Source organism: Synechococcus sp. ATX 2A4, from assembly GCF_024346375.1.
In the GTDB taxonomy this organism is placed as follows: Bacteria; Cyanobacteriota; Cyanobacteriia; order PCC-6307; family Cyanobiaceae; genus MW101C3.
The window spans coordinates 1-55118 of sequence record NZ_JAGQCV010000007.1 but is presented as its reverse complement, the minus strand read 5'-3'; the positions used below and the strand labels follow the sequence as shown (position 1 = coordinate 55118).

Here is a 55118-nt window from a genome sequence, read left to right as displayed (position 1 = left end):
ATGTTCACGTCATTATGATTTCCATAATGAATCCTACATTGCTTGAATTCCTCAGCCAACCCATGGCGACACAAAAGATTTGTGATGTCTTCAACGGAAGGACATTTATGCAGACAATCTCCCAAACGCGCATGAATGGTCAGCCCAGCATAGCCATCCAAAGAATTAGAACGTTGCTCTGAACGCTGATCAATCACTCTTCTGAGCAAGTCAAAGTCAACAGGTGGAGCTCCATCAACGTGCTGCCTGTTGAAGTTCGCCAGCGAATCCGGCTCCAAGGCGCTGATGTACTGACAAGCGATCGTATCGACACCAAAAGAAAGCCCTCTTCGAAGCCGAAATCGGATCACATCCGCCAAGTTGTAAATAGGCTGATTGTCCATTGCCATGCGAACCGCGGCTCACCTGATCGAACCAAGTGGCTTAAAATTACCCCATGAGGTCATTGGTCGAGCCAACGGGCCGACCGACCTACATAGCCATAGGTCGATTGTCCGATCGCCGAAACGGTAGCAAAGTCTTTTCCGAATAAAACCTTAACCCAGAGGGGCCCGAGCCAGCCATTGGGCGCCGCCGCTGCTAGAACGACAACGATTCTCACTCCTACGGGGCGTCTGCGCTGCCCGCCGGACCGGCCCCCACCCCTCGCCATGGCCTTCACCAGCGCCGTTCCAGCCGCCGATCGCCTGCCCGTGACCGTGCTCACCGGTTATCTCGGCGCCGGCAAAACCACCCTGCTGAACCGGATCCTCACCCACGAACACGGCCTCAAGGTGGCGGTGATCGTGAACGAATTCGGGGAGGTGGGCATCGACAACCAGCTGGTGATCGAAGCCGACGAAGAGATCTTCGAAATGAACAACGGCTGCATCTGCTGCACCGTGCGTGGCGATCTGATCCGCATCATCGGCAACCTGATGAAACGGCGCGATCGCTTCGATCATCTGGTGATCGAAACCACCGGCCTGGCCGATCCCGCCCCCGTGATCCAAACCTTCTTCGTGGATGAAGATCTGCGCGATGAACTGCGTCTTGATGCGGTGATCACTCTGGTGGATCTGGTGCACGTGCAGCAGCACTGGGAGGCGGAGGAAGTGCAGGAGCAACTGGCCTTCGCCGATGTGCTGCTGCTCAACAAGGCGGATCTGGTGGAGGAGGCCGAGCGCCAGGCGATCGAGCAGCGGGTGCGGGCGATCAATCCGATGGCGCGGCTGATCACCACCTGCAACGCCGATGCCCCGATCGATCAGCTGCTCGGCGTGGGGGCCTTCGAACTGGAGCGGGCCCTGAGCCTCGATCCCGGTTTCCTGGTGGAGGAGCACGCCCACGAGCACGACGACGCCGTGGGCTCGGTGGCGTTTGTGGAGGAGCGGCCCATGGATCTCGACAAGCTGGGCACCTGGCTGGCGGATCTGGTGGCGGAGCGGGGGCCCGATCTGTTTCGGATGAAGGGGATCATCCAGCTGGCAGGCAAAGACGAGCGCTATGTGTTCCAGGCGGTACACATGCTGCTGGATGGCGATTTCGATCGCCCCTGGAAAGAGGGCGAGCGGCGCTGCACCGAATTCGTGATCATCGGCCGCGAGCTCGATGCCGAGGGCCTGCGGGCGGGCTTCAACGCCTGTGTGGCCTGAGCGGTCAGGCGCTATGACAGCGGCGCAGCCCCTGGTACAGGAACGGCTCAGCGGGGAGCTGCAGCAGGCGATCACGGCGCTGAGCTGGTCGGCCGATGGCGAGTTTCTGGCGATCGCCAGTGCCGGCGGCGAGCTGCTGCTGCTCGATTTCCGCGCCGGCTGCGAAGAGCTGCTGCAGGGCCTTGGCAACGCCAGCCTTGATGCGATCGGCTTCAGCGCCGACGGGCAGTTTCTGATGGCGGTGGGCCAGGCCGGCGAGCTGCTGCTCTGGGAGCTGGGCGGCAGCGGGGTGCGGCCGCTGGCGTTCGCGCCGCAGCCGCTCGGCGCCGGCTGGCTGGATGCGGCGGTCTGGCAGCCCCGGGGGCTGCTGCTGGCGGTGGCCGCCGGCCGCCGGGTGCGGCTCTGGGATGGGGCGCTGCGTCAGTGGCGCCCCGACAGCCTCGAGCTGCCCGGCACCGCCCAGGCCCTGGCCTGGAGCGCCGACGGCAAACGGCTGGCGGCGAGCTGCCACGGCGAGCTGGCGTTGTGGCAACCCACCGCCGCTGCGGCGCCGCCGCCCCGGCGCGCCCCCACCGGCTCGGTGGGGCTGGCCCTGGCCTTCTCGCCGGTGGGCGAGCTGCTGGCCTGCGGCCAGATGGACCGCTCCCTGCTGCTCTGGCCTGAGGCCGGCGAGGGGCGACCCTGGCAGTTCAGCGGCTTCCCCGCCAAGGTGCGGGCGCTGGCCTGGAGCGATCAACCCGCGAAGCTGGCGCCCGCCCTTGCGGTGGCCGCCGCCGACCACGTGGTGCTGTGGGAACAGCGCAATCGCAGCGAGCAGGGCTGGCAGCCCGAACCGCTGCTCTGGCATCAGCAGCGCGTCACGGCGCTGGGCTTCGCGCCCGGCAGCCGCCTGCTGGCCACGGCCTCCGCCGATGGCAGCGTGGGCCTCTGGGATGGCCGCGGCCGCCTGCTGCAGGCGCTGGAAGGGGAGGGCCAGGGCTTCCAGGCGCTGGCCTGGCGGCCCGATGGCCGGCATCTGGCCGCCGGTGGCGATCAAGGCCGCTGGTGGCTGTGGCCGGTGACCCTGCCCGGCCGCCCGCGGCCGCGGCGCTCGGGCGGAGCAGGGTTTGGTTGAACAACGGTTTGAGTGGGCAACGAACGGTTCGATTAAACGATGTTTCAGCTGGGCAAAGGTTTGGCTGAACAAAGGTTTCGGTGAACAACGGTTCGATTGAACGACGTTTCGACCTAAGATTGTTAGACAAACCGGGAGCAATGGATGCCACTCAACCAGGTTCCGACAGGCGCTCGTGTCTTGATCAACTGCTTGCCCATGCATGCCGGCTTGCAACGCCGGCTTCACGCGATGGGCGTGCGGCCCGGAGCAGAACTTGAGGTGTTGCGCCGCGGCAAGCCCGGCGGCATTTTGCATCTGGCCAGTGGCATGCTCGAGTTCATGATCCGCCATGAACAAGCTGCCGAAATGGACGTGGATCTGGTCACGTTGCACTGATACGTTGCACTGACACATCACACTGAAAAGTATGGCCAACGAGGTGCTACGAAAGCCCCTCACCGTGAGGGGCTTTTTTCATGGACACCAGCCCGATCGATGACGCTGGGACCGGGCCGGGGCAGATCTGGCTCAACCGGAACAGACCTGGCTCAGCCCAGCGCCAGGAGCAGGCGACCTCCCTGGTAGACGATCAACGCCATCACCCAGGCCAGCAGCAGCGACCACCCCAGCGACAGCAAGGCAAAATTCCTGCTCTTGGCTTCCTGGATCTGGGCTGCCACGGTGCCCAGGCAGGGGGTGTAGAGCAGCACAAAGGTCATGAAGCTGAGCGACTGCAACGGCGTGATCGCCGCATGGACCGCACCGCCCAGCCCCGATTCGGTGGTGTTGTAGATCACCGCCATCGCCCCCAGCAAGATCTCCTTGGCGATGAAGCCAAAGAACAACGACACCGTGAGCTCCGGGTTCATGCCGATCGGCCCCAACAGCGGCTGGAACAGCTGGCCGATCCCCGCCGCCAACGTGCCGCCGGATCCCTCTGCCGCCCCCGGAGGAAGGTTGGTGAGCAACCAGATGGCGGCCGCACCCACAACAATGAACACCCGGGTGGTGAACAGAAAGTTCAGCATTGAGGTCCAGCCGCGGCGCAGGATCGTGGCCAGGCTGGGGGCCCGGTAGGGGGGAAGCTCCAGCACGAAAGCTTCATCACTAGGATAGGCCCGCTTGAACACCAGGCCAGTGATCACCGCCGCCGCAAAGCTCATCACATAAAAACCAAACAGCACCAGCCCTGGCGCCCACCAGGGATCAGCAAAGAACACGCCGGCCATGAAGATGAACACGGTGAGCCGGGCCTGGCACAGCGCAAATGGAATGCACAACATCGCCAGCAGACGCATGCCCCGATCCCGGATCACCCGCGTTCCCATGATCGAGGGCACATTGCAACCGAAGCCCATCACCTGAAGAACGAAGGCGCGTCCATCGAGCCCCAGCCAACGCATGAAGCCGTCCATCAGGAAGGCGGCCCGCGGCAGGTAACCCGAATCTTCGATGATGGCGATCATCACGTAAAACACGAAGATCAGCGGCAGAAAAGTGGCCACCGTGCTCACGCCCAGCCAGAGGCCATCCAGCAGGAAACGCTTCAACCAATCCGGTGAACCGAGCACCTGCAATCCCGGTGCCAGCCAGCTGCCCTGAATCCATGCGAGCCCCGCTCCCAGCAGCTCCTGCAGTGGAGTGGTGATCGCATACAGCAGCTGAAACACCACCATCACGATCGCCAGGAACAGCACCACCCCCAGCACCGGATTGAGCAGCACGCGATCCACCAGGCGGGTGCGGCGGTTGAGCAGCCGGGCCGGCAACGTCACGTAGCGGGCCACCAGTTCCTGTTGCCGCCCTTCCGGCACGTGGGGCTCAAGCTGGAGTGCCGCAGGGGCACCGGCGCTGGGCGGCTGGTGGCCTTCGCCCCATTGATGCAGCTGGTCAATCAGCGCATGGATACCCTGGTTGCTCTTGGCGCTGACGGGCAGCAGCGGCAGACCAAGGGCCCGACCCAGCCCCTCATGGTCAATCGCGATGCCGAAGCGCCGGGCTTCATCGCTCATGTTCAGGGCGGCCACCACGGGCAGGCCCAGCTGCTGCATCTGCAGCAACAAGCGCAGCTGGCTGCTGATCTGGCTGGCATTGAGCACCACCAGCACCAGATCGGGCGGGGTGTTGCGCATGAAGCGCTGCACCAGGGCCTCGTCTTCGCTGCTGCCGCTGAGGTCGTGGATGCCGGGCAGGTCTACCAGCTCGTAGGCAGTGCCGTTGCGGTCGGGGGGCATGGCGCCGCGCAGCAGATCCACCGTGAGGCCTGGCCAGTTGGCGATCTGCGCATGGCCACCGGTGAGCCGGTTGTAAAGCGTCGACTTGCCGGTGTTCGGCATCCCCAGCAAGGCCAGCTGAACGCCTGGCCCCCGGCCACCGCGCCTGCGGGCCGTGGGTTGTTCAGAACGGGGCATGGCACAACAGCAGGGGAAGGGGAAGAAAGCCGCAACAGATCAGGCGAGCTGGGTACCACTCAGCCCTTGCTTGATATGGGCGAGAGCCGTGCCTTCGAGGAACTGCTGATCGAGCAGCAACAGGGCCGCGCTGTTGTCACCGGCCAGCCGCAGGCGCTTGCGCACGAAGCGGGCTTCGGCCTCCTCCTTGAGCTGTTCAGCCACAAACCAATCGAGCATGGCGGTGGCACTGCGCTCGCCCACGGATTCCGCCATGGAATAGAGGCGGTTGATGGAGGCGGTGACACCTTTCTCCATATCAAAGACCTGATCGAACAGGCTCTGCAACGACGGCCAACTGCGCTCCGGGGCCTCGATCGTGGGCAGTTCCACCTGCTCGTCGCTGTCCACCAAATAGGCGATCATGCGGGCGGCATGGGCCCGTTCCTCCTGGCTTTTATCGAGCATGTAGGTGGAGAAACCGGCGAGATCCTTCTCCCGCAGCCAGATGGACATGGCCAGATAGGTGTGGCCGGCCTGAAACTCAGCCGCCAGATGTTGATTGATGGCACCAGTGAGCTCTTTCACGCAACTTGCACATATCCGCATCACCTTTGTACTGGCATACCGGTGTATGCGCTCGTTCAATCCACACGAACACCCGTATCATTTGCTACAAGTCCGAGCACAGTGTCGGCGATTCCGGCTCAGCATCCAAACAGATGTGGCGAGGAGATGATCACATCACCACCTGCATGATTTGTTCAAATCAGCCGCGATGACACTTGATCTTCTCTCCCATGAACACGCTTGGGCACCATTCAATGCGCATGACACATACACAGCCTGGATGGCAGATCCGTTTCGTGCCACCTCGGCGTCCACAGGCCAAGGGCCACAGTTCGGCCACGTCAAGCCACGTCTTGCACCCTCCAGCCGATGGATCTCAAGGGTCCGTAGGGGTTGGGGTGGCGATGCTACGCACGGCCTTGCTGTCGGCCACCGGCACCCCGGCATCGATCAATTGCCGCCGTAACCGGTCGGCCAGCGAAAAATCCCCCTCCTGACGGGCCCGTTGGCGGCGCCTCTGCAGTTCGGCGATCGCCTCCTCCGACAGCCATGCCTCCGACGCTGCGACCTGCCGGGGTGGTGAACACAGCCCGGCAAGCGCCTTGTGGGGCTCTTTCTGCAGCAGGCCGAGGAGCTGGCCTGAGCCCAGCAGGCTGGCTCTGAGGGGCCCCCGTTCGGCAGCTGACGTGGCCCACTGCAACTCCCGGCTCAGCCCATGCAGGCGGGCGAGAGCGACGGAGATGTTGAGATCGTCCGCCAGGGCCCCAAGCACGATCGGATCCGGGCGGCTCTCGGCAGCGCAGGGGCGGTGTTCGTCGCCAGTAACCGCGCTGCTCAGGGCCCGGTAGAAGGCGATGAGCGTACGCCTGGCCTGATCAAGCCGCTCCTGGTTCCAGTCCAGTGGTTGGCGGTAATGACTGGCCAGCAGGGCCAGACGGATGGCTTCGCCGGGAGCCATTTGGAGCAGATCACGCACCAGCAGCACATTGCCGAGGGATTTCGACATCTTCTGTCCAGCCACGGTGATGAAGCTGTTGTGCATCCAGGTGCGGCAGTAAGGCAGACCGGTGGCGGCACAGCCCTGGGCGATCTCGTTCTCGTGATGGGGAAAGATCAGATCCTGGCCACCGCCGTGGATGTCGATCGGGAAACCCAGGTGACGCTGGATCATGGCCGTGCATTCCACATGCCAGCCGGGCCTTCCGCGGCCCCACGGACTCTCCCAGCCAGGCAGGTCGGGACTGGAGGGTTTCCAGAGCACGAAATCTGTGGGATCGCGCTTGAACGGCGCCACCTCCACGCGGGCGCCGGCCTGCATTCCTGCCTTCGTGCGGCCGGAGAGCTGGCCGTAGCTGGCAAAGCTGGCCACCTCAAACAGCACATGGCCCGCCGCCACATAGGCATGGCCACGATCCAGCAGTTGGGTGATCAGGAACTGGATGTCGCTGATGTGCTCGGTGACGCGGGGCTCCCGGTCGGGTGGCAGCACATCCAGAGCGCGCATGTCGGCCTGATACGCGGCAATCGTGCGCTCCGTGATCGTGCGAATGGGAACCCCTGCGGTGGCTGCCGCCGCATTGATCTTGTCATCCACATCGGTGAAGTTGCGCACATAGATCACCTGCCGATAGGCGTGGCGAAGCAAGCGCACCAACACATCAAAGACCACAGCCGGCCTGGCATTCCCAATGTGGGGCAAGTCATAGACGGTGGGGCCGCACACATACAGCGTCACCCGATCAGGTTGTTCCAGCTGCAGGGGGCGCTTGCGCCGGCTCAGGCTGTCGTGAAGTTGGATCGTGAGGGGTTCCATCAGCTCCCTGACGCTTCCGGCAGCAAGGAGGAGTGATGGTGTGAGATTTTCCACTCACCATCCTCGAGCACATAGATGAAGCTGTAGCGGGCCTGGGCATTGCTGCCGTCAAGGAAGCGGAAGTTGTATAAACCAGCGTCCTGCACCATGTTGCAGCCGATCAGTATTTCCCGCTGGCTGATCTCACCGCTGGGACGCTTCTGCAGAAAGTGGCTGAAATAATCCACGATGCTGTCATGGTCTGTTCGGGGCTCATCCGAGAGCGTGGGGAGCAGCACCGCATCGCGGCTGTACAAGTGCGCTACCCACTCCGGATCCTGGCTCTGCAACGCCTTGTTCCAGCGTTCAAACAGTGCCTGAACCTCGGCTTGGCTGATCAAGGCGCAACCACTGGGCCCATCCCCTGGCAGGGAGGGCCGGCGGGATTCGAGCAGTTCCAGTTCCAGCCAGATCAGCCCGTTGCTGGGGAGGTGGGGGTGGCCCACCAGTGCCAGGGGCCGCTGGCGAGGCCCCACACGCCAGCGGCTGGTGGTGCCTGGCTGCAGTCCTGCCAACTCCACTTCCAGCCAGGCCGGAAGTGTGCCCTGACCAACTGCCAGGGAAAGGAGTTGCCGTTCGGTTCTGCGCCTGCCGCTGAGGTCCATGGCCTGCAGCGCCACGGTCAGCACGGGCCCGGGCTTCGCAGGTGCGAGCCCCGCAGAGGCGATGGGGTTCTGCCCGTGGCGTGAAGCTGTTATGCGCTGCATGGCCAAGGCGAACGGCACCAGGGGTCTACCATACGAGAATGATTATCGTTTGCTGATGCGGATGCTGACGCGGAGTGCCTGGCGCTGCTCTCGTCCCCCTGGCTCCGGCGTCTGCCGATGACGTCGGACGCGCGGGAATTCTTTGGTCAGGACCCCTGGGAACAGGGACCCTCACCCGAGGAGCAGGAGCGCTTCGAGCGTCTTCACGATGGACTGCTGCGACGGCAGGACAGCCTGCGGGGGCAGCAACAGCAGCTCTGGGCCTGCCTCCAGGCCATGCAGAGCCTGACGTCGGCTGTTGTCCAGCAGCTCGCCAGCGAACCGTCCTCCCTGGCGCGGCAGACCATCGGTCGGCGGCAGGTGTGCAGCGATCTGAGGGCTCTGCAGGCCTGGCTGCTTTCGGCGGAGCTTCTGCTGCAGCGCACAGGTGAGGTGGAGTGGCCGCAGGCTGTCGAGCGATTGGCTCAGGAGCTGGTCGGTGAGCTGGCTCCTGATCCGCACGGCGAGCGACGGCTGCGCCTCAACCAGCTGTTGGAGTGCAGCACCCGTGATGGTTGAGCTCTCGAAGCCCGCACCGCCCACGGCCCAAGGACCGGTGAAGAAGCAACTGCGCGGCAGGGTTCAGGGTTGCGTCACGGGATTGGCCTGGGCACCCCAGGCTGCCCAACTCGCCATTGCCAGCGCAGCGGGGGAGTTCATCTTGGTGGATTTCACGGCCGGCGTGGACTGGCCCTTGCAGGAGGCCAACGCTGCCGGTAGCAAGGGCTTTGACGCCCTGGGCTTCTCCAGCTGTGGCCGCTGGCTGGCCGCCGCCGGTGAGGGGGGTGTGCTCTCGCTCTGGCGCCTGGACGGTGACGTGCCGCAGCAGTTGATCGCGCCGGCAGTCGGGGGCTGGATCGATCAGCTGGCCTGGCAACCGGATGGCCGCCTGTTGGCCGTGGCAAGGGGAGATGAGATCTGGATCTGGCATAGCGAAGACCAGGTCTGGTTGCCGCCGCTGTCCAGCCCGGGCGGCGCGGTGATGGCCCTGAGCTGGAGCCCAGCGGGCGATCAACTGGCGGCGGGCACGGGCCAGGGGGTGTGGATCTGGCGCCTGCCGCTGACACCCGCTCCTACCCATCGGGCCATGGAGCCGCTGCACCTGGAAACCGGCTCGGCGGTTCTGCAGCTGGTTTGGGGATCGGACCCCCCTTGGCTCGTAGCTGGTTTGCTGGATCGCCGCCTGGTGCTCTGGCGGGGTCTGCAGCAACCCATGCTTGGCGTGGGTGACCTGCCGGGCAAGATCCATGCGCTGGCGCTATCTCGGTTGGCCAGCGGGCAGCAAGGGCTGCTGGTCGCAGCGGCGGAGGCCGCTGTGGTGTGGTCGGGCCAGGGGGGTGACCTCGAGGCCTGGAACGCCGTGCTGTTGCCCTTTCATCTGGATCGGATCTCAGCACTGGCCTGTGGCCCTGCCCAGGCCCCGATCGTCACGGCCTCGCGTGATGGCACCGCGGCGCTGTGGTCGGAAGCCGGATCCCTGCTCCAGGTGCTCGAACTGAATGGCCAGGCGCTCAGCAGCGTGGCCTGGCGCGCCGACCGCAAGGCCCTGGCGGCTGGCGGTGAGGAGGGCGGCTGGGTGATGTGGCCCCTCGATCCAGACGAGGGGGCCAGGGCATGAGCGCCATGGAGCAATGGCCACACGCTTGCGTCGATCACCTGCGCTTCAACGCCGATGGTCTGATCCCCGCCATCACGCAGGACTGGCTCGACGGCGCGGTGCTGATGCTGGCCTGGATGAACCGTCAGGCACTGCTGACCACCTTTGAGACCGGGCAGGTGCACTACTGGAGCCGCTCGCGCCAGGCGCTCTGGCACAAGGGAGCCACCAGTGGACACATCCAGCTGCTGCGCGGGTTTCGCTACGACTGCGATGGCGATGCCCTTCTGCTGACTGTTGAGCAGGTGGGAGCCGGGGCCTGCCACACCGGAGCCCGCAGCTGCTTCTTTGAAGCCTCAGCCAAGCCCAGCACCGGAGGGCCGCAAGCCCTGCTTCCGCCCGTGGATGCCCTCAGTGCCCGAGCCCGAGCCCCACAACCGGATTGCCCTGGCAGCAACGCCGTCGATCCGGCAGCATCGCTCGAAGCGGCTTGCCAGGCCCTGCTCAAGGACTGGCGGCAGGGGATGGCAGGTGCAGACCTCACCCACTCCCTCGCCCTGGTCGATGCGCTGCAGGCAGGGCTGGCGGCACACGGTGTCTCCTGGCGGCAGTTGCTGAAACGCGCTGCCCAGGGGCCGGCGGCCTGAGCCCTCCGCGCCCGGCCCACTCGCATGGGCGAGGCGCAACGAAACAGTGCCTGAAGCGACAGATTTGCGCTTGCGGGGCTTTTAGAATGATAATGACTATCATTCTTAACAGCATGGGCAGCACCGGCAGCGTCAGCGCCTGGGAGGAGTCGCTTCTCGTCGCGATGATTCAATATCCCGTCCCCGTGATCAAAGGCCCCTCAGACATCCAGACCCAGGTGGATCAGATCTGCAGGGCTGTGGCCTCCACCAAGGCGGGCTATCCAGACCTGGATCTGGTGGTTCTCCCGGAGTACTCAACGCAAGGACTGAATACGTCGATCTGGACCTATGACGAGATGCTCTTGCGCATTGATTCACCGGAGATCGACCGCTTTCGCGAAGCCTGCAGAGCGAGTGACGTGTGGGGCGTGTTCTCCCTGATGGAACAGAATGATGACCCCAGGCTGCCGCCGTTCAACTCAGCCATCATCATCAACTCTCAAGGCGACATTGCCTTGCACTACCGAAAGTTACAGCCTTGGGTACCCATCGAGCCATGGTCACCGGGAAATTACGGTATGCCCGTCTGCGATGGACCAAAGGGATCAAAGCTGGCTGTTTGCATCTGCCACGACGGAATGTTTCCAGAATTGGCTCGAGAGGCCGCCTACAAAGGAGCCAATGTTTACATCCGCATTTCAGGCTACTCCACGCAAGTCAACGATCAATGGATATGGACCAACAAAACGAATGCATGGCAGAATCTCATGTACACGATTTCAGTGAACCTGGCTGGCTATGATGGTGTGTTTTATTACTTTGGCGAAGGCACTGTTTGCAACTATGATGGCAACGTGATTCAACAGGGGCACCGGAATCCATGGGAAATCGTAACGGCAGAGCTGTTTCCGCGCTTGGTCGACAAGGCCAGAGAGAATTGGGCACTTGAAAACAACATCTTCAACCTGGGCTGCCGCGCCTATGTCGGCAAACCCGGTGGGGAGAAAGAAAACTATCTCACCTGGGTCAAGGATCTTGCCGATGGCTGCTACAAGCTTCCCTGGGATGAAAAGATAAGAATCAGAGATGGCTGGAAGTATTACCCTGAAGGTGTCAAACTGGGGCCCATCAGTCAGGCGAACCTGCCTGGGTGATTTCCATGGCAGATGTCCTTAGCTGATCTGCCCGGCTGATCTGGTCCGGGCGGTGATTGCAACGGAGAAGCGGCCGGGACGAAGGCAGTTCCGGTCAGTCACCTGAGTTGTTGTCGCCCAGCAACCGTTGAGCCAGCACGGCGCCGAATTCCTGGTGAAGCCCCAGCCGCCCTGGGAAAGTCGTCACCTGATCGGCAGCCTCGGCCAGCCTCTGCATCTCCTCGCTGGAGCGCGGGGGCGCTTCCCCCGCCAGCACCACGTGGAGAGGGCACTGCAGCTGGCGGGCCTGGTGCAGCCACCAGTCCCGTTGATCGGTGGCGTCCAGTCCACCGCTCACGAAGGCCGCACTGGCGAAGCGGGCGCCGCGGCGGCGGGCCAGCTGCTGTTGCTCCAGCAGGCGCTCCGGCGTCAACAGCGACCGCTCGACCCAGACGTGGCGCCGCAGCATCAGCCCCAGCACCGCCCGGCTGGTGTTGAGCCGGTAGAGCGCCGGGCCGATCAGCGGCGCGCCCACCAGCTGCCGCAACCAGCCGAAGCGCTGCGGCGGCCAGCCGGTCATGGTGGGCAGGGGGCCCCGCCAGGTGGGCGCCACGGCCACCAGCCGCTGCCACTGCCCTGACCATTCGGTGGCAAGGGCCAGGGCGATGGAGGCACTGTGCCCAGCGGCCACCACGGTGAGGCGTGTGCGGTTCTGGGCGTACAGGTAGCTGAGGATGGAGCGCAGAGCCGAGCGCATCAGGTCCGCGTCGTAGTCAAGGCACGGGCGGTCACTGTCACCGAAGCCCGGCCAGTCGAAGCTCACCAACTGGCAGCGCTCCGCCACCGCCGCCGCCAGCGGTTGCCACTCGCTGCGGCTCGACACGGTGCTCAGGGCTGGCAAGAGCAGCCAGGTGGGCGCCCCCGTCGGCCCCCGGCGCTCCAGCACCACCTGAAGCCGGCGACCACCTAAATCGAGAGACAGCGTTTCCGCCACACCTCCGAAGCCCGTGTTCATGCGAACCCCCTGCCAGTGGCGTGGATCGGACCGCCGGCCCGTCGGAACGCGATATGGTCGCTGCCCGGGTCGTAGAGGGTGTAGTGCAGCCCGCTGCCCACGCCGATCACCTTGCGGCTGGGCACGCTCTGGTGCTGCTGCCGTTCTCCTTCGAGATCACGCAGGCGTGATTCGATGCCACCGCCGCACAACTCCACGCAGAACTGCTCGCCGCTGCGGGCCGTGAACAGGCGATTCGCCTCCATGCGGGTGAGACGATCCAGCAGCTGCAATGGGGCTGTGTCGGCGGTGAGGCTGTCGCCCACATCGGCCGAACTGCCATGCAGCAGGGCGCAATCGAGCTCCACGAAACCGAACTGCAACGACGCCAGCCAGGCCATGTGGACGGGATCCACCGCCTGCAGCAGGGCTGCCACGGCCGCCTCCCCGCCGCTCTGGCGCAGGGCGTCGGCCCGGCGCTCACCGCGAAAGCCCCGCTCGGCCAGCAGCTGCTCTTCCCACCAGCCGTAGAGGCAGTGCGGTTGCAGATCTCCCCGGCGCGGCTGCTGCAGACGCTCCAGCAGGGCGTTCGCCTCGCGCTCCGGGCCGATCAGATCGCCGAGCACAAACAACGTGTCGACCCGCTGGCGGCGCAGCTCGGCCTGCACCGCCGCATAGACCGTCAGATCACCGCGCAAGCCGCTCAGCAGTGCCCACCTCGCCATCAGCGCTCACACACGTGGCTGGCGTCGTCGGCCCGCTCGGCGTACTCGAATCCGTGGCGGAGCCGCCAGGCGAACAGAGGCGGCAGCCCAGCGGCCACGATCGCCTGGCAGGTGCGTTCCACGTCGTAGGGAACCTCGCGGATCTCCACGCTGTCGTCCTGCTCGTGGTGGATCACGTAGGTGGCGCTGGTGCCGCCGTGCCGCGGTTCCCCCACCGAGCCGGCGTTGACGATGCGACGAACGGGAAGATCCACCTCGCGTTCGATGTCGGGCCCAGGGTTCGCAACGGCTCGGTGCAACCGCAGCTTGATCACCCCCTCACGCAGTTCACGCACATAGGGGCGATGGGTGTGGCCGCAGAAGAGCGTGTCGGCCTGCGCCGCCTCCACCCGCTCAAGGGCAGCGAAGGCATTCATGTCGGGCAGGAGGTATTCGTGCTGGCTGTTGGGGCTGCCGTGCACGAACAGCAGGCGATCGCGCCGCAACGACAACGGCAGGCTGGCGAGAAAGGCCTTGTTCTCCTCGCTGAGCTGGGCCGCCGTCCAGTGATGAGCCCGTTGCCCGCGCCGCTCAGCCAGCTGGGAGGGGTAGCTGCATTCGCAGGAATTGAGGCCTTCGATGATGTCTTCATCCCAACAGCCCTGGCAGCTGGGGATCTGGCGCGCGCGGATCAACTCCACCACCTCATTGGGCTGGGGGCCATAGCCCACCAGATCGCCGAGGCAGGTGATCCTGTCGATGCCGAGCTGTTCGATGTCGCTGAGCACCGCTTCGGTGGCGGCGAGATTGGCGTGCAGGCAGGAGATAACGGCGTGGGCCATGGGGCGGTGGTTGGAGATGGAGGCAGTCAGCGGGTGGCGGGGAGCGGAGCGCCGAAGGGGCGTTGTGGGGCCTGCTGCAGCTCCAGCACCGCATCGCTGAGCAGGCCGTCGGCGATGGTGGCCTCGATGCCAGCCGCATCCAGGTGTTTGCCCTGCACCACCAGCCGCGACATGCGTTGCGGGCGGCCCACGGGCGGAGCAACACGCTCCAGCGGCAGGAACTGGGTCCCCTCCTGGCTGACGATCCAGTTGAAGAAGAAGCTGCGGCCATCGGGCAGGTTCATCAGCGCCTTGGCGCGATACACCTCGCCGTAGGCCCCATTCACCAGCTCAAACCAGAAGCTGTTGAGGCTGGGGGGATCCCAGACGCTGTGGGTCAGGTCCAGGCTCCAGGCTTCGAGGGCGTTGAACTGCAAGGTGTCCTGAGCGGGAAGTTCCGCGTCACGGCCGAAGCTCAGATGGCGCTGCGGCAGGAGTTGCAGGGCTTCCAGCGGGGGGAGCAGCCGTGGGTCGATCCCCGCCAGGCCGGCCTCGGGAGGAGCCTGCCACTGGGGCAGTTCGATCAACGCCAGCAGATCCTGCGGGCGGCTTGCCGGATTCTCACCGGGTTCGGCCAGATCCAGCAGCCCTGGGCATTGGTCCACAAGAAAAGCCCGATCGATGCCCCCATCCGGGGCCTGCTGGAGCTCCGCTGCCGTGAAACCCTCCAGCCGCAGGTAACCGCAGGGCCCTCGGTGGGCTTGCAGTTGGTTGAGGATCCAGCTGGTCTTGCCGCAACCCGGCGGCCCGGAGATGAGCAGCACCCGTGTCATGGCGCCACCATGCAGGCCTCGAGCTGGGCCTTGAGAGTGGCCTGATCGAGGCCTTTACCAATCGCGACCACCTTGGTATGGCGAGGTTGGCCGGCGGGCCAGTCCGAATCGTCGATGGTGAAGCGCTTGCCGCAGAGGTGGAAGAGGTGGCGGCGCTCGCTCTCGCGGAACCAGAGCACGCCTTTGGCCCGGAACACTGTTGAAGGGAGCTGGTTATCGAGGAAGAACTGAAATCGGCGCAGATCGAACGGGGCTTCCACCGACAGGGACACCGAAAGGAACCCTTCCAACTCCGGCGTGTGGGGATGGGAATGGCCAGCGGCATGACCGTGATCGTGATCAAGGGTGTGCTTATCGCCGTGGCCGTTGCTGTGGCTGTGGTTGTGGTGGCTGTGGTTGTGGTTGTCGGCAGGCTGACGCGTGTCTTCAAGGGCGTCTTCGCGGGCCTGCAGCTCTGCCAGCCGATCGGTTTCAAACAGGCCCACACTCAGCAGCATGGCCAGGGGCACCGCACCGTGGTCGGCCCGCAGGATGCGAGCGTCGGCCTTGATCTCGCGCAGGCTGGCCTCCACCGCGATGAGGCGCGCCTCCTCCACCAGATCGCACTTGTTGAGCAGCAGGATGTCGCCGTACACCACCTGAGCCCGGGCGATCGGGCTGTCCAGGGCCGTGACGGCAAAGTGTTCAGCATCGATCAGGGTGATGATCGAATCGAGCCGCAGCTGATCGCGGAACTCACCGGCCATGAAGGTCATGGCCACGGGCAGAGGATCGGCCAGTCCGGTGGTTTCCACCACGATGTAATCGATCGGATCCGGTCGGTCCAGCACCCGCTCCACGGCCTCCTGCAGTTCGCCGTTGATTGAGCAGCAGATGCAGCCGTTGCTGAGTTCCACCATGGCGTCGCTGGTGGCCACCACCAGCTCGTTGTCGATGCCGATTTCGCCGAACTCATTCACCAGCACGGCAGTGCGTAGCCCCTGCTGGTTGGTGAGGATGTGGTTGAGCAGGGTGGTTTTGCCAGCTCCGAGGAAGCCGGTGAGGACGGTGACGGGAACCTGAGCCATGAGGCGAGAACAAACAGCCGCCCAGCCCTGGAAGCACGGCTGAGAACGGTTCTCATTCTGGCCCCTCGCGCCACCAGCGGTGGCAGGGTGACGCCAACGACCCTCCAGGCCTGAGCGATCCCCGCCATGCCCCCACTTCCACACCCGCTGACCTCGCTCCCTGCCCTGCTGGCCCTGATCGCGCTCGCCGGACTTCTGCTGGCCGTGACCCTGCTGGCCCTGATCGTGCTGCTGCCCTCGCTGGTGATCCGCACGCTGCTGGCGCCACTCAACCCGGAGGTGGTGTTCTGCGGCGGGGGCAGGCAGCGGCGGCTGGCGCTCACGATCGACGACGGCCCCAGCGGCCCCGGCTCGCAGGCCCTGCTGGAGCTGCTGCGGGAGCTGGAGGTGCCGGCCACCTTCTTCCTGATCGGCTCCCACCTGCCCAACGACCCGCACTTTCCCCGCCGGGCCCTGGAGCAGGGCCACGCCATCGGCAACCACCTGTGGTGCGATGGGCGCTCCGCCGAGCTCGATGAGGCTGAATTTCTGCGTCAGCTGAGCTCCACCGCCGCCGCGGTGGAGCGGGCCGCGGCGCCGCAGACGCTGCAGTGGCGCTGGTGTCGCCCGGGGCGGGGCTGGTTCCATGCGTTGATGCTGAGCTGGCTGGCGGCGTGCGGCTACCAGCTGGTGCTGGGCTCGATCTTTCCCTGGGACACCAATCAGCCACCGCTGTGGTTCGTGCGGGCGTTCGTGCAGCTCAACGCCCACCCCGGCGGCATCCTGGTGCTGCACGACACACCGGAGCTGAACGCCCGCACCCAGGCCAGCCTGCGCTGGATCGTTCCCGCGCTGCGCCGGCGCGGCTACAGCTTCGTGCCGCTGGCGGAGCTGCTGGAGGCGGCGGGCTGAACCAGGTCCCACCAGCGCTCCACCACCTCGGGGCTGCCGTACCAGCAGGGCCCGAAGGCACCGCCATGGGCCACCCCCATCAGCACCAGCGGGGTGGAGCCGGCCAGCAGGGCGGAGGCCACCGGCACCAGGCCGTCGCCGCGATCGGCGGCATCGCCGGTGCTGTTGCGGTAGGCGGTGGGGGCCAGGCGCTGGGCCAGCGGGCTGGCGGCGGCCAGATCCAGATCCCCCGCCACCGACACGTACTGCACCCGATCGGCGAAGGGTGACCCCGGCAGGCGCTGCTGCACCAGCTCACGCAGCACCGTGGCCATGAGGGCGGTGTGGGGGCTGCCCAGCATCACCAATGTGTCGGCGAGCGCCTTGCCGTCGTAGGAGCGGCCCTGGAAGGGGGCGTGATCAAGGAAGAGGCGCAGCATGATGCCGCCGGAGCTGTGGCCGATCAGGGTGACCCTGCCGGTGGGTGAGGCCTGTGCCAGTTCCGCGGCGGCGGCAGCGGCCCGATCGAGGATGCGCGCCCATGCGAAGGCGAACACGGTGAGCAGCCATTCGGGCTTGCCCACTGCCACCAGCTTCACGGGCTGGCCGCTCAGCTGCTGCAGCCGCGCCACCATCGGCGCATAGGCCTCGGCGCTGATCAGAAAGCCGCCGAGCAGCAGGATCGGTTGGCGGGGAAGGGGCATCGGAGGGGGCGCGCAGGCGTGGCTGCAGCGGAACAGCACCACGATGGCAAACCCGCGCCGCCGAGATGACGCTGCACCAGTGGGATCTGAGCGAATCGCAGCGCCTGGGAATCAACGAATGCGTCGCAGAGATGTTGACATTTCACCCAAAAGGGGTATGTTGAAAGTAACGAACGCGCACAGCGCTTCTGCCGTTTCAAAGGCTGCAACGCCTTTCATCAGTTCAAGGCTTGCCGAATGGTTTGACAACCATCGCCTGAGCTTCTGAACCAACGGCACTGCCCCTGCCGCCCCCTGCAAGCGCCGATCCCCACAGGGGCCCGGCCTCGCTGAACGCCTGCAAGGATCCCGAATCTGATTCCTCTGATGTGCAGCACTTCTGGTGCAGCCAGCAGAGCGGCGCGTTTGTTGTTGCTATCACGGAGACACCACCATGACGACCATCACCAAACCGGCCACCAGTGCCGATCGCAATGACCAAAGCCAGGCCAATGCACAACTGAAGGAAGCGGTTCTGAACAAGAAACGCGTGCAGATCGAAGCCTGGTCGGGGCAGATCGAAGAGTTGCAGAAGGGCATGAGCGGCCTTGCCGAATCCGTGCGCCGCACCACCAGGCAACACCTCGACGAGCTCATCAATGCTCGTAACCAGGCCACAGCCCAGCTGGAGCAGTTGCAGCAAAGCAGCCAGGAGAACTGGGAATCGCTGCTGCAGCAGAGCGACGCCCTGTTTCAAGACCTGGCCGGTCGCTTCCATCGCTTCGCCAGCAAGAACGACTGATCCCGGCGTGCGGTCTGCCGCCAACGACGCCACCACCTGCCCCCTCACCCACCCACACCTATGACCCTCACCACACCGTTCACCCGCCAAGCCCACACCGAAGTGGTGGCCTTCTCCGAGGCCATGCATGACGCCGCATTGGCGCCCATCTCCTGCCCCCCCAAGCTGGGTGCCCCCAACCCGGGCACCCACACCCCGGCCGGCCTCACCGAAGCGATGCTGCCGGAGATCAACGAATCGTTCTGGTTGCTGATCACCAGTGACGCCCTGCTCGGCGCCAGCCAACACCAGGTGCTGCGCATGGTGCTCAACCGCACAGCGCCCAGCGGAGTGCTGGTGGCGCTGGATGTGAACTGGCAGCCGGAGCACTGGGGCCTGCTCCCTGGGGCGCTGCCCACGGCGGAGGTGCTGCAGCGCTTCCAGCCGCTGGCGGAGGCCGCCGCCTTGATTCGCTGCACCTCCGATGAGGCGGAGGCCTTCTTCTTCAGCCGTGATCCCGAGCGCATCCAGGACCGGCTGGCACATCGCCCGGCGGTGCTGGTCACCGATCCGGCAGGAGTGATCCGCTGGACCATCGGCGGCCGCTGCGGACGCATCGCGCCGGGGCTGGTGAAAAACCAGGACATCTTCCTGGCCGAAATGCTCGAAAACCTTTGCGCCAACCCCCAGCTGCTCGGCAGCGCCGGCCCGGGCATCCAGGCCATCGCCGATCCAGATCGCCTCTGCGAGCAACTGCTCAAGGCGGCCGCCGCCTCAGGCGAAAGCAAGCAAGCGGCCCGCGTCCTGGTGGCCGTGGCCTGAGCAAACAGCCGCATCACCCCCATGCCTGCGCCCCCCGCCTTTATGCCTGGCTGTCTTGTGCGGGTGAGCCCAACACCGTTCAAAGAAAGGCCAAACCTTGGCCTGGATGCAATCCATTGCCAGCCAGCAACGAGACCAGCTCCCCCACTGCCCCCCGCAAGCGCCAGAGTGGGGCCATTGACGCCCCACCCCATGGCCCCCACCCGTGCGCAGATCCTGGCCGCCTCCGCCGGTTGGGTGGCGGTGGTGCTGAATGTGGTGCCGGGGCTGGGCGCCGGCTACCTCTACCAGCGCCGCTGGAAGGCCTACTGGATCACCTCGGCGCTGGCTACGGCCTGGTTCGTGGCTGGGGCCGTGCTCGCGCAAGACGCCGCCGCCGCCGCAGAAGCCCAGAACCAGCTGGTGGGCCTGTTGGGCCTGGTACTGCTGGCTGGGGTCACCGCCACCGAGGCGGGCCTGGCCGTGAAGCGGATGCGCCAGGACGGCTGACGCGCTCAGAGCAGAGTCCAGCGGAGCAGCGCCAGCACCTGGCCGGCGGGGCCCAGGCCGGTGATCGCCTCACCAATCAGGGCCGCCGCGAAGCCGAGCATGGCCACGCGGCCATTGAGCAACTCCACCCCGGCCAGCGCCGCTGTGTTCCACGGCCGGCGGGTGGTGAGCCCCTCCCCGAAACGCTCGAGCGGCTCGTACTGGAAGGAGTCAGGAGCCATGGGGGAAGCGCAAACGGGCTTTTAGCCTATGGGAGCTGGGTGGATGGCTGAACAGCGCTATCAAAAACATCCGCGTACATTGAGTAGCCAGCTGGTTGAATCAGTGCTCCAGCGTCTCAAGCTCACGGCACTGGCAGCCATTGCCATCGGCTTGATGGGCTGCCACACGGCGACGCGCGTCACGATTCCAGTGGCCAGCTGGCCTGGCTTTGAGTATTTCCATCTGGCCCAAGCAAAGCAACTGGATCGGAAAGCGGGGCTGGAGCTCAACACATTGAGCTTTCCCGATCCGCCAGACATCGTCAAGGCCTTTGAAGAGGGCCGTTTTCCCATCGCCCAGCTCACCACGGTGGAAGCTGTGGACATCTGCAGCCGCCAGCCGAAACGCTGCCCGGTAGTGGTGCTGATCCTTGATGAATCCCGCGGTGGCGACAAGGTGGCCGTGCGCCGTTCGCTCGGCACGATCCCTGCCCTGCGTGGCAAGCGCGTGGCTGTGACCCCCAGCACCCTGGGCCCGTTTGTATTGAGCAGGGCGCTGGCCCGTCATGGCATGAGCCTCGCCGATGTGCGCATCGTGGCCGTGCCCCTCGCCGACATGGGCAGCCGCCTCACCAATGGGCAGATCGACGGCGCTGCTTTCTTCCCTCCTTTCAGTGATGCCGTGCTGGCCAGTGGCGAGGCCGTCACGGCCTTCAGCAGTGCGGAGATTCCCGGTGAGATTTTTGACGTGCTGGTGGTTAACCCTCAGTACTACCGCACCAACCTGAACGTGCTGGGGCGCCTGGTGCGGGTGTGGCAACAAGCTCATGATCTGGCAGATCGCGATCCTGAGGCTCAGGAAATCATGGCCAGGCGGCAGGATGTGAGCGCTGAGGTGTTTCGGGAAACGGAAAAAGGCCTGATCTATCGCTCACTCTCGGAGCAACGGCACATGTTGCTGCCTGGCGGCCAACTTGAACGCAATCTCGCCGCCGTGCTCGCTGTGCAGAAGCAGCTGGGCTTGATCCGTGGCCGGGCGCCGCTGCCGCGCGTGAGCACGGAGCCGCTTGATCTCGCCCTGCAATGACACGGCCCATCCGCTCCTGGCAACAGCAACTGGGGTCCCTTTCGCTTTCGAGCCGGCTCACCCTGTTGTTGCTGGCCGTGGGCTTGACCCCCATGGTGTTCTCCCAGGTGGTGGCCATCAATGCCTACAGCGACCGCATCCTCAGCCACCACCTGGATGCCACCGAGCAGATGGCCAGTGGCAAGGTGGAGCAGGTGCAGGCCCTGCTCACCACCAAAAGCCTTGATCTCGATGCCTTGGCCCAGGCGTTGCAGCAGCGGCCGGCCACCCTGGAACGGGATTGGGCGCAGCAGGCCTCCCAGCTCGGCTTCGACGACCTGGTGCTCGTTGATCTCTCCCAGCGCCGGGTGATCGTTGCGGCGCCTAATCCCAGCTTGATCGGCACCTCACTCGACGGTCCGATGCTGCGGGGCTGCGGCCTGAACAAAGTGGTGGCAGAGATGGGCCCCTGGAACCAGCTGTCGGTGGTCCCGCCCAGCATCGATCCATGCACGGAAGGAATGGCCACCTGGATGGCCGTGCCGGTGCGGGGTCAGGGCAGGCAGAACCTGCTCCTGGCCGGGCGGCTGGGTGGTTCCTCCTTCCGCAAGGTGGTGGAGAGCCGCTTTGAGCGACTCAACCACAACGCCGAGGCGCATCTGGTGATCGAACAACGCCAGGGTGACCAGCGGCAGTTCGTGGCGGTGCCCACGGGGGAAGCCGCTGCCTCCAGGCCTGCAGTGAACTTCCATCCGATCTCGCGTGGTGGCTTGGATGTGGCCGATCGCCAGCAGGGCCATGGCGGAGCCGGCTATCTGCGCGCAGCGAACGGCGCTCTGAAGCTCGGTGCCTGGCGGCAGATCCCGCAGAGCGATGTGGGGGTGCTCGTGATCATTCCCGAAGCTGAACCACGGCTTGACAGCCAGGCCCTCAACCGCCAACTGCTGTTGTTGCTGGCAGCCACGGCCGTGCTGGTGACGGTGGCCGGAGTTGTGCTGGGCCGGCGCCTGGCGGGCCCGATTCAGAAGTTGCACCAGGCGATTCAGGGTTTTGATCCCGCCGATGAAACCAGCCTCACCCCCGTGGTGGTGAGCGGCCACGATGAGATCGCCGCCTTGGCCAGCACCATCAATGCGATGGTCCAGCGGATTCAGGAGCGCACCAGCAACCTGCGCGAAACCAAGGAACAGTTGAACGCCTACATCCAGACGGCGCAGACAACTCTGCTGGCGCTTGATTTCGAGGGCCACATCACCCTGCTCAACCGCAGCGGCTGTGATCTGATCGGCATCCCCCCCGATGGCTGGGCGGGCCTCAACTGGCTCACCGACATGGTGGACCCGGAAGATCAGGCGATGCTGCGCCACTGGCTGGATCAGGCGGCAGGCGCCACCCTGCCCCCCGATGGCGCGTTGGACTATCGCGTCGTCACCAGCCACCGCGGCACCCGCCTGATGCGCTGGCATCTGAGCCTGCTTGATGGCGTCGATGGCAGACCGATCGCCCTGCTGGGCTCCGGGGAAGACATCACCCGCGTGCGGGCGCAGAAGTTGCAGCTGGAACAGGCGCGGCAGGAAGCGGAGCAGGCCAATACCGCCAAGAGTGAATTCCTCTCGCGCATGAGCCATGAGCTGCGCACCCCCATGAACGCGATCATCGGTTTGTCACATCTGGCTCTGCGCACAGAACTCAACGCGCACCAACGCGACTACCTGCAGAAGATCAGCAATGCTGGCCAGGGGCTGCTGGTGATCATCAACGACATCCTTGATTTCTCCAAGATCGAGGCCGGCAAGCTGCATCTTGAAGCGATTGATTTTCAGCTCGATGCGGTGCTGGCCGATGCGGCCACCCTGATCGCCAACAGAATCTTCGCCAAGGGCGTCGAACTCGTCTTCCGCGTCGACGATGACGTGCCGACCTGCCTCAACGGTGATCCGCTGCGCCTCAACCAGGTGCTGCTCAACCTGCTCTCCAATGCCGCCAAGTTCACCGAGCAGGGCCAGATCCTGCTGCAGGTGAGCGTCGGGGCGCAGCAACAGGAGCAGGTGGAACTCGTGATTCGTGTGCAGGACACCGGCATCGGCATGAGCGAAGCCCAGATGGGCAACCTGTTCCAGGCGTTCACCCAGGCAGAACTGTCCACCACCCGCCGGTACGGCGGCACGGGCCTGGGCCTGAGCATCTGTCAGCGCTTGCTGGAGTTGATGGATGGCTCCATCTCGGTGCGCAGCACCCCCGGGGAGGGCTCCTGTTTCACCGCTCGCTGCCGTTTTCGCCTTGGTGTGTGCAGCACCCCGCGGCTGTTGCCGGAGGCCCTGCGTCAGATGCGCGTGCTGGTGGTGGATGACAACCCCGTGGCCCGCGAGGTGATCACCGAACTGCTGCACCATCTGCCCCTGCGTTGCGATGCCGCTGGCAGCGGCGCCGAAGCCCTGGCCCTGCTGCACCACGCCAGTGCTGTGCAGCATCCCTATGGCTTGATCCTGCTGGATTGGCAACTCGGCGATCAGCTCGATGGCCTGCAGGTGGCCGCCCACATTCGTGCCAACCCAGCGATCCAGCAGCCGAAGATTGTGCTGGTAACGGCCTACGGCGGCGAAGAGGCTTGCACGCGGGCCGCTCCGGGGCTGCTGGATGGGGTGCTGGGCAAGCCGGTTCGCTCCTCTGATCTGATCGACCAGCTCGCTGAACTGTTCGGGGCAGGGACAGATGCGGCGTTGCCGGGTGTAACAGCACCTGGCGCGGAGCTGGAGTGGGGGTTACAAGGGCTGAAGGTGTTGGTGGTGGAAGATCATCCGATCAATCAACAGATTGTGGCTGAGTTGCTCACCATTGCCGGCGTGGCGGTGAGCACGGCCAGCAATGGTGTGCAGGCCCTCGCCTGGCTGGCGCAGCAACCACCGCCTGCCTGCGACCTGGTGCTGATGGATCTGAACATGCCCGAAATGGATGGCTGGGAATGCACCCGCCGTCTCCGCAGCGATGGCCGCTGGCAGCACCTGCCCGTGCTCGCCATGACCGCCCACGCCATGCAGCAGGAGCGCGACCGCTGCTTGAGCCTCGGCATGCAAGACCACATCACCAAACCGATTGATCCAGAACATCTCTATGCACGGCTGCAGCACTGGAGCGGCCGCCACCGTCAGCTCCCCGGCGAACCGGCGCAGCCCGTTGCCCAGGCTTCCGTGTCAGTGGCGGTGTCAACCGGGGAAGGATCGCCGCCGCAGGATCTGGGGCTGAAAGGTTCGGAGCTGACGCACTCTGAGCTGACGCACTTTGAACTGACGCGTTCGGAACTGGAAGGCTTTGATCTGAACGGTGCCCTTAAGCGGGTGGCCGGCAACAGGGCTCTTTACGGCCAACTGCTGCAGAGCCTGGTACACACCCAGGCGGATGCAGCTGAGCGGCTTCAGGCCGCACTGGAGCGCGCCAACCTGAAAGAGGCGGCACTGATCTTGCACACCCTCAGAGGGGTGTGCGCCAATCTGGGGGCCACCGCGCTGACGGATGCCACCACCCAGCTGGAGGCCGAGCTTCGCCGGCAGCGCTGGCGCGCTGACACCCTGCAGAACTTTGAGGCTCAGCTCCAGCTCACCATGGCGCGCATCCGCCGCGCCTTCGCGATGGAGCAGTTGGAGGGCACAGCGCCGCCACAAGAGCGGCCGGCCCCTGCAGCGCTGAGCCAGGAGCAACGGATGCTTTTGGCACAGTTCGATGCGCTACTAGTTGCCTTTGATGGTGAAGCCCTCGAACTCCTCAACCAGCAGCGCGAAGCCCTGATCACAGCCCTCGGATCGGTGGGCTATGAACATGTGGCGACTGAACTGATGCAGTTTGATTTCGCAGCGGCGCGCACAGCCCTGCAACACCATGCGCCTCCGATGTTGCAGGCCTGATCCATGATCCAGCTCACCGCCAGCCTCTCGGCACGCAAGCCCACCGTTCTGGTGGTGGACGACACCCCGGAGAACCTGCAGCTGATGAACGGCCTGCTGCGTGGGCAGTACAAGGTGCGCCTGGCCACCCATGGTGGAATTGCTCTGGAACTGGCGCACCAGGATCCCCAGCCGGACCTGATCCTGCTGGACATCATGATGCCAGGCCTGGATGGCTATGAGGTGTGCAAACGGCTCAAGGCAGATTCAGGCACCCGCAGCATTCCTGTGATCTTCCTGACGGCATTGAGCCAGGAAATGGATGAACAGCGGGGCTTTCGTGATGGCTGCGTCGACTACATCACCAAACCCTTCTGCCCCGACATCGTGCTAGCCAGAGTGGCCACCCATGTGGCACTGAAGCGGGCCAGCGATCTTTTGGTCGATCACAACCGTTCCTTGCGCAAGGAAGTGGAACGCCAGACCCGCGAGGTGCAGAAAGTTCAAGATGTCACCATCTTGATAATGGCGTCGCTGGCGGAAACACGCGACAACGAAACCGGCATGCACCTGCGCCGCACCCAGAATTACATGAAGATTCTGGCCGAGCACTTACATCAGAACTCTCCCTATGCGAGCCAACTTGATGAAGAGGTGATTGAGCTGCTCTACAAATCAACACCGCTGCACGACATTGGCAAAGTGGGGATTCCCGATCACATCCTGCTCAAGCCAGGCAAGCTCACCCCTGAGGAATTCAGGGTCATGCAGAAGCATTCAGAGCTGGGCGCTCACATCATTTCAGAAGCGGAGAAGTTGCTGGATACCCCCAGCAGCTTTCTGCGCTACGCCCGTGAGATCGCCTACTACCATCACGAAAACTGGGATGGTAGTGGCTATCCCATCGGCCTGAAAGGAGAAGCCATCCCCCTTTCCGCTCGCCTGATGAGCGTGGCTGATGTGTACGACGCCCTCATCTCCAAACGCTGTTACAAGGCGGCCTTCGCTCACTCCCGGGCCTGCACGTTCATCGAAAGCCAGGTTGGCCGCAAATTTGATCCTGTGATCGTGGAAGCCTTCCGCCAGCTGGCCGATCGCTTCGCCACCATCGCCGCCACCTACAGAGACAACGACGCCGTGCCGCCTCAGCCCCTTGGCCTGGCCATCGGGCGGGACAGCACCACTCCAGCAGCCTCCCTGTGAGCCCGGCATCTGCGCAGCAGGCACCCACCACAGAACCAACCCCAGAGGAAGATTGCTGGAGAAAAGAAAGCGGGCGGCGGGAATCGAACCCGCATCATCAGCTTGGAAGGCTGAGGTTTTACCACTAAACTACGCCCGCAGGGATACGGATGTATCACTCGCTGGCCGCGCCGGTGTGGCCTTCGGTGCCATGGCCTTGGCGGCTGAAGCATTATGGCCTGCGTGAAGCCCCCCTCCGTTGACCGTTGTTCCTGATCCGGTCGCCCCTTCCGCCAACCCTGCGGCCATGAGTCCCACCACTGTCGCCCGGGATGCTGCCGATGCGTCCAAGGGCTTCCAGCGCCGCATGCTGATGGCCTACGGCCTCGGCGACGCCGGCACCGGCATGGCGGCCTCGCTGATCGGCTTTTACCTGTTCATCTTCTATACGGCTGCTGCCGGCCTGCCCGCCTGGATGGCGGGGCTGGTGCTGATGCTGGCCCGCATCTGGGATGCCATCAACGATCCGGTGGTGGGCTGGCTCAGCGACAAGACCCGCAGCCCCTGGGGCCCGCGGCTGCCCTGGATCCTCTGGAGCGCCATTCCGCTCGGCATCGCCATGGCGATGATGTGGTGGCTTCCGCCCGGAAGCCTCTGGGTGAAGTTCGGCATCTTCCTGGCCATCTCGGTGGTCGCCAACAGCCTCTATACCTGCGTCAACCTGCCCTACTCCGCCCTGGCGGCGGAGCTCACCACCGACACGGGGCTGCGCACCCGCTTGAACACGGCGCGCTTCACCGGCTCCATCATCGCCGGGCTGGTGGGCATTGTGCTGGGTGGGCTCCTGCTCCAGAACCACCAGGACGCCAGCAGCTACCTCAAGGTGGGCGTGCTCTCGGGCGCGATCATCACGGTATTCACGCTCATCTGCGCCTGGGGCATCGCCCCGGCGGCCCGCCACTGCCAGCGGCCCAACAGCCAGAAAGGCTCCACGCGCCGGCTGCTGCGGCGGGTGCGCGAGAACGGTCGCTTCATGAAGGTGCTCGGCCTCTACCTGATGCTCTGGTGCGCCCTGCAGATCATGCAGACGGCTGCCCTGATCTACCTGCCGGTGGTGATGCGGCTGCCGGAGAGCTGGAGCAACTGGATCCTGCTGCCCTTTCAGATCAGCACCCTGGTGGGGCTGCAGATCTGGAACCGCTACTCCCACCGCAGCGGCCGCATCGCCTCCCTGCAGGGAGGCACGGCGCTCTGGATCGGCGGCTGCCTGCTCGCCATGGTGCTGATCCCCCTCGACGCCGACCTCTCGCCCGTGGGCTCCTGGAGCAACGGCCTGCGGCTGGCGGCGTTGCTGGTGGCCATCGTGGTGGTGGGTCTGGGCGCCTCCACCGCCTATCTGATCCCCTGGGCGCTGCTGCCGGATGCCATCGACGCCGATCCTGAAAAACCCGCCGGCCTCTACAGCGCCTGGATGGTGTTCACCCAGAAGATCTGCATCAGCCTGGCGTTGTTCTTCTTCGGCAACCTGATGAGCCTGAGTGGCTACGTGGCGTCCAAGGGCATCGTGCAACCCGACACCGCCCTGGTCGCCATCCGCCTGTGCATGGGCCTGATCCCCGCCACGCTGGTGGTGCTGGGGCTGATCGTGATGCGGCGCTGGCCGGATCGGGGCGCCCACCTGCTGCAGGCCCAGCCATGAAGAGCCCGCGCTGGCTCAACCGCCTCGGCAGCAGTTGCCTGATCGGCGGCCAGACCGTGGCGGCGATCGGCAGGGGGCGCATCAACCTGAACGATCTGTTTGAGCACCTGCAGGAGGCGGGGCCCGGCAGTTTTCTGATCGTGGTCATCACGGCGCTGGCGGCAGGCACCGTGTTCAACATCCAGGTGGCGGCTGAGCTCACCAAGCAGGGCGCCAGCGTGGCCGTGGGCGGCATCCTCTCGGTGGGGCTGGCACGGGAGATTGCCCCCCTGCTCACCGCCACCCTGCTCACCGGGAAGGTGGCCACCTCCTACGCCGCCCAGATCGGCACCATGAAGGTGACCGAGCAGATCGACGCCATCACCATGCTGCGCACCGATCCGGTGGAGTATCTGGTGGTGCCGCGGGTGCTGGCCATGGTGGTGATGGCCCCGGTGCAGTGCCTGGTGTTTTTTGTTGTGGGGGTCTGGTCGGGCCAGGTGAGCAGCACCTTCCTCTTCTCGATCCCGCCCACCGTGTTCTGGAATTCCGTGCGCAGCTGGATGGCCGCCGGCGACCTGCCCTCGATGCTGATCAAGGCGCTGGTGTTCGGCCTGCAGATCGCCGTGATCGCCTGCGGCTGGGGCCTCACCACCCGCGGTGGCCCCAAGGAGGTGGGCACCAGCACCACCGGCGCCGTGGTGATGATTCTGGTCACGGTGAGCCTGATGGATGTGCTGCTCACCCAGCTGTTGTTCGGCGCCTAGGCCGCCAGCCGCCCAGCATGGAACCCCCATCCCCCGCCCCCGCCGCCATGACCACCCCCGCCGCCACACTCGATCCCGCCGACGGCACGGTGCTCGCGCCCCGCTACGGGGTGCCGCTGGGGGTTGTGGTGCTCGGGCTGGGCGGCCTGGCTCTGCTGCCGCTGTGGTCGGGGGCGCTGTGGCTCAGCGGCGTGGTGGTGCTGTTCGGGCTGTTCCTGCTGCTGCAGGCCGTGCTGCTGCGCCTGCAGTTCAGCAGCGATGCCCTGCTGGTGTGGCGTCAGTCAACGCTGCTGCGCCGCTTCCCCTACGACGAATGGACTGGCTGGACCGTGTTCTGGAACCCGGTGCCAGTGCTGTTCTATTTCCGTGAACAGCGCAGCATTCACCTGCTGCCGGTGTTGTTTGATGCCACCACCTTGCGCCAGCAACTCGAGCTGCACGTCAGCACCTCGCCATGACCGATCCCAGCGTGCCGCCGGACCAACCCACACCGACCCTGAGCGTGCCTGAGCCCTCTGCTGCCGAGTCATCCTCTGCTGTCGCGCCCTCTCCTGCCGTCGCTCCCATCGAGCCCTGGCAGGCGCTCGCCCTCAAGGAACTGCAAGAACGGCGGGCGGCGCTGGAGGCGGAGATCCAGGAGCTGGAAACCCGCCGCCACCAGCTGCAGAAGAGCCTGGTCAGCAGCTTCGATGGCCAGGCCGATGCGATTGCTCGGCGCCTGAAGGGCTTCCAGGACTATCTGGTGGTGGCGCTGCAGGATCTGGCCGGCCAGGCCGAGCAGATGGAGCTGGTGGTGCCGCCGGTGGTGGTGCAGCCCTCGCCCCTGGATCAGCCGGCGGAGGTGGCCGCCGCCGCCGCCCCTGCCGCACCGGCGGCGGCGGGCCTGTTCAGCGAGGACGAAGACCTGATCCGCAGCCAGCTGGAGCGCTTCCAGGGCCAGCCCGATTTCTACGCCGATCCCTGGAAGCTGCGCCGCAGCCTGGAGGCCCCGGCCGCAGGCCTGTTGGAGGAATGGTTCCTGTATCAGGGCGGGCGTGGCGCCCAGGCCAGCGGCGGCAGCCGCAGCCGCAATGCACTCACGGTGGCGGCGGCGGTGGCGATCCTCGGCGAGCTCTACGGCGAGCGCTTCCAAACTTTGGTGCTGGCCGGCCAGCCGGAGCGGCTGGGGGAATGGCGCCGCGGCCTGCAGGATTGCCTCGGGCTCAGCCGCGAAGATTTCGGTCCCAACAGCGGCGTGGTGCTGTTTGAGCGGCCCGATGCCCTGATCGAGCGCGCCGACCGGCTGGAGGAGCGCGGCGAGCTGCCGTTCATCGTGATCGATGCGGCCGAGCAGGTGGTGGACATCCCGGTGCTGCAATTCCCGCTCTGGTTGGCCTTCGCCGCCACCCCGGCGGAACTGGCCATCGACGAGGAGCTGCTGTGACTCCCCTGCTGATCCCGCCCGTGCTGCTGGCGGGCTACCTGCTCGGCTCGATCCCCAGCGGCTGGCTGGCGGGGCGGTGGTGCGCCGGCGTTGATCTGCGCCAGCTGGGCTCCGGCTCCACCGGCGCCACCAACGTGCTGCGCCAGGTGGGCAAGGGCCCGGCGCTGGTGGTGTTCCTGGTGGATGTGCTGAAGGGAACGGCCGCCGTGCTGCTGGCCAAGGCGGTGGTGGAACCGCTCGGCGTCTCCGCCAGCGGCGATGCCTGGGTGGTGGCGGCGGGGCTGGCGGCCCTGGCCGGCCACATCTGGCCGGTGTGGCTGGGCTGGCGTGGGGGCAAGGCGGTGGCCACCGGGCTGGGCGTGCTGCTCGGGCTGGTGCCAGCCGTGGGTCTGGCCAGCTTCGGGCTGTTCCTTCTCACCCTCACCGCCACCCGCATCGTGTCGCTCTCCAGCGTGGTGGCAGCGGTGGGCCTGCCGCTGCTGATGCTGGGCTCCTTCCAGAGCGCCGGCACCGGGCTGCGGCCCGCCTATCTTGCCCTTGCCCTGCTCACCACCGTGCTGGTGCTATGGCGCCACCGCAGCAACCTGGCCCGGATCATGGACGGCACCGAGCCCCGGATCGGCGCCGACAAAACCAAAACCCCGGCCTGAGCCGGGGGGCTGGAACACAGAGCTGAGAGCTGTGAGCTGTGAGCCTGAGCCGCTTCAGCCCAGCTCCCGGCTGCGTTCGGCAGCTGCCAGCACCGCCTCGATCAGGGCGGAACGCACCGCGCCGCGCTCCAGCTGGCGCAGGGCCGTGATCGTGGTGCCGGCCGGGCTGCTCACCATGTCCTTGAGCTGGCCGGGGTGCAGGCCCTTCTGCTGCAGCAGCGCCACGGTGCCGCCGGTCATGGCGAGCGCCAGCTGCTGAGCGAGCGCCCGTGGCAGCCCGGCCGCCACGCCGCCATCGGCGAGCGCTTCGATCACCACCGCCATCAGCGCCGGCCCGGAGGAGGCCAACGCCAGCAGCCCATCGAGCTGGGGCTCCGGCAGTTCGAGCACCTGTCCCACCCGGCCGAACAGCTCCCGCACGCAGTGGCGCTGCCCGTCGCTGAGCTGCTCTCCCCAGGCCAGGCCGGTGATGCCGGCCCGCACCAGGCAGGGGGTGTTCGGCACCGCCCGCACCACGCGCCAGCCGGGAAACGCCGCCTGCAGGCGGGCCAGGCGGACCCCGGCCAGCACCGAGATCAACAGGGGGAGCTCGTCGCTGTGCCCTGGGGATGCTGAGCTGTGCCCTGGGGATGCTGCTGGGGATTCAGATGTAGCTGGTTCCGAAGAGGGGACTGGCATTGCAGAAACCGCCACAGCTGCTGCTGCCGCTGCAAGCTGCTGTGGCTTGACCGCCAGCAGCACCACCGGCGCTTGCCAGGCCATGGCGGCCTGGCCATCGGCGGCGGCGCAGACGGGCACCTGGAGTTGCTGCTGAAGCCGCTCGGCGGAGGCGGGGGTGGCCACCACGGCCCGCACGTCAGCGGGCAGCAGATCGCCCTGTTCCAGTAACGGCAACAACAGGGCCTGGGCCATCTGACCCAGGCCGATGATGCCGAGGCCGGACAGAAGGGGCCCAGAGGCCCCGGCGTGCGCGGTCATGGAGCGGTGGCGGGAGACGGGCTAGCCGCCGACGGCGAAGTCGGAGCGGCCCCAGGCGGGGCTGGGGGCTGCATCGGTATCGGAGCCGCTATCGCGGGTGGACACGATGGTGGGCGAAGAGGGCTCCTCCATCGAAGCGGTGGTGACCGTGACGCAGCTGGGCGCGAACAGGAAGATGCTTTCGCCCACCCGCTCCTGGTGGCCGTCGATGGCGAAGGTGCCGCCGGCCACGAAATCCACGGCCCGCTGGGCCTGATCCGGCTCCATCATCGTGAGGTTGAGGATCACGGTCTTGCGGTCACGCAAGGCCTGGATGGCACGTGGCATCTCATCGAAGCTGCGGGGCTCCATCAGGGTCACCTCCGCGGCCGAAGACGACAGGCCCGGCATGCCGATCACGTTGCTGCCGGGGAAGAGGTCGTCAGTACCGAAGGGGGACGACAGGGCCAAGGCGCTGCTGCTGCTGGCCTCCGCGGCGCGCGACTGGGCCGTCGGGGCAGGGCTGTCGCCGGGATCGTAGTCGAGTTCGTCGTCGTACTCGCCATCGAGATAGTCGTCCCCGGAGACGACGGCACGGAGGCGGGAAAACAACGACACCTTTGGTTCCTTCGTGAGGTCAGTACCTGAATAGCGTCCCACGCTCCCAGTTGCAACTGGTCGCAACCCTTGAAATCACTGGATTCGTGGTCTGTCGGGCAGCAATCGCCTCCAAGGCGGCCCCTGCAGAGGCTGCTGTGGAGCCATCGCGCAGCCCCGCAGTTGCCATCACTCAGTCCCCGCTGAGCCCCCGTCGAGCCCCTGCAGCGCCCTGATCAGGCCTCGCGTGGGCCAAACAGCACCGAGCCGAGCCGCACCCAGGTGCTGCCGGCCGCCACCGCCTCGGGCCAGTCGCCGCTCATGCCCATCGACAGCTCCGGCAGCCCCAGACGGGCCGCCAGCGCAGCGCAGGACGCGAACAGGGCACGGCTGCCGGCAGAATCAAGCCCCAGCGGCGCGATTGTCATCAGACCGGCCAGCTGCAGCGGCGCCAGCGCCTGCAGCTGGGGCCAGAGCTGGTCCAGCGCCTCAAGCTCAAACCCGGCCTTGGCCGCATCGGGCAGCAGCTTCACCTGCAGGAACACCCGCGGCTGCAGACCCTCTTCAACGGCGATGCGCTGCAGGCGAAGCGCCAGGGGCAGGTTGTCGAGCGAGTGGATGGTGCCGAAGCGGCGCAGCACCCCCCGGGCTTTGTTGGCCTGCAGGCGACCGATGAAATGCCAATCCAGTGGGGGAAGGTCTGCCAGCGCCTTCTGCTTGGCTTCGGCTTCCTGCAGGCGGCTTTCGCCGAAGCTGCGCTGACCGAGCGCGGCCAGGGCCCGAATGCGCTCGGCGGGCTGCCCTTTGCTCACCGCCAGCAGGCGGGTGGCCGGCGGCAACTGCTGCTGCAGGGCCTGCCACCGCGCCGCCAGGGCTGCTGAAGCGTCGCCGACCATCTCAGATGAAGGTCTGGTCGAAGAGTTGGCGCCATTGGCTGAGTTTTTCGCTGCGGTCACGGCGGGCCCGCGCCAGGTTCTGCTCCGCGAAATGGCGGGCATCCATCAACGGGATCACCTCGAAATGGGCACCGCGCGCCTGGGCCGTGACCAGGAAGAACATCCGCTGGGCGTACAGGGTGGCGAACAGATCGCGGCCCTCTCCAGCCGGTGACACCCAATACAGGAGACCGAAGGTGGGATGGTTGAGATATCGCTCAGTACTCGACTCTGCGCTCACTGATGGTTTGTTCGGCTACCAATCACAGCGCACCGTACTGCCACCGCAGCCCAAGCAGCAGAAGAAGCAGTGCGCAGGCCACCAGATTCAGACGTCGTGCCACGGGCACCCCCAGCCGCAGCTGCTGCGGCGGCAGCCAGCGGCCGCCCCTGGCCACCAACGCATCGGCTCCCTGCTCAGCGCGCAGCAGCACGTTGGCCAGCAGCCGTTCCGCCACCGCCAGCCCCAGCCCCAGCACCCCCTTCCAGCCCAGGCGCCGCAGATTCAGCGCCCGGGTAGCGAGCGAACGCAGCAGGTTCTGAAATTCCTCCTGCACCAGGGGCAGGAAGCGCAGCGCCAGCAGCAGGGTGAAGCCCAGCCGCTCGACCGGCAGCCCCAGCCGGCCCAAGGGGGTGATACCCCAGCTCAGGGCCCACACCAGTTCCTCCGGCGGCGTGGTGAGCAGCAGCAGGTTGGCGCTGTGGATGAGGGTGAACAGCAAGGTGGCGCTGTTGAGGCCCAGCTCCGCCGAGCGCCGGTTGATCACCAGCGGCCCCAGCGGCAGCGGCCCCAGCTGCACGGGCCCCCAGCGCAGCACCTCCCACGGTTCGCCGCTGCGTTCGGCCGGTGGTTCCCCCGGCGGCGTGGGCACAAGGCGCAGCTCGGCCGGATCACGCGACAGCTGGGCGCTGCCGGCGGCGCCGGCCGGCAGCAGGGCCGAGAGCGACCCCACCAGCAAGCAGAGGGCCAGCAGGAAGGGCAGATTGCGGCGCCACAGCCGCCACGGCAGCCCGCAGAGCGCCGTGATCAGCAACAACGTGCCCACCAGCGCCAGCCGCCAGACAGGGCCCGCCAGGATCGGCGTGATCAGGAATGCCAGGGTCCAGGCCAGCTTGAGGCGCGCGTCGACGCGGCGCAGCCAGCCGCTGTCGCCATCGACGTACTGGCCGATCGGGAGCTGCTTCAGCCAGTCCATTCAGTGCTGCAGGAAATGGAGCCGCTTCACGGGGTGGCGGAACGGGCCTGCTGACGGGCCTGTTCCTTCTCGGCGTCGCGCTGCTGCTTGCCGCGCCAGAACAACTTGATCGGCGAACCATCGAAGCCGAGACCCTGCCGGATCTGCCGTTCCACATAGCGGCGGTAGGTTTCGCCGAACAGCTTGGGCTCGTTCACGAACAAGGTGAAGCTCGGCGGCCGCACCGCCACCTGGGTGCCGTAGTAGATGCGGCCCTGGCGGCCACCGCGGCTGGTGGGCGGAGAGCGCCAGCTCACCGCCTCCTGCAGCACTTCATTCACCACCGAGGTGGTGACGCGGCGCCGGTGCTGCTCAACAGCCAGCATTGCCAGCGAGAAGATGCTCTCCACCCGCTGGCCATTGAGGGCCGAGGTGAACAGCATTGGTGCCCAGTCGAGGAAGTAGAGCTTGGCCCGCAGATCTTTTTCCATCGCCGTCATGGTGTGCGAATCCTTCTCGATCGCATCCCACTTGTTCACCACGATCACGCAGGCGCGGCCGTCTTCCTCGATGCGGCCCGCCACGCGCTGATCCTGTTCGGTCACCCCATCGAGCGCATCGATCACCAGCACACAGACGTCGCTGCGTTCCACCGCCTTGAAGCTGCGGGTGATGCCGAAATACTCAGGCCCATAGCTGACACTGCGGCGACGGCGGATGCCGGCGGTGTCGAGCAGTTTCCACAGGCGCCCCTCCCGCTCGATCGTGGTGTCGATCGTGTCGCGGGTGGTGCCACGGATCGGGCTGACAATCGCCCGGGGCTCGCCGCAGATGGCATTGAGCAGGCTGGATTTGCCCACATTCGGCCGGCCGATGATCGCCAGCTGGATCGGCTCCTCCGTTTCCTCCGCATCGGTGGGAGGCAGGAATTCGATCACCTTGTCGAGCAGATCGCCGGTGCCGGCACCATGAATGGCCGAGATCGGAAACGGTTCCCCCAGCCCCAGGCCCCAGAATTCGGCGGCCATCGCCAGGCCCTGATCCGGCGACTCACACTTATTCACCGCCAGCAGCACCGGCCGGTTCTGGCCGCGCAACCATTCGGCGATCGATTCATCCGCCGCCGTGACCCCCGCCTGGCCATCGACGATCACCACCGCCACCACCGCTTCTGCGAGGGCGAGGTTGGCCTGTTCGCGGATCTCCGGCAGAAACTCGCTGTCGTCGTCGAACACCAGGCCGCCGGTATCGACCACCTTGAAGGTGCGATCACCCCAGAACCCCTCCTGGTAGGTGCGGTCACGGGTGACACCGGGCTCGTCGTGGACGATCGCCTCCCGGCTGCGGCACAACCGGTTCACCAGAGTGGATTTGCCCACGTTGGGGCGCCCGATGACGGCGACGACTGGTAACGCCAAGTGGCTTTATCTCAACAACGATGTCTTTGTTTCACACTACAGAACGGCGCCCGGTTCAGCAGGGGCGGTCGATGGGATGGCCCGTGGCTGGATCGGCGGGGGGATCCAGCAGCGGCGGCAGCGGGCCGCACTCCGCCAGCGGCTCGCCCCGCTCGGCCAGATCGGCCAGCAGCCAGTTCACCGCCGTGGCCCGGCGGGTGCGACGGGGAAACAGCTCGCCGATGCGGTAACCGGCGAAGCCCAGCTGCTGCTTGAGCAACTGTTTATGGGCAGCGGGAATGGAGCGGGTGAGCCGCACACTGGGGGGACGCTCCGCGATCAGCGGCGGCGCCAGCGGGTAGGGCTCCGCCCAGTCGCTCGGCGTGGCACTGCTGGCACGCCAAGGCGGCGGCCCCTGCGCGGCGCAGTCGGCGCCCTCAGCACCGTCAGCGGGGGCGTAGCCCAGCCGCTGCCAGATCAGCTCGCAGACGAAACGGTCGCTGGTGCGGTCGTCGAGGATCAGCTGCAGCAGCTGGCGGCTGAGCGGATGATGGGAGGCGGCGGTCATGGCGGGGCAGCTGGAGAGCGGGGCAGCTAGAGAGCGGGTTGAGGGGCGGCGGGACAGCAGAAGAGTGCGGTGCGGGGTGGCGGGAAGATGAAGGTCTGATGACCCTGCCACCACTTCAGCTTCAGGGCCGCGGCCAGCCGCGCCAACTGCGCTGCCGGGTGTTCCAGTCGCCCCTGGCGGGGGTGAGCGACCGGATCTTCCGGGGCTTCGTGCGTCGTTGGGCCCCCGACGCCCTCCTCTATACGGAGATGGTGCATGCCACCTGCCTGGAGCGGGGCCACGGCAGTGAGAAGTTCGAGGCTCTGGCCGGCGAGAGCGGACCGATCGCGGTGCAGCTGTTCGACCACCGTCCCCAGGCCCTGGCCGAGGCCGCCCGGCGGGCGGAGGCGGCGGGCGCCTTCCTGATCGACATCAACATGGGCTGCCCAGTGCGGAAGGTGGCGCGCAAGGGCGGCGGCAGCGGCCTGCTGCGCGAGCCCGCGCTGGCGGCACAGATCGTGGCGGCGGTGGCAGCGGCGGTACGCGTACCGGTCACGGTGAAGACGCGGCTGGGCTGGTGCGGCAGCAGCGCTGATCCGGTGGCCTTCGCCCTCGGCCTGCAGGAAGCCGGCGCCGAGGCGCTCACCCTGCACGGCCGCACACGGGAGCAGGGCTTCTCCGGCAGCGCCGACTGGGCCGCCATCGCCCGGGTGAAACAGGCTCTGCACATTCCCGTGATCGCCAACGGCGACGTGAACTCCCCCGAAGCCGCCCTGCGCTGCCTGGCCATCACCGGCGCTGATGGCGTGATGGTGGGGCGAGCCACCCTGGGTGCCCCCTGGCTGGTGGGCCGCATCGACGCGGCCCTGAGCGGCCGGCCGGTGCCACCGGACCCCTCGCCAGCCGAGCGGCTGGCCCTGGCGGCCGAGCACCTGGAGGCACTGGTGGCCAGCCGGGGGGTGAAAGGCCTGCAGATCGCCCGCAAGCACATGGGCTGGACCTGCCAGGGCTTCGCCGGCGCCGCCCAGCTGCGCCATCAGCTGATGCGCGCGCCCACCCCCACAGAAGCCAGGGCACTGCTGGAAGCGGCGGCGGCTGACACCGCCACTGAGTCGGCTGCCGGGGCCGGAGCGTCAACGCTCGACTGAGCCGGTGCCGGGCAGGTACGCAGCTCGAAGTTGCAGGAGAAGATCGCCGGCTTCTGCCAGCTGAGGGGGATTTCCAGCAGGTCGCGGGTGCCGGTGATCGCCATCACGGCAAACAGCACAGAGGCGAGCACGTTGGCGGTGATATGCAGGCGGCGCATGCGCAAGGAACGGAAGATCTCCGCCTTGGAGGCCAGCGAGAACAGCATCAGCCCGGTGAGCAGCACGCCGGCCCAGTAGTGGGAGCTCCAGAAGGCGGGGCTGAACGGGTTGTCGCTCAGGCGCCAGATCTCCGGCTGGCTGCCGAGGCCCAGCAGCCCCACCCAGGTGAGCAGGGCGAAGCTGGCCCGCAACGGCGCCTTCTTGGCTCGCCACAATCCCAGCAGGCTCGCGAAGGTGCCGGCAATCACCAGCAGCAGCAGCGCCAGCCGGTTGGCCCCACCGGTGAAGGGGGGTTCGGGCACCACGAACTTGCTGATGAAGGAATAAAGGAGGGCGATCAGCACCGCCACCACGATCCCGCCGGTGAGCCAACGGCCATGGTCGGCGTGCTCCACCCCCACGGTGGGCGGCTGCGGGTGGATCTTGAGCCGGCGCTCACGGGCCAGCAGGCCCAGGCGGATGGTGGCCCCGACCACGGGATACACGAACAGGATGACCAGCACTGGGTGCAGCAGGGAGAACCAGTCGATCGGGGTCATGGAACGGGTGGTGGGGGTGGGGGAAACCAGCCAAAGGCTGTCACAGCCGCGGGGCGATAGCCCTAGGGCAATACCGACGGCCAGCCGGATCGGATCAGCAGAAGGGAAAAGTAGGGCCGCTGCTCGCCAGCCACCGCATCGGCCGGCACCACCAGCTGATCGGGCCAGCCCACCCGCTGGGCGAACAGCGCCTCCCCCAGCAGCCCGCGCCGCGCCAGCAGCGGCCGCACCCAGCTCCAGCGGTGGCCCAGCTTCAGCAGCGCCAGGCCGGTGCGCGCCTGCGGGGGCTCCAGGGCGATGGCGTCGAGCAGGGCATCGAGCAGCTCTGGCGCATCGGGCGTGGGGCGCACCAACAGCCCCTGGCCTTGCAGGGCCAGGGGCCACAGCCCGGCGGCCGCCGCGGCTGCCACAGCCGGAATGCCCGGGATGAGCCGCACCGGGCAGGCGGGATGGGCGGCGCGCAGGGCCAGGAGCACGTAGGAGGCGCTGGCATACAACGACACATCCCCCTCGCACAACAGCACCACCCGCTGGCCAGCGGCCACCGCAACAGCCAGCACCTGAGCCGCAGCCCGCCAGGCCAGACGCCGCGGCTCAGGCTCCGCCACCATCGGAAACACCAGCGGCAAGATGGCCTGCCCCGGCTGCAGCCAGGGCGCCGCGATCGCCGCGGCCATCCCCTCCCCCCCCGCCTGCGCCACCGGATAGGCCACCAGGTCGGCAGCGGCGATCGCCCGCACCGCCGCCACCGTGAGCAGATCCGGGTCGCCCGGACCCACGCCCACCAGCGTGAGCCCCGGCAAACCGCAGGCGCCGGTGGGGCCGGGCAGGCCAGAAAGGCCGGGAAAACCGGGGGAGCCTTGGGGCACCGAGAGGGCCTCGCTCATGGGGTTGTTGCCACCACGTCCGTGGGGTTCATCCCATCACGCCGCGGGCTCCTCGGCTCAACCCGGCCCACCGGCGCCGATTCTGCGCACCAACCCTCCTGGCCCGCAGGCGTTCCATAGGCTTGAGCGATCGCCTGTACCCACCCCGATGACTCTGCTGGCCATTCACCAGCTGCCCGCCGACGGCAGCAGCGCGCCTACCGGCGCCCCCTGCCCGCCCACGCTGCGCACCAGCGACGGCGACCGGATCCGCCAGGAGCTGGAGGCCCGCGGCATCCGCTTCGAGCGCTGGCCGGCCCGGGCTGCCACTGGCGAGGCCACCACTGCCGACGCGCTGCTGGCGCTCTACGCCGAGGAGATCGCCCGGCTGCAGAGCAGCGGCGCCTATCCCACGGTCGATGCGATCCGCCTCACGCCCGACCATCCGGACCGGGCGGCACTGCGGCAGAAGTTCCTCTCGGAGCACACCCACAGCGAAGACGAGGTGCGCTTCTTCGTGGAAGGGCGTGGCCTCTTCTGCCTTCACCTCGGTCATGAGGTGCTGCAGGTGGTGTGCGAGCGCAACGACCTGATCTCCGTGCCGGCCGGCACGCCCCACTGGTTTGACATGGGGCCCGAGCCCCACTTCGCCGCCCTGCGCTTCTTCGACAACCCGGAGGGGTGGGTGGCCAACTTCACCGGTGAGGCCATCGCCGAACGGTTCCCCCTGCTCGACGAACTGCTGGCCGCCGTTTGAGACCAGGCCAATCGACCGTGACAACGCCTGCGGCCTGGCAACTCTGCAAAGCCACGCCGCTGGCGTTGCCGCCCCCCGGGGTCAACCCACCCCCACCGAGTGCATCCGCACGAGCCCCGGATCGGCCAGCACCCCTGTGAGGGCCTGAACCTCCGCGAGCGCCAGCTGCTCCAGCCGCTCCACCATGGCTTCGCGGCTGAAGCGCGCTTCGGCCAGCACCCAGTAGACGCCGAAGTGGCGCGCCTCGCTGGCCAGCAGGTCGCCGTAGAGGGCCGCCAGCTCCGGATCAGGGCTGTGGGCAGCCAGCAGAGCCATGCGTTCGTGGCTGCGGGCCTCGATCAGGCCGGCCACCAGGAAGCTGTCGAGCATGCGCTGCGGCTCGCCCCGCCGCACCTGGCCAGCCAGGGCAGCGCCGTAGGGCGGGGCCGCCAGGGCGCGCAGGGCGTGGCCTCGCCGCTCCAGCAAAGCCTGCACCCGCTCGAAGTGCTCGAGCTCCTCACGGGCCAGGGGGCTGAGCACCGCGGCCAGCTCCCCGTCGGAGGGGTAACGGAACATCAGCTGCAACGCCACGCCCGCCGCCTTGCGTTCGCAGTGGGCATGGTCGATCAGCAGCAGCTCGGGGAGAGCCAGGGCCTGCTCCAGCCAGACGTCGCTGCTGGGGGCCGCCAGCCACTTCACCCGGGCAGGTGCGGCCGCGGTCACGCCGGCCGCCAGCGGCAGGGAAGCGGTGGTGCTCATGCCTCCTCCTGGGCGCGCAGGTGGGCCACCAGGCCGTCGAGGCCGAGGCGGTAGCTGGCGGGCCCGAAGCCGCAGATCACGCCCACCGCCCGATCGGCGAGGGTGGAGTGGTGCCGGAACGGTTCGCGGGCGTGGACGTTGCTGAGGTGCACCTCCACAAAGGGCAAGGCCACCCCCAGCAGCGCATCGCGGATCGCGATCGACGAGTGGGTATAGGCACCGGCGTTGATCACGATGCCGTCGCTCTCACCGGCCGTCTGATGGATGCGGTCCACCAATGCCCCCTCGTGGTTGCTCTGAAAACAGGCCAGTCCCACCCCCAGCTCCTCTGCCTGGGCCGTCAGCGCCGCGTTGATGGCCTCAAGGGTGCTGACCCCGTAAAGGCCAGGCTCACGGCGCCCCAGCAGGTTGAGGTTGGGGCCGTGAAGCACGAGCAGCTGCATGGGGAAGGTCGACTGGTAAGTTTCTCGGGTGGAGCGGGTCGGTGCCCGAGTGGTTAATGGGGGCGGACTGTAAATCCGCTGGCTCTGCCTACGTTGGTTCAAATCCAACCCGGCCCACCTTCCACATGCCCTTGTAGCTCAGCGGTAGAGCACTCCCTTGGTAAGGGAGAGGTCACGAGTTCAAGTCTCGTCAAGGGCTTCCTCCCAACCCTTTCCGGCACTGGGGTTGGCCCTTCGGCCTGTCGGTCCCCATGGCCAGCTGCGCAAGCAGGGGCTGCAGCCGTCAGCGCGGCTCGCCGGTAAGGCCGAAGCCACTGCTGTCCTCGAGCCGGTCGGGGAAGAGCACGCCGTTGAGATGGTCGCATTCGTGCTGAACGACGCGGGCATGAAAGCCCTCCACGGACCGCACGATTGGCTCTCCCTCCGCATCAAAGCCCTGGTAGTGAATCGCCTGCCAGCGGGTCACCTCACCACGCGGCCCCGGCACACTCAGGCATCCCTCCCAGCCGGCCTGCCGCGCGGCGCCGAGCGGGGTGATCTGCGGATTGATCAGCACCGTTTCCGGGATCGGTGGGGCTTCCGGATACCGCAGGTTGTGGGTGATCCCAAAGATCACCACCCGAAGCGGCACGCCGATCTGCGGCGCCGCCAGACCCGCCCCATCGCACGCCGCCATCGTGTCGCGCAGGTCGGTGATCAGGGCCCGCAGCTCGGCGGTGCCAAACGTGGTCACCGAGAAGGACACCTGGCGCAGCCGCGGATCCCCCAACTGCAGCACGGTGCGTTCAGCCATGGCAGAGGAAGCGACCGGAGGGGTTCAAGGTACCCAGCCAGAGCGGCCAGCACCCCTAAGTGCCCCTCCCTTTCAACATCAGCGCGATCGAGGACCCCTCCCCTAAGCAGCGGGGAAAACCAGATCCGCCACTGCACATCCAAGCGCGAGACCGAACTCGTGGTCAGCCCTGTAGTGAATCCCAGCCCACATCCTGGCGAGTCCAGCGTTATCAGCAAGATTGTCGAGTTGGATCTGGTCACTCTGATCCGGGAAGAAGCGCTTCAGGAGTGCGCTTGTCGCACCGCTAACAGTGCTATGGCCTGAGGGGTAAGCGGGATGCCTCGGGACCCCTGAGAATCCGTTCGGATTCGCGATCGGACATCCAGCAAGGTCTTTGCCGTAGAGGATCACCAATTGATCGCACACTTCACTCGGACGGGGCTTCAAACGGGATGTCGGCTCCATCCACTTGTAATGCCAGGCGGCCAGCAATGCCGCGGCGATAGCGGCATCCAGGGCGGCCCAGATCAACGCCTGCTGCGTGGGTGGCTTCTTATGTTTTGCCAACAGCGCATTCAGGGCCATCCAGCCCCCCAGCAGTGGTGTGTCGTTCTCAAACCAGCGCGCCAGCTCAGCTCCTGTGAGCAGGCAAGGCCCGCCAACTTTGTGTTGACCGGAAAACCCATCGCTCGCCTCGAACCTGATCGTCAGAAAATCCGAAAGGGGCTTCCGGGATCGGCTCTTGAAACACCCCTCAATGGCCTGGGTATGGCGAATGTCTTGCAGGGCAATCAGCTCTTCCAGATCGTCATCAAGTGCAGATTGGCTGGCTGGGAAGGGATGCTGAGCGAGCAGGGGGTCACAGCGCCTACGGATGTCCGTGAGTGTCGGGAAACGCAGCCGGCCATCAGCGATCGCAAGCGACGCGCCGGGATCGACCTGGGGCCCCTTGAGGGCATAAGCAGGCAGGCTGAAGGCAGATAGGCCCATAGAAATGCTCATGGCATCTACCGAGAGGAGGAGGGGAGGGGGAAATCATCAATCGCCGCAAAGTCACCGCAAAGTCGCCGCAAAGCGGCACGACTCAACCCCAGGCAACAGACAATGAGCTGCACATCGCCGATCAACCATCTTTACATGATTAAGAATGAGGAAACGTTAAAGTTCACAAAGTCTGCCCTTCTTAAGGCTGTCATAATCTAGCTGGATCAGGATCAATCAGGCATCGATCCTGCCCTGGCACGCGATGCTGCTCCCGCAGTCCAGCTCTCAACGGAAAGGCCGACAGGCTTCAGTGCTCAGCAAGAGGCCGAAGCGAAGGCAGAACGCTGTTCGCCCCGTTCATGCGCAGCTGGAAGCCCAACCAACACAAGCCTTCTCAAGGAATAGCCAAAAAGCCGGCAGGTGGCGGCCAGAATCTTCTTCATAAAGATAGACAAGAGCCGAAATCAGCTGTAGACAACGGAGGATCGCCGCCGCCAACTGCCGTGACAGGTTCGGCCATGCCAACATATCGCCAGCTTGTGATCAAAAGGTGCGAATGCAGCCCCTACTTCGCACACGCCCTGATCTGCAGCAGCGCACCGATCAACGCAGAAGACCAGATCCGTGCAGACCTGTCAGCAGATCAAGCTGACGAGAATCTCAAAAGACTCAAGGACGATCTAAGGGCTTTCCTGTTGAGCGAGGCCGCCAAGGGAACGACCGATATCTCCGACAAGATCAAAGTTGTCCTCAATATTCATGGCTACAACATGCCGCTAAAAAGCATTGAAGAGGGATTCGAGCAAAATCAAAAGAGATTCAACACAGACACTAGTGACACCCCCCCAGACGACTATGTCCTGTTCATCGACTACTGCTGGCCATCGGAGCGCATCTTGCTGTCCCAATGGAAAGCCTGGCTCTTGGCCATGCCCTATCCGCTCTTGCTGCTCTTCGCTCTTGCCATCGCAGGGGTGAGCCTGGGCGGGTTTCTCCAAGGCCTTGGGCTCTGGCTGCTTGGATTTGGCGCGGCCCTGATCGCGCTGCGGCTCGTTGTTTACTTTCGCGATCGCGATCGTGCCGCCAATCATGGCGTTTACGACGCCGTGGAGCTGGTGCGATGGCTGCCGGTGCTGATCAAGGAGCAGCTGAATCACGATCCAGCAGCAGCTGCGCTTCACACCCCATTCCCCAGCCAGATCAAGCTCAGCATCCTGGCCCACAGCATGGGATGTTTCGTCGCCACCCAGACGGTGCGGATGCTCTCCAATGTTTTTGAAGAGGCCGCCATCGCGCGCTGGAAAGAGCTCTCTGAAGACGGCCCTTTTGGCGAGGTCGCAGGCTTCGCCCCTCAGAAACCAACGCAGCAGCATGCCAATGCCTTGTCCCGGCTTGGCAACCATTACCAATTGAAGCAATTGATCCTTGTAGCACCAGACATTCCCATCTGGGCGGTGACCACCGGCCGCTCCAATTATCTTCTGGCCTCCATGCGTCGCTTTGAAGAGTCGTTTCTGTTCGTTAATGATGCCGATATTGTTTTGAGGCTTGCTTCCACATTGGCAAACTATTTCGTCTTTCCCTCCAGAAGCAAACAGGGAGGATACCGGCTCGGGAACCTATCGATTGCCCAGCAAGGTGCCGCTCACACCTGCCCCTATGGGGAATCCAGCGGCACGATGAAGTCACTGGTGCTGAATGGGCTGTTCGGCAGCGTCAAGATGACAGACCCGCCCTTTCACTGCCCTGAAAGCATCGGGCACTCCTTCAACGTTGTGAGCTGCACCGACTACACGGATGTCGGTGTCAATGCTCCGCCAGCTTCCTCAAGCAGCCAGAGGCGCCGCCGGCGGTTGAGCGGAATGACGGCGCGCCATCCCCTCTGCCGCCTGGCCAACCACCTCACAACGACACTTTGCAATTTCATTAGTCGTTCGGGCGTGGATTCGCATGGCGGTTACTTCCAAGGGAAGTTCTGCCTCGGACTCATTTACTCTTTGGCATTGCACGGCGAAGCGCCCACCAGGTTGAAGATCCCCTCACTGACCCAGCAGCTCAAGGAACTTCAGCTCACCTGGCTCACCATCAAGGCCTGAGCCAGCCCTGCGCGAAGGCCATGGGCAAACCACTAGGGAGAGCAGGAGGGGAGGAACGTCCCTGAGGGGGCGAGAGCGCCGTTGGGGTTGGCTGGATTTTGGGAAGTGGGCCTCCTGCTGGCGTTGCCCGGTATCGGTGGTGGCGCCTCCCGGATGAGCGGCGGGAATCGACGATCCGCAGCGGCACTGATCGACAACCCTGCCGACTGCGCAGGTGAACTCACTCACGAATGCCCTGCCGAACAGTCAGCCCAGCAACATGGCAACCCACCCTCGCCCATTGAGCTCATCCCTGAGCAATCGCTCCCCTTCGAATCACGCGAAACGTGAGATTGATGCGGTCGCGTGCAACCCGCCGCCGCTGGGGCAGCTGGTGCAACCAGTGCTGCTGCGTGGGCGGATCCATCACCAGCAAATCGCCCTCGCCCAGCTCAAAGCTCAGGGGTGAGCCAGCGGCAGCAGCAGGTTGCCGGGGCTTGAGGCGAAAGCTGCGCGCCGCCCCGAGGCTGAGGGAGGCAATCGGTTGCTCCGGGTTGAGTTCGGGTTCATCGTCGGCATGCCAATTGAGCTTGTCGCTGCCATCGCGGTAGTGATTGAGCAACAGGGAGTTGAACCGGCAGCCAGCGGCGGCCTCCACCTGAGGACGCAGTTGCTGCACCGAAGCCGTCCAGGGCTCAATCGTCTGGCGCACTCCGCTGTAGCTGTAGTGGCAGCCGGGATCCCCCATCCAGCAGGTGAGCCTGGGAATCGGATGGGTGCGGCCAAACAGCGTGATCTGCTCCTGGCGCCAGGGCACCTCAGCCCGGAGCCGAACCAGCCAGGACGCGGCATCCGCGAGCCACAAGGGCCAGTAGCGCAACGCCAGCCCCTCGCCGGTCACCACCTGGAGGGTGCCTGCTAGCGGCGTTGGCTGCAAGACATCAAGTTGGTGTTCCATTCTTCACGCCCTCGCCGCTGCGCTGGAGCTGGGGCCACCCACCGACCCCGCACCAGCGGACCCCGTGGCCATGTGGCAGCCGCCATGCTGGAACCACTGTCGTTCGGCCGTTGCCATGACCGCCTCCACCGCCGTGGCCCCCGTGGCCATGCCCGCCGTGGACAGCTTGCGTGAGCCGGTCAGCCGGGGACTCACCCGCCCGCTGGCCTGGCGCCGCGACCAGCTCGCGCGGCTTACGGCGCTGCTCGATGGCGCCGAGGAGGCGATCCTTGCGGCACTGGCCGCCGACCTGGCCAAGCCCCCGGTGGAGGCCTATTTCGAAGTGGTGGCGGTGCGTCAGGAGCTGCGCCTCTGCCAGCGCCAGCTGCGCCGCTGGATGGCCCCCCGGCCGGTGCCGGTGCCACTCAGCCAGAGGCCGGGCCAGGCCCGGCTGCTGCCAGAACCGCTCGGCTGCGTGCTGATCATCGGCCCCTGGAACTATCCCTTTTCGCTCACCCTCCAGCCCCTGGTGAGTGCGCTGGCGGCGGGCAACAGCGCCGTGCTCAAGCCGTCGGAACATGCCCCGCGCACCTCAGCCCTGATCGCCCAGCTGGTGGCGCGCCACCTCGAGCCCGATGTGGTGCAGGTGGTGGAAGGGGACGGGGCGGTGGCGAGCGAGCTGCTCCAGCTGCGCTTTGATCACATCTTCTTCACCGGCGGCGGCCGGGTGGGCCGCCTGGTGATGGAGGCGGCCGCGCGCCACCTCACGCCGGTCACCCTGGAGCTGGGCGGCAAGAGCCCGGCCATCGTGCTGGCCGATGCCGACCTGGACACCACCGCCCGCCGCCTGATCTGGGGCAAAGGGCTCAACGCCGGTCAGACCTGCATCGCCCCCGACCACCTGTTGGTGGAAGCGTCGGTGCGGCCGGCGCTGGTGGAGCGGCTGACGCGGGAGATCACGCGCTGCTACGGCGAGGACCCACTGGCGTCGCCGGATCTGGCCCGCATCGTCAACCGGCCGCAGTTCGAGCGGCTGTATGGCCTGCTGGAGGGCGCCCGGCAGCGGGGCCAGCTGCTGGCCGGCGGCCAGAGCGATCGGGAGCGCCTGCGCATGGCCCCCACCCTGCTGGCGGTCGAGGCTGCCGACGATCCGCTGATGCAGGAGGAGCTGTTCGGTCCCCTGCTGCCGGTGCTGCCGGTGGCCTCGCTGGAGGAGGCGATCACCCGGGTGCGGCGCGGGGCCAAGCCGCTGGCGCTCTACCTGTTCAGCACCAGTGCCGCCGCCCAGGAGCAGGTGCTGGCAGGCACCAGTTCGGGGGGCGTCTGCTTCAACGACGTGGTGATGCAGGTGGGGGTGCCGGAGCTTCCGTTCGGTGGCGTGGGCCCCAGCGGCATGGGTCGCTATCACGGCCAATCCGGCTTCGACACCTTCTCGCACCTGCGCAGCGTGCTGCGGCGTCCGTTCCGCTTCGATGTGCCGCTGCGCTATCCCCCCTACGGCGACCGGCTCGGCCTGATCAAGCGGCTGATGGGCTGAACCGGGGCACCGATTTGCCCCCGGGGGACTGGCGCGCCGGAGGGTTCTCCGTAAGGTTCAACCAGCTGACCATTGCCCATGCGCCGCGCCCTCGTCGCCCTGGCCCTCGCCCTGCTGCTCCCATTACCAGGACTGGCCGCCCAGCACGTGGTGAAGCCCGGGGAGACGCTCTCGGAGATCGCCGAGCGCTACGGCGTGTCCCTCAACCGCCTGATGCAGCTCAACGGCATCAAGGATCCAGATCTGGTCACAGCCGGCACCCGGCTCACCGTGCCCGGTGCGGCCGGCTCCGGCTCCGCCCCTTCCGGCGGCGGCGGGCGCGGCAGCTACACCGTGAAACCAGGCGAAACCCTCTCCGAAATCGCCGACCGGCTCGGCACCACGGTGCAGCGCCTGATCGAGCTCAACGGCATCCGCAACCCCGACATGGTCACGGAGGGGACCCGGCTGGTGGTGCCCGCTCCCCCCGCCGCCGCCCGCCCCGCAGCGGTGAACCGGAACGCCCGCGAACACACCGTCCAACCGGGGGAAACCCTCTCCGGCATCGCCGATCGCTATGGCGTGCCGATGTCGCGGCTGATGGCACTCAACAAGCTCACCCAACCCGATCAGATCGAGGCCGGCAGCCGCCTGGTGCTGCGCGCCAGCACACCCGCACCAACCAAACCCGCTCCCGCCAGAGCCGCTGCCAAGCCCCCGGCGCCGAAGCCCGTTGCCGCCAAACCCGCACCCGCGCGCCCGGCCCCAGTAGCAGCACAACCCAAACCGGCGCCTGCTGCTAGCGCGCAACCCAAGCCAGCGCCAGCAGCCGCCACCCAACCCGCGCCCGCCACCACCCAGCCGGCCCCGGCAGCAGCAGCGCCCCAACCCAGGCCAGCCGCTGCGGCAACACCCGCCCCCCGGCCCAAACCGGCGGCCACCGCGGCCAGGCCCGCCGGCCCCAAGCCGCCGGAATGGCGCACCTACGGCCCGATTCAGGTCGACTTCGCCAACTGGCAGCCTCTCGGCGGCAGCATGGTGGCTCCGGCCTTGAACAGCGCCGGCCAATCGATCTACCTGGCGGTCAACTGCACGGCCGGCAAGCTCAATGCCACCGGCGAAGCTGGTGCCTGGAAGAGCTGGGATGCCCCGCAGAGCGAGTTTGAGCAGCAACTGGTGAGAGACCTCTGCAAGGTCGGCGGCGGCTGACCCCCGCCTCCAGCAGCCCGCCGGCCTGACGCTCAGGCCGCCCAGCGCAACGGCCACGGCTCCTGCAGATAGCGCCGTCCTGCCTCACGGATCCACAGCCGCTGGCTGCCGTCGTCGCTTTCGCTGATCAGCTCTTCCTGCACCAGCCGGCGCGCCAACCAGCCCCAGCGCTCCCCCTCCGCGGCAGCCACAGCCTCCGCTCCGGAGTGATCGGCCAGATCATCGGCCAGGCGGGAAAGATCTAGGCCTCGGCGCGCCTGGAGCAGGGTCAGCACCTGCGCCGCCTGCGTCGACCAGTCGATCGGCACCCCATGGCTGTGGCAACGGTCGCAACGACCGCAGGGAGGCACCAGCTCGCCCACGGCCTCCAGCAAGGCCTGCTCGCGGCAGCCCGTCCCCTCTGCCACCGCCTCCATGCGCCGCAGCTGCTGCTGGGCCAGTTCCAGCCGCAGCCGCTCCTGCACCTGCAGCTCCGGGGTCAGCTGCCGGCCGGAGGCGCGCATCGCCCAACCCAGCGAGCGCCGGTCCACCGGATCGAACAGCACCAGGCAACGCGCCGGCTGGCCATCACGCCCCGCCCGTCCCGATTCCTGCAGGTACCCCTCCGCGCTGGCCGGCAAATCCAGATGCAGCACCAGGCCCACATCCGGACGGTCCACGCCCATGCCGAAAGCCACCGTGGCCACCAGTACCGGCCGCGGATGGTGCTGGAAGTGCTCGAGCGCCAGCAGGCGGCTCTCCGGGTCCATGCCGGCGTGATAGGCGATCGCCTCCACCCCGGCAGCCGACAGACGCGCCGCCCAGTGCTCCACCGACCGCCGCGTGCGGGCATAGATCAGCACCGCCCCGGCGGCGGCAGCCACCGTGTCGAGCACCAGCGGCAGCGGCTCCTGGGGCCGCCGCTGCATGGCATACACGAGGTTCGAGCGGCGGGCGGAGCGCACCTGCACCAGCGGCCGTCGCAGCTGCAGCAGACGGATGATGTCGGCGCGGACCCGCGGCGCGGCCGTGGCACTCAGTGCTACCAGGGGAACACCGGGACAGAGGCTGCGCAGCTGCCCGAGGCGGCGGTAATCCGGGCGGAAATCATGCCCCCAGGCGCTGATGCAGTGGGCCTCGTCCACGGCCAGCGCCACCAGCCGGCCCTGCTCCAGCACGTCCTCCAACAGGGCGCGGGTGGCTTCCGCCTGCAACCGCTCCGGGGCCAGGTAGAGCAGGCGCAGGCGGCTGTCGGCGAGGCGATGCAGAAGCTGCCGGCGCGAGCCGGCGTCGAGCCCCTGGTGCAGGCAGGCGGCCGGAATGCCACGGCGCTGCAGCTGCGCCACCTGGTCCTGCATCAGGGCCACCAGCGGTGACACCACCAGCACCAGGCCCTGCCTCACCAGGGCTGGCAGCTGAAAACAGAGCGACTTCCCGCCACCGGTGGGCAGCACCGCCAGGCAATCGCGCCCCGCCAGGAGCGCCTCCACCACCGGGCGCTGACCGGGCCGGAAGCACGACCAACCGAAATGACGCTCCAGGGAATCCTCGAGCGCATCCATCGCCAAACCGACCACAGCCCTGGTGCCGCCCGACCTTAGCGGCCCCAGATCTGGTGGCCAGGCGCGCTCATGGCAAGGGCGGTGCGTCCAGCTGGTCGGGGCTCTCCTCCACCAGCTGCAGCCGCACCCGTTTGCCGCCGGCCAGCTCCCCCAACGACACCCGCAGGGTGCTGCCGCTCAGGCTCTGGAGCACGGTCAGCATGGCCCGCAGGTGGGGCGTGCTGCTGCCGCTCTCCACCCAGAGGCGCTCCTGCAACCCCCCCAGCCGTCGCCAGCTGGTGTGCAGCTTCAGCACGGCACTTTCAAGCTGTTGCGCCTGCCCCACTGCGTCGGCCAGCAAGCCGAGGGCATCGAGCCGCTGGGCCTCCTGCAGGGCTTTGTCCAGCTGGAGTTCCCCCTGCTGGAAGGCGCGCACCGCGGCCCCGGCCTCGGCCGCCTTACTCAGCCAGCGGGCCGTGCTGGTCACGTCCCTGACCCGGTCGAGCTCCGGTTCATCGCGCAGTGCCTGGCGCAGATCGTTCTGCTGGGCCTCGGGCAGCTTGGCCAGCTCCTTCACCAGCGGCGCCACCGCCCGGGGAGGCAGCAGGTTCTCCTGGGTGCGCTGGCGGATCTCCTCCGGCAGCAGGGGGCTGGTGGCAGCGGTGAACTCATCGGAGAGGCGCCGCACCTGCTTGCGGGTGATCTGCTGCCCCTCATTGGCCGCTTCGCTGATCATCAGCTGCACCTCGGGGTCGGCCTGGGCCGTTTCGAGGAAGGCGCGCTTCGAGAAGTTGTTGACGCTGCTCTGCTCCAGCGGCCCCTCGCCCACCAGGCTTTCGGCAGACTCCGCCAGCTGGATCAGCCCATAGGCCCTGGTCTTGCTGATCTCCCGCTCCCTGAGCCACTGCAGAAAGCCGGTGCCCCGCCCCTCACCGCCACGAACCTCGCGGTCGCGCACGGCACGGAGGATGCGCCCCCGCCAGATCTCCGTCTGCAGGTCGAAGCGGTCGCATACGCCCCACGCCTCCTCCAACCGCGCCAGAAACTCCATCGTGCTGATGTCGTCGCGCTGGGGATCTGGAAGTTCAAGGTCGAGGATGGGGGGCTCCAACAACGGCAGGGCAGCAGCAGACGATCGTGCCACGCTCCGCCCGACCCCATGGCGGGCCTGTTGGGGCGACGACGATTCATGACACGGGCAGCCTGGGGCCCGCCGGCCTCGGGTATCTTCCGACTGGCAATCAACCTCCTCCAGCGCAGCGATGGCCATCTCCCGCGGCGACAAAGTGCGCATCAAGCGACCCGAGTCCTATTGGTTCAACGACGTCGGCACCGTGGCGTCAATCGACACCTCTGGCATCCGCTACCCCGTGGTGGTGCGCTTCGAGAAAGTGAACTACACCGGTTTCAGCGGTTCCGAGGGCGGCATCAATACCAACAACTTCTCCGAAGCCGAGCTCGAAAAGGCCTGAGCCCCATCCCGGGGGCACACCCAGCATCTGCAAGTGTGTCCCCGCCAACGGCTTGCTTAGGCAGTTGCGTCATCAGGCAGCTGTTTACCGATTTCGCACTGCCCAGACTCGTAGTGTCCAGACTCTGGATTCCTCATCTAGCAGTCATCAACCTTCGGTTTCCAGGGGCTGCGAATCAGTCTGCGCTTCCCTTTTCTCAGTTCAGGATTCTTCAAGGCTTCCCCGTTCAACGCAGGATTTGCAGCATCAATTTCCGCCTTTCGCAGGCATCCCTCTTCCCCTGAGTTCCAGCTTCCATCCGACCGCACTGTTCAGCAGGCGGCCGTTTTTTTATGGATGCTTGTGATCAGCCGGACTGTCGCCAACCTGCCGGAATGGCGGTCAATCCCCCACGCTGCTCACCCTTAAAGCTGTCTTTGCATTCAACCGTCCAGCCATCTCTGGATTCACCCGTTCGTCAGCCTCTGCCTTCACCCATTCGGCTCTCAGCCACTCACCTTGAGCGCCAGGAAACCAGGCAACCGTCCTGCATTCGCGAGCTCTGCGCGCCGGCATGGGAGCCTGAAGCAACGCCCCAGAGACTGTCTTGCCAGAGCTGCCTGAAGTTGAAACCGTGCGTCTCGGCCTTGAGCGGCAGCTGGTGGGCTTCACCGTGGAGCGCGTCAACGTGCTGAGGGCACGGGCGGTGGCCCATCCCGCCGACCCCGAAGCGTTCTGTCGTGCCCTTGAAGGCACCCAGGTGGGCCTATGGCAGCGCCGGGGCAAGTATCTGCTGGCCAGCCTCAGCCGCGATGGTGAACCCGCAGGGATGTGGGGTGTTCACCTGCGCATGACAGGCCAGTTCCAATGGCTCGAGAGCGAGCGTGAACCCTGCAGCCATACGCGGGTGCGCATCCACGACCGCCACGGCCATGAGCTGCGCTTCGTCGACACCCGCTGTTTCGGCCAGATGTGGTGGATTCCTGTCGGCGTGGAGGCCAGCCAGGTGATGCGAGGACTCAGCCGTCTCGGCCCTGAACCGTTCAGTTCGGCCTTCAACGCCACCTATCTGCAGCAGCGGCTGAAGGGATCGCAGCGGCCGATCAAGAACGCGCTGCTGGATCAGGCGTTGGTGGCCGGTATCGGCAACATCTATGCCGATGAATCGCTCTTCGCCGCAGGCATCGATCCACACACCCCCAGCGGCAGGCTTGGGATGGCACAGCTCAACCGGCTCCAGCAGGCTGTGGTTCAGGTGCTGGGAACGAGCATCGGGGCCGGGGGCACCACCTTCAGCGACTTCCGTGATCTCAGCGGCACCAATGGCAACTATGGCGGCATGGCCTGGGTCTATCGGCGCGGCGGCCAGCCCTGCCGCACCTGTGCAACGCCGATCCAACGGGAGCGGCTGGGCGGACGGGGGACCCACTGGTGCCCATGCTGCCAGCATTAAAGCGCTGCGACCTGCCGATGCTTTCCGACCCACCCGCAACCGCCGAAGCCCTGGCGGCCTTAATCCGGGAGCTTCACCGCCGCGGCTGGTGTGATGGCACCGGTGGCAACTTCAGCTGCGTGCTGGGCAGGGACCCCCTGCGCCTGCTCATGGCCCCCAGCGGGATCAACAAGGGGTCTGTGCGTGCCTCCGACCTGGTGCAGGTGAACGAAGCGGGCACTGTGGTGGAGGGCAACGGGCAGGCGAGCGCGGAAACGCTGCTGCATCTGGAGATTGTGAACACCTGCGGTGCGGGTGCGGTGCTCCACACCCATTCACCCGCGGCAACCCTGCTTTCACGACTGGCCCTGCAGAACAATCAAGGTCGCGAACACGAGCCAGCAGGGGTGGTGTTTGAAGGCCTGGAGATGATGAAGGGTCTTGAAGGCATCACCACCCATCACAGCCGTGTGGTGTTGCCGGTTGTGCCCAACGACCAGGATCTGCGGCGCCTCAGTGCCCTTGCATCTCCTTTGCTCAACGGCGCCCCCCACGGGCTTCTGGTGGCCGGCCATGGGCTGTATGCCTGGGGAAGCGACCTCTTTGTGGCACAGCGGCATGTAGAAATTCTTGAGTTCCTGCTGGATCAGGCTTGGAGAGAATTGGTGGTCAAGTCCATGCAGCCAACAGCACCTGTCCACCCAACACCGGCGCCTCACCCATGACGGCGACTCATCAGCGGCCTCAATCATGACGGCGCCACATCGGCTGCCTAAGCCATGACAGCCCTCATTGGCTAGATCAGCCGTGTGAGTCTAATCCCAGTACCTCAGCTATGAAGCCTCTCATCCCCGCGCATCAGGCATGACGTCCTCACTTCCAGCTCGTGCTGCCATCAGCCACATCATCTTGGATATCGAAGGCACCACCTGTCCTTTCGCATTTGTAAAAGAAACGCTCTTTCCCTATGCCGCAGATCAGCTGGAAGGTTTTCTTGCCGCAGAAGCCAGCAACCCTCAGGTGGAGCAACTGCTTCGGGCTGTCGAGCATGCCTGGGAGCACGAAGACAACCACGAAGCCCTAGAGCTCCTGGCGAATGCACGCTTTGCCGCCAACGCCTCAACAGCGCAACGCTTGCTGCCCTATCTGAAGTGGTTGATCCGTTGTGACAAAAAACTGACTCCTCTCAAAGATCTCCAAGGGCTGATCTGGGAACGTGGCTATGAGGCCGGCCACCTGTGCGCCCCTCTCTTTGAAGACGTTCCGCCTGCGTTGCAGCGCTGGGAACGAATGGGGATCCAGCTTGGGGTGTATTCCTCGGGATCAATAAAGGCGCAGCAGTTGCTATACGCACATAGCATTGCCGGCAATCTTCAACCACTCTTCACCAGCTGGTTCGACACCCGCATCGGCACGAAACAGGATGCCTCTAGCTACACCGCAATCGCCTTCCAACTGAAGGCAAAGCCCAAGGACATTCTCTTTATCAGTGATGTGATAGCCGAGTTGCACGCCGCCAGCGCCGCTGGCATGCATCCCCTGCTAAGCGACCGCCCCGGCAACCCATCGCGCGAAGCAGGCACCTATCCAGTTGCCCGGTCTTTCGCTGCCGTCTATTCCTGAAGGTCCCGCCGCCTCCAAGGCGCTCCAGCCGTTCAAGCCACATTGGCCGTGTCCTTGGCTAGTCATGATGACAAAGTGATTCACATCTTCAGCCCTTCCGGTATCCATACACACCCCAAATTGACATCGCACAAGTTCGGCGAGCCAACCAACCAGCCAACGAACTCATTAATCAACGAATCAATCAACTATCGAATTCAGGAATTCACGATTTGACGAATTCACGATTTGACGAATTGACGAGCAATCAAGTCAACAAAAAAGCCACCCTCTCGGGTGGCCTTCAAGTGCATGTCTTGATCCATGGTGCCATCATCAGACGACAAAGCACGATCTAAACAATGCAAAGTGTGAACAAAGAGTTTTATCCTGGCATTGAGCTATTTTTGCAGGAAGCTACCCTCCAACTATCTTCGCCGCTACTGCGTTTCACAACCGAGTTCGAGATGGATCGGAGTGGGGCCACAGTGCCATGAACACCAGGAAATAAACTCTTCATCCTCAGGTGAACCCTGAGAACTGCATAAGCTAGCCATCCCCTCCCATCCAAACACTCTTAACAGCATGAACAAGTTCGTGCTAGTAAAGTGACAAATCAAAGCCGCTTCAACAGCTTTCACTGTCTGTCGGCCTTAATTGAACAAAAGAAGTGGCGTCTGGAAACAATTCATCCCCTCGGTCTCCTCAGCAAGGAGCCAAGTGTTGGTCAAGCCCTCGGTCTATTAGTACTCCTCCGCTTCACCTGTTACCAAGCTTCCACGTAGAGCCTATCAACGGGTGTTC

56 protein-coding genes, 3 tRNA genes and 1 rRNA gene (1 of these 60 running past the window's edge) are annotated in these 55118 nt (G+C 65.9%); 30 read left to right on the top strand and 30 right to left on the bottom strand.

Annotated elements, in window-relative coordinates; all coding sequences use genetic code 11:
* Positions 1-389, bottom strand: the 5' portion of a protein-coding gene (locus KBY97_RS08175; protein WP_255146283.1) for a hypothetical protein. Its footprint begins 280 nt before the window's first position; only the first 389 of its 669 coding nucleotides appear in the window; the start codon lies at positions 387-389; its stop codon lies beyond the left edge, outside the window.
* 261 nt (positions 390-650) lie between these two features.
* Here KBY97_RS08175 and KBY97_RS08170 point away from each other — a divergent pair, with 261 nt between their 5' ends.
* The 3 genes from KBY97_RS08170 to KBY97_RS08160 all read left to right on the top strand — a co-directional run bounded on the left by KBY97_RS08170 (position 651) and on the right by KBY97_RS08160 (position 3126).
* Entirely contained in the window at positions 651-1634 is a 984-nt protein-coding gene (locus KBY97_RS08170) for a GTP-binding protein (RefSeq protein WP_255146281.1), read from the top strand.
* A 13-nt stretch (positions 1635-1647) separates the two neighbouring features.
* Positions 1648-2748: a WD40 repeat domain-containing protein gene (locus KBY97_RS08165; RefSeq protein ID WP_255146280.1), complete on the top strand. Its 1101-nt coding sequence runs from the start codon at positions 1648-1650 to the stop codon at positions 2746-2748.
* Between the two features lie 144 nt (positions 2749-2892).
* Positions 2893-3126 (top strand): FeoA family protein, encoded by a 234-nt coding sequence (locus KBY97_RS08160; protein WP_255146278.1) that lies wholly within the window; start codon positions 2893-2895, stop codon positions 3124-3126.
* A gap of 152 nt (positions 3127-3278) precedes the next feature.
* Here the strand turns inward: KBY97_RS08160 and feoB are convergent, their stop codons facing one another.
* From feoB to KBY97_RS08140, 4 genes are all read right to left on the bottom strand, one after another.
* Positions 3279-5066, bottom strand: coding sequence for a ferrous iron transport protein B (gene feoB / locus KBY97_RS08155; protein WP_399217547.1), 1788 nt, complete (start codon positions 5064-5066; stop codon positions 3279-3281).
* Between the two features lie 114 nt (positions 5067-5180).
* A complete protein-coding gene (locus tag KBY97_RS08150) occupies positions 5181-5708 on the bottom strand; it encodes a ferritin (RefSeq protein WP_255146275.1) in 528 nt (175 codons plus the stop codon).
* Between the two features lie 358 nt (positions 5709-6066).
* The gene (gene cysS / locus KBY97_RS08145) at positions 6067-7503 is read right to left on the bottom strand and encodes a cysteine--tRNA ligase (protein WP_255146273.1); all 1437 of its coding nucleotides are present in this window, start codon (positions 7501-7503) and stop codon (positions 6067-6069) included.
* On the bottom strand, positions 7503-8171 hold the full coding sequence (locus KBY97_RS08140) for an SgcJ/EcaC family oxidoreductase (protein WP_255146272.1): 669 nt from the start codon (positions 8169-8171) through the stop codon (positions 7503-7505). The genes cysS and KBY97_RS08140 overlap by 1 nt, the downstream gene beginning before the upstream one ends.
* Positions 8172-8366: 195 nt before the next feature.
* Between KBY97_RS08140 and KBY97_RS08135 the strand changes: the two genes are divergently transcribed.
* The 4 genes from KBY97_RS08135 to KBY97_RS08120 all read left to right on the top strand — a co-directional run bounded on the left by KBY97_RS08135 (position 8367) and on the right by KBY97_RS08120 (position 11668).
* Entirely contained in the window at positions 8367-8807 is a 441-nt protein-coding gene (locus KBY97_RS08135; protein ID WP_255146271.1) for a hypothetical protein, read from the top strand.
* Positions 8800-9906 (top strand): WD40 repeat domain-containing protein, encoded by a 1107-nt coding sequence (locus tag KBY97_RS08130; RefSeq protein WP_255146269.1) that lies wholly within the window; start codon positions 8800-8802, stop codon positions 9904-9906. Before KBY97_RS08135 ends, KBY97_RS08130 begins: the two co-directional genes overlap by 8 nt.
* Before the next feature lie 5 nt (positions 9907-9911).
* Entirely contained in the window at positions 9912-10532 is a 621-nt protein-coding gene (gene hisI, locus KBY97_RS08125; protein WP_255146267.1) for a phosphoribosyl-AMP cyclohydrolase, read from the top strand.
* Positions 10533-10624: 92 nt separating this feature from the next.
* Positions 10625-11668 (top strand): formamidase, encoded by a 1044-nt coding sequence (locus KBY97_RS08120; RefSeq protein ID WP_255146266.1) that lies wholly within the window; start codon positions 10625-10627, stop codon positions 11666-11668.
* A 94-nt stretch (positions 11669-11762) separates the two neighbouring features.
* On the opposite strand, the gene KBY97_RS08115 is transcribed toward KBY97_RS08120, so the two are convergent.
* The 5 genes from KBY97_RS08115 to KBY97_RS08095 are packed head-to-tail and all read right to left on the bottom strand — an operon-like array spanning position 11763 to position 16066.
* A complete protein-coding gene (locus KBY97_RS08115) occupies positions 11763-12662 on the bottom strand; it encodes an alpha/beta fold hydrolase (RefSeq protein WP_255146264.1) in 900 nt (299 codons plus the stop codon).
* On the bottom strand, positions 12659-13366 hold the full coding sequence (locus tag KBY97_RS08110) for a phosphoesterase (RefSeq protein WP_254962740.1): 708 nt from the start codon (positions 13364-13366) through the stop codon (positions 12659-12661). The genes KBY97_RS08115 and KBY97_RS08110 overlap by 4 nt, the downstream gene beginning before the upstream one ends.
* Positions 13366-14187 carry a metallophosphoesterase gene (locus KBY97_RS08105; protein ID WP_254962739.1) on the bottom strand — a complete coding sequence of 274 codons (822 nt, stop codon included), beginning with the start codon at positions 14185-14187 and terminating at the stop codon, positions 13366-13368. The genes KBY97_RS08110 and KBY97_RS08105 overlap by 1 nt, the downstream gene beginning before the upstream one ends.
* A 26-nt stretch (positions 14188-14213) precedes the next feature.
* Positions 14214-14999, bottom strand: coding sequence for an ATPase (locus KBY97_RS08100; RefSeq protein WP_255146262.1), 786 nt, complete (start codon positions 14997-14999; stop codon positions 14214-14216).
* Entirely contained in the window at positions 14996-16066 is a 1071-nt protein-coding gene (locus KBY97_RS08095) for a GTP-binding protein (RefSeq protein WP_255146260.1), read from the bottom strand. The genes KBY97_RS08100 and KBY97_RS08095 overlap by 4 nt, the downstream gene beginning before the upstream one ends.
* 126 nt (positions 16067-16192) lie before the next feature.
* Between KBY97_RS08095 and KBY97_RS08090 the strand changes: the two genes are divergently transcribed.
* Positions 16193-16957, top strand: coding sequence for a polysaccharide deacetylase family protein (locus KBY97_RS08090; protein ID WP_255146258.1), 765 nt, complete (start codon positions 16193-16195; stop codon positions 16955-16957).
* On the opposite strand, the gene KBY97_RS08085 is transcribed toward KBY97_RS08090, so the two are convergent.
* Positions 16912-17640: a triacylglycerol lipase gene (locus KBY97_RS08085; protein WP_255146256.1), complete on the bottom strand. Its 729-nt coding sequence runs from the start codon at positions 17638-17640 to the stop codon at positions 16912-16914. The genes KBY97_RS08090 and KBY97_RS08085 overlap by 46 nt on opposite strands.
* A gap of 433 nt (positions 17641-18073) precedes the next feature.
* Between KBY97_RS08085 and KBY97_RS08080 the strand changes: the two genes are divergently transcribed.
* The 3 genes from KBY97_RS08080 (at position 18074) to KBY97_RS08070 (ending at position 19711) form a co-directional block, all read left to right on the top strand.
* Positions 18074-18421: a hypothetical protein gene (locus KBY97_RS08080; RefSeq protein ID WP_255146254.1), complete on the top strand. Its 348-nt coding sequence runs from the start codon at positions 18074-18076 to the stop codon at positions 18419-18421.
* A gap of 60 nt (positions 18422-18481) precedes the next feature.
* The gene (locus tag KBY97_RS08075; RefSeq protein WP_255146252.1) at positions 18482-19222 is read left to right on the top strand and encodes a fructokinase; all 741 of its coding nucleotides are present in this window, start codon (positions 18482-18484) and stop codon (positions 19220-19222) included.
* A gap of 192 nt (positions 19223-19414) precedes the next feature.
* Positions 19415-19711, top strand: a complete 297-nt coding sequence (locus KBY97_RS08070) for a hypothetical protein (RefSeq protein ID WP_255146251.1) — start codon at positions 19415-19417, stop codon at positions 19709-19711.
* Between the two features lie 5 nt (positions 19712-19716).
* On the opposite strand, the gene KBY97_RS08065 is transcribed toward KBY97_RS08070, so the two are convergent.
* Entirely contained in the window at positions 19717-19932 is a 216-nt protein-coding gene (locus KBY97_RS08065; protein ID WP_255146250.1) for a chlorophyll a/b-binding protein, read from the bottom strand.
* A gap of 103 nt (positions 19933-20035) precedes the next feature.
* Between KBY97_RS08065 and KBY97_RS08060 the strand changes: the two genes are divergently transcribed.
* Genes KBY97_RS08060 through KBY97_RS08050 form a run of 3 tightly spaced genes read left to right on the top strand, consistent with a single transcriptional unit; the run spans position 20036 to position 26058 of the window.
* Positions 20036-20998 (top strand): ABC transporter substrate-binding protein, encoded by a 963-nt coding sequence (locus KBY97_RS08060; RefSeq protein ID WP_255146249.1) that lies wholly within the window; start codon positions 20036-20038, stop codon positions 20996-20998.
* Positions 20995-24876, top strand: a complete 3882-nt coding sequence (locus KBY97_RS08055; RefSeq protein ID WP_255146248.1) for a response regulator — start codon at positions 20995-20997, stop codon at positions 24874-24876. The genes KBY97_RS08060 and KBY97_RS08055 overlap by 4 nt, the downstream gene beginning before the upstream one ends.
* Positions 24877-24879: 3 nt before the next feature.
* Positions 24880-26058, top strand: a complete 1179-nt coding sequence (locus tag KBY97_RS08050; RefSeq protein WP_255146246.1) for an HD-GYP domain-containing protein — start codon at positions 24880-24882, stop codon at positions 26056-26058.
* Positions 26059-26126: 68 nt separating this feature from the next.
* On the opposite strand, the gene KBY97_RS08045 is transcribed toward KBY97_RS08050, so the two are convergent.
* Positions 26127-26197: transfer RNA gene (locus KBY97_RS08045), tRNA-Gly, on the bottom strand.
* Positions 26198-26344: 147 nt separating this feature from the next.
* On the opposite strand from KBY97_RS08045, the gene KBY97_RS08040 reads away from it, so the two are divergent.
* Genes KBY97_RS08040 through plsY form a run of 5 tightly spaced genes read left to right on the top strand, consistent with a single transcriptional unit; the run spans position 26345 to position 30555 of the window.
* Positions 26345-27736, top strand: a complete 1392-nt coding sequence (locus KBY97_RS08040; RefSeq protein ID WP_255146245.1) for an MFS transporter — start codon at positions 26345-26347, stop codon at positions 27734-27736.
* Positions 27733-28482, top strand: a complete 750-nt coding sequence (locus KBY97_RS08035; protein ID WP_255146244.1) for an ABC transporter permease — start codon at positions 27733-27735, stop codon at positions 28480-28482. The genes KBY97_RS08040 and KBY97_RS08035 overlap by 4 nt, the downstream gene beginning before the upstream one ends.
* Positions 28483-28529: 47 nt before the next feature.
* The gene (locus KBY97_RS08030) at positions 28530-28940 is read left to right on the top strand and encodes a DUF3119 family protein (RefSeq protein ID WP_255146243.1); all 411 of its coding nucleotides are present in this window, start codon (positions 28530-28532) and stop codon (positions 28938-28940) included.
* Positions 28937-29905, top strand: coding sequence for a DUF3086 domain-containing protein (locus KBY97_RS08025; RefSeq protein ID WP_255146242.1), 969 nt, complete (start codon positions 28937-28939; stop codon positions 29903-29905). The genes KBY97_RS08030 and KBY97_RS08025 overlap by 4 nt, the downstream gene beginning before the upstream one ends.
* Positions 29902-30555 (top strand): glycerol-3-phosphate 1-O-acyltransferase PlsY, encoded by a 654-nt coding sequence (gene plsY / locus KBY97_RS08020; protein WP_255146241.1) that lies wholly within the window; start codon positions 29902-29904, stop codon positions 30553-30555. Before KBY97_RS08025 ends, plsY begins: the two co-directional genes overlap by 4 nt.
* A gap of 54 nt (positions 30556-30609) precedes the next feature.
* On the opposite strand, the gene KBY97_RS08015 is transcribed toward plsY, so the two are convergent.
* From KBY97_RS08015 to KBY97_RS07985, 7 genes are all read right to left on the bottom strand, one after another.
* Positions 30610-31533, bottom strand: coding sequence for a pyrroline-5-carboxylate reductase (locus KBY97_RS08015; RefSeq protein ID WP_255146240.1), 924 nt, complete (start codon positions 31531-31533; stop codon positions 30610-30612).
* Between the two features lie 21 nt (positions 31534-31554).
* Positions 31555-32130, bottom strand: coding sequence for a cell division protein SepF (locus tag KBY97_RS08010; protein WP_255146239.1), 576 nt, complete (start codon positions 32128-32130; stop codon positions 31555-31557).
* A gap of 215 nt (positions 32131-32345) precedes the next feature.
* Positions 32346-33005, bottom strand: coding sequence for a YggS family pyridoxal phosphate-dependent enzyme (locus KBY97_RS08005; RefSeq protein WP_255146236.1), 660 nt, complete (start codon positions 33003-33005; stop codon positions 32346-32348).
* Between the two features lies 1 nt (position 33006).
* On the bottom strand, positions 33007-33285 hold the full coding sequence (locus tag KBY97_RS08000) for a PipX family protein (protein ID WP_255146234.1): 279 nt from the start codon (positions 33283-33285) through the stop codon (positions 33007-33009).
* A gap of 22 nt (positions 33286-33307) precedes the next feature.
* Positions 33308-34240, bottom strand: coding sequence for an energy-coupling factor transporter transmembrane protein EcfT (locus tag KBY97_RS07995; protein ID WP_255146232.1), 933 nt, complete (start codon positions 34238-34240; stop codon positions 33308-33310).
* A 26-nt stretch (positions 34241-34266) separates the two neighbouring features.
* Positions 34267-35637 (bottom strand): ribosome biogenesis GTPase Der, encoded by a 1371-nt coding sequence (gene der, locus KBY97_RS07990; protein WP_255146230.1) that lies wholly within the window; start codon positions 35635-35637, stop codon positions 34267-34269.
* Positions 35638-35692: 55 nt separating this feature from the next.
* Positions 35693-36184, bottom strand: coding sequence for a DUF1823 family protein (locus KBY97_RS07985; RefSeq protein WP_255146229.1), 492 nt, complete (start codon positions 36182-36184; stop codon positions 35693-35695).
* Positions 36185-36282: 98 nt separating this feature from the next.
* On the opposite strand from KBY97_RS07985, the gene dusB reads away from it, so the two are divergent.
* Complete coding sequence (gene dusB / locus KBY97_RS07980) at positions 36283-37311, top strand: tRNA dihydrouridine synthase DusB (protein ID WP_255146227.1); 1029 nt, start codon at positions 36283-36285, stop codon at positions 37309-37311.
* Here the strand turns inward: dusB and KBY97_RS07975 are convergent.
* The gene (locus KBY97_RS07975) at positions 37200-38009 is read right to left on the bottom strand and encodes a DUF4079 domain-containing protein (RefSeq protein ID WP_255146226.1); all 810 of its coding nucleotides are present in this window, start codon (positions 38007-38009) and stop codon (positions 37200-37202) included. The two genes, dusB and KBY97_RS07975, sit on opposite strands and share 112 nt — an antisense overlap.
* Before the next feature lie 62 nt (positions 38010-38071).
* On the bottom strand, positions 38072-38794 hold the full coding sequence (locus KBY97_RS07970) for a precorrin-2 C(20)-methyltransferase (protein ID WP_255146439.1): 723 nt from the start codon (positions 38792-38794) through the stop codon (positions 38072-38074).
* Between the two features lie 250 nt (positions 38795-39044).
* On the opposite strand from KBY97_RS07970, the gene KBY97_RS07965 reads away from it, so the two are divergent.
* Complete coding sequence (locus tag KBY97_RS07965; protein WP_255146225.1) at positions 39045-39632, top strand: acireductone dioxygenase; 588 nt, start codon at positions 39045-39047, stop codon at positions 39630-39632.
* Between the two features lie 81 nt (positions 39633-39713).
* On the opposite strand, the gene KBY97_RS07960 is transcribed toward KBY97_RS07965, so the two are convergent.
* Positions 39714-40370, bottom strand: coding sequence for a tRNA-(ms[2]io[6]A)-hydroxylase (locus KBY97_RS07960; protein WP_255146224.1), 657 nt, complete (start codon positions 40368-40370; stop codon positions 39714-39716).
* Positions 40367-40813 carry a type II 3-dehydroquinate dehydratase gene (gene aroQ / locus KBY97_RS07955; RefSeq protein ID WP_255146223.1) on the bottom strand — a complete coding sequence of 149 codons (447 nt, stop codon included), beginning with the start codon at positions 40811-40813 and terminating at the stop codon, positions 40367-40369. Before aroQ ends, KBY97_RS07960 begins: the two co-directional genes overlap by 4 nt.
* A 35-nt stretch (positions 40814-40848) precedes the next feature.
* Here aroQ and KBY97_RS07950 point away from each other — a divergent pair.
* Positions 40849-40930: transfer RNA gene (locus KBY97_RS07950), tRNA-Tyr, on the top strand.
* A gap of 10 nt (positions 40931-40940) precedes the next feature.
* Positions 40941-41012, top strand: a tRNA-Thr gene (locus tag KBY97_RS07945).
* An 84-nt stretch (positions 41013-41096) separates the two neighbouring features.
* Here the strand turns inward: KBY97_RS07945 and def are convergent.
* Both def and KBY97_RS07935 read right to left on the bottom strand, forming a co-directional pair.
* The gene (gene def / locus KBY97_RS07940) at positions 41097-41606 is read right to left on the bottom strand and encodes a peptide deformylase (RefSeq protein ID WP_255146222.1); all 510 of its coding nucleotides are present in this window, start codon (positions 41604-41606) and stop codon (positions 41097-41099) included.
* 102 nt (positions 41607-41708) lie between these two features.
* Positions 41709-42590, bottom strand: a complete 882-nt coding sequence (locus KBY97_RS07935; RefSeq protein WP_255146221.1) for a phosphatase PAP2 family protein — start codon at positions 42588-42590, stop codon at positions 41709-41711.
* A 341-nt stretch (positions 42591-42931) separates the two neighbouring features.
* Here KBY97_RS07935 and KBY97_RS07930 point away from each other — a divergent pair, with 341 nt between their 5' ends.
* On the top strand, positions 42932-44668 hold the full coding sequence (locus KBY97_RS07930; RefSeq protein WP_255146219.1) for an alpha/beta hydrolase: 1737 nt from the start codon (positions 42932-42934) through the stop codon (positions 44666-44668).
* A gap of 286 nt (positions 44669-44954) precedes the next feature.
* Here the strand turns inward: KBY97_RS07930 and KBY97_RS07925 are convergent, their stop codons facing one another.
* Positions 44955-45584 carry an alpha-ketoglutarate-dependent dioxygenase AlkB gene (locus KBY97_RS07925; RefSeq protein ID WP_255146218.1) on the bottom strand — a complete coding sequence of 210 codons (630 nt, stop codon included), beginning with the start codon at positions 45582-45584 and terminating at the stop codon, positions 44955-44957.
* A gap of 136 nt (positions 45585-45720) precedes the next feature.
* On the opposite strand from KBY97_RS07925, the gene KBY97_RS07920 reads away from it, so the two are divergent.
* Together KBY97_RS07920 and KBY97_RS07915 are read left to right on the top strand one after the other, a co-directional pair.
* On the top strand, positions 45721-47121 hold the full coding sequence (locus KBY97_RS07920; protein ID WP_255146217.1) for an aldehyde dehydrogenase family protein: 1401 nt from the start codon (positions 45721-45723) through the stop codon (positions 47119-47121).
* Between the two features lie 78 nt (positions 47122-47199).
* Complete coding sequence (locus KBY97_RS07915) at positions 47200-48309, top strand: LysM peptidoglycan-binding domain-containing protein (RefSeq protein WP_255146215.1); 1110 nt, start codon at positions 47200-47202, stop codon at positions 48307-48309.
* A gap of 32 nt (positions 48310-48341) precedes the next feature.
* On the opposite strand, the gene KBY97_RS07910 is transcribed toward KBY97_RS07915, so the two are convergent.
* Both KBY97_RS07910 and KBY97_RS07905 read right to left on the bottom strand, forming a co-directional pair.
* Positions 48342-49850, bottom strand: a complete 1509-nt coding sequence (locus tag KBY97_RS07910) for an ATP-dependent DNA helicase RecQ (RefSeq protein WP_255146213.1) — start codon at positions 49848-49850, stop codon at positions 48342-48344.
* 67 nt (positions 49851-49917) lie between these two features.
* A complete protein-coding gene (locus KBY97_RS07905) occupies positions 49918-50880 on the bottom strand; it encodes a hypothetical protein (RefSeq protein WP_255146438.1) in 963 nt (320 codons plus the stop codon).
* Between the two features lie 211 nt (positions 50881-51091).
* Between KBY97_RS07905 and KBY97_RS07900 the strand changes: the two genes are divergently transcribed.
* The 4 genes from KBY97_RS07900 (at position 51092) to mtnC (ending at position 54335) form a co-directional block, all read left to right on the top strand.
* Positions 51092-51301, top strand: a complete 210-nt coding sequence (locus KBY97_RS07900) for a photosystem I reaction center subunit IV (protein WP_094510007.1) — start codon at positions 51092-51094, stop codon at positions 51299-51301.
* Between the two features lie 586 nt (positions 51302-51887).
* Entirely contained in the window at positions 51888-52733 is an 846-nt protein-coding gene (locus KBY97_RS07895; protein ID WP_255146211.1) for a DNA-formamidopyrimidine glycosylase, read from the top strand.
* On the top strand, positions 52718-53437 hold the full coding sequence (mtnB, locus tag KBY97_RS07890; protein WP_255146209.1) for a methylthioribulose 1-phosphate dehydratase: 720 nt from the start codon (positions 52718-52720) through the stop codon (positions 53435-53437). Before KBY97_RS07895 ends, mtnB begins: the two co-directional genes overlap by 16 nt.
* A 139-nt stretch (positions 53438-53576) precedes the next feature.
* Positions 53577-54335, top strand: coding sequence for an acireductone synthase (mtnC, locus tag KBY97_RS07885; RefSeq protein WP_255146207.1), 759 nt, complete (start codon positions 53577-53579; stop codon positions 54333-54335).
* Between the two features lie 367 nt (positions 54336-54702).
* Here the strand turns inward: mtnC and rrf are convergent.
* Positions 54703-54819: ribosomal RNA gene (gene rrf, locus KBY97_RS07880) — 5S ribosomal RNA — on the bottom strand.
* Positions 54820-55118 lie beyond the last annotated feature (299 nt).

Coding starts and splice junctions, on each gene's coding strand:
- KBY97_RS07995 (WP_255146232.1), bottom strand. CDS start 34,240: ATGGACTGGCTGAAGCAGCTCCCGATCGGCCAGTACGTCGATGGCGAC.
- KBY97_RS08070 (WP_255146251.1), top strand. CDS start 19,415: ATGGCCCCCACCCGTGCGCAGATCCTGGCCGCCTCCGCCGGTTGGGTG.
- KBY97_RS07960 (WP_255146224.1), bottom strand. CDS start 40,370: ATGAGCACCACCGCTTCCCTGCCGCTGGCGGCCGGCGTGACCGCGGCC.
- def (WP_255146222.1), bottom strand. CDS start 41,606: ATGGCTGAACGCACCGTGCTGCAGTTGGGGGATCCGCGGCTGCGCCAG.
- dusB (WP_255146227.1), top strand. CDS start 36,283: ATGACCCTGCCACCACTTCAGCTTCAGGGCCGCGGCCAGCCGCGCCAA.
- KBY97_RS08105 (WP_254962739.1), bottom strand. CDS start 14,187: ATGGCCCACGCCGTTATCTCCTGCCTGCACGCCAATCTCGCCGCCACC.
- KBY97_RS08090 (WP_255146258.1), top strand. CDS start 16,193: ATGCCCCCACTTCCACACCCGCTGACCTCGCTCCCTGCCCTGCTGGCC.
- KBY97_RS08165 (WP_255146280.1), top strand. CDS start 1,648: ATGACAGCGGCGCAGCCCCTGGTACAGGAACGGCTCAGCGGGGAGCTG.
- KBY97_RS07905 (WP_255146438.1), bottom strand. CDS start 50,880: ATGGAGTTTCTGGCGCGGTTGGAGGAGGCGTGGGGCGTATGCGACCGC.
- KBY97_RS07920 (WP_255146217.1), top strand. CDS start 45,721: ATGACCGCCTCCACCGCCGTGGCCCCCGTGGCCATGCCCGCCGTGGAC.
- KBY97_RS08025 (WP_255146242.1), top strand. CDS start 28,937: ATGACCGATCCCAGCGTGCCGCCGGACCAACCCACACCGACCCTGAGC.
- KBY97_RS08075 (WP_255146252.1), top strand. CDS start 18,482: ATGACCCTCACCACACCGTTCACCCGCCAAGCCCACACCGAAGTGGTG.
- KBY97_RS08050 (WP_255146246.1), top strand. CDS start 24,880: ATGATCCAGCTCACCGCCAGCCTCTCGGCACGCAAGCCCACCGTTCTG.
- KBY97_RS08135 (WP_255146271.1), top strand. CDS start 8,367: ATGACGTCGGACGCGCGGGAATTCTTTGGTCAGGACCCCTGGGAACAG.
- KBY97_RS08080 (WP_255146254.1), top strand. CDS start 18,074: ATGACGACCATCACCAAACCGGCCACCAGTGCCGATCGCAATGACCAA.
- KBY97_RS07910 (WP_255146213.1), bottom strand. CDS start 49,850: ATGGATGCGCTCGAGGATTCCCTGGAGCGTCATTTCGGTTGGTCGTGC.
- KBY97_RS07975 (WP_255146226.1), bottom strand. CDS start 38,009: ATGACCCCGATCGACTGGTTCTCCCTGCTGCACCCAGTGCTGGTCATC.
- KBY97_RS08085 (WP_255146256.1), bottom strand. CDS start 17,640: ATGCCCCTTCCCCGCCAACCGATCCTGCTGCTCGGCGGCTTTCTGATC.
- mtnC (WP_255146207.1), top strand. CDS start 53,577: ATGACGTCCTCACTTCCAGCTCGTGCTGCCATCAGCCACATCATCTTG.
- KBY97_RS07985 (WP_255146229.1), bottom strand. CDS start 36,184: ATGACCGCCGCCTCCCATCATCCGCTCAGCCGCCAGCTGCTGCAGCTG.
- aroQ (WP_255146223.1), bottom strand. CDS start 40,813: ATGCAGCTGCTCGTGCTTCACGGCCCCAACCTCAACCTGCTGGGGCGC.
- KBY97_RS08015 (WP_255146240.1), bottom strand. CDS start 31,533: ATGACCGCGCACGCCGGGGCCTCTGGGCCCCTTCTGTCCGGCCTCGGC.
- KBY97_RS08120 (WP_255146266.1), top strand. CDS start 10,625: ATGACTATCATTCTTAACAGCATGGGCAGCACCGGCAGCGTCAGCGCC.
- mtnB (WP_255146209.1), top strand. CDS start 52,718: ATGCTGCCAGCATTAAAGCGCTGCGACCTGCCGATGCTTTCCGACCCA.
- KBY97_RS08030 (WP_255146243.1), top strand. CDS start 28,530: ATGACCACCCCCGCCGCCACACTCGATCCCGCCGACGGCACGGTGCTC.
- hisI (WP_255146267.1), top strand. CDS start 9,912: ATGGAGCAATGGCCACACGCTTGCGTCGATCACCTGCGCTTCAACGCC.
- KBY97_RS08130 (WP_255146269.1), top strand. CDS start 8,800: ATGGTTGAGCTCTCGAAGCCCGCACCGCCCACGGCCCAAGGACCGGTG.
- KBY97_RS08110 (WP_254962740.1), bottom strand. CDS start 13,366: ATGGCGAGGTGGGCACTGCTGAGCGGCTTGCGCGGTGATCTGACGGTC.
- cysS (WP_255146273.1), bottom strand. CDS start 7,503: ATGGAACCCCTCACGATCCAACTTCACGACAGCCTGAGCCGGCGCAAG.
- KBY97_RS08095 (WP_255146260.1), bottom strand. CDS start 16,066: ATGGCTCAGGTTCCCGTCACCGTCCTCACCGGCTTCCTCGGAGCTGGC.
- KBY97_RS08115 (WP_255146264.1), bottom strand. CDS start 12,662: ATGAACACGGGCTTCGGAGGTGTGGCGGAAACGCTGTCTCTCGATTTA.
- feoB (WP_399217547.1), bottom strand. CDS start 5,066: ATGCCGAACACCGGCAAGTCGACGCTTTACAACCGGCTCACCGGTGGC.
- KBY97_RS08040 (WP_255146245.1), top strand. CDS start 26,345: ATGAGTCCCACCACTGTCGCCCGGGATGCTGCCGATGCGTCCAAGGGC.
- KBY97_RS07930 (WP_255146219.1), top strand. CDS start 42,932: ATGCGCAGCTGGAAGCCCAACCAACACAAGCCTTCTCAAGGAATAGCC.
- KBY97_RS08005 (WP_255146236.1), bottom strand. CDS start 33,005: ATGGTCGGCGACGCTTCAGCAGCCCTGGCGGCGCGGTGGCAGGCCCTG.
- KBY97_RS07965 (WP_255146225.1), top strand. CDS start 39,045: ATGACTCTGCTGGCCATTCACCAGCTGCCCGCCGACGGCAGCAGCGCG.
- KBY97_RS07935 (WP_255146221.1), bottom strand. CDS start 42,590: ATGAGCATTTCTATGGGCCTATCTGCCTTCAGCCTGCCTGCTTATGCC.
- KBY97_RS08065 (WP_255146250.1), bottom strand. CDS start 19,932: ATGGCTCCTGACTCCTTCCAGTACGAGCCGCTCGAGCGTTTCGGGGAG.
- KBY97_RS07900 (WP_094510007.1), top strand. CDS start 51,092: ATGGCCATCTCCCGCGGCGACAAAGTGCGCATCAAGCGACCCGAGTCC.
- KBY97_RS08035 (WP_255146244.1), top strand. CDS start 27,733: ATGAAGAGCCCGCGCTGGCTCAACCGCCTCGGCAGCAGTTGCCTGATC.
- KBY97_RS07915 (WP_255146215.1), top strand. CDS start 47,200: ATGCGCCGCGCCCTCGTCGCCCTGGCCCTCGCCCTGCTGCTCCCATTA.
- KBY97_RS08170 (WP_255146281.1), top strand. CDS start 651: ATGGCCTTCACCAGCGCCGTTCCAGCCGCCGATCGCCTGCCCGTGACC.
- KBY97_RS08160 (WP_255146278.1), top strand. CDS start 2,893: ATGCCACTCAACCAGGTTCCGACAGGCGCTCGTGTCTTGATCAACTGC.
- KBY97_RS08055 (WP_255146248.1), top strand. CDS start 20,995: ATGACACGGCCCATCCGCTCCTGGCAACAGCAACTGGGGTCCCTTTCG.
- KBY97_RS08100 (WP_255146262.1), bottom strand. CDS start 14,999: ATGACACGGGTGCTGCTCATCTCCGGGCCGCCGGGTTGCGGCAAGACC.